Source organism: Tardiphaga sp. 20_F10_N6_6 (genome assembly GCF_052076045.1).
Lineage (GTDB): Bacteria > Pseudomonadota > Alphaproteobacteria > Rhizobiales > Xanthobacteraceae > Tardiphaga > Tardiphaga robiniae.
The window spans coordinates 3,057,843-3,115,513 of the sequence record NZ_CP197239.1 but is presented as its reverse complement, the minus strand read 5'-3'; the positions used below and the strand labels follow the sequence as shown (position 1 = coordinate 3,115,513).

The window sequence follows — 57,671 nt, the reverse complement described above, 5'->3', positions numbered from 1 at the left end:
TGTCATTGGCGTCGCGGAGTCCGGAAAAGAGATCGCGACCCGGCCATTTCAGCTCGTCACAGGTCGCGTCTGGAAAGGCACAGCCTTCGGCGGTGCGCGCGGTCGTACCGACGTTCCCAAGATCGTTGACTGGTACATGAACGGAAAGATCGAGATCGATCCGATGATTACGCATGTGCTCAAGCTGGAAGAGATCAACAAGGGATTCGATCTGATGCACGAAGGAAAATCGATCCGATCGGTGGTCGTGTTCTGAATGCAGGCTGCAACACCAGAGTGCCAATACAACAATGCTTCACACAAGTGACGCATCATACCAGGAGGATAGACTGATGACTGTTCATATCCACCCGTCCGTCGACGGCGGTGTCAAACAAGGTTCAGGCCATTTTGCCGGCGGAACGCTGGTCTGCAAGTGCAGCGACAAACCGGTCAAGGTCGGCGTCAAAGGCGACGTCGCTCATAATCACGCCTGCGGCTGCACCAAATGCTGGAAGCCGAGCGGCGCGACATTCTCTGTCGTCGCGGTGGTTCCGCGCGAAAACGTCACCGTACTGCAAAACGGCGACAAGTTGCGCATCGTCGATCAGGCCGCAACCATTCAGCGCCATGCTTGCACCGGATGCGGTACCCACATGTTCGGCCGCATCGAGAACAAGGGACATGCGTTCTATGGCCTCGACTTCATTCATCCCGAATTGTTCGAAGAATCCGGCTCGGCTGCACCGGGCTTCGCCGCCTTCGTCTCGTCGGTGATTGAATCCGGCGTGAAGCCGAGCGACATGGCCGGCATACGGTCGCGCCTCAAGGAACTGGGACTCGAGCCTTATGATTGCCTTTCGCCTGCGCTGATGGATGTCCTCGCCAATCACGTGGCAACGGCCAAAGCGGCCTGAGTCAACACGGCATATGAGCATCCGCCGGTGGCGACATGTCGCCACCGGCGTTGCTATTGGTAGATTTGCTCCGGCAAGGGGCTTCGACTTTGTGGGTCACCCGAATAATCGCGCTTCGGCGTCGCTGCGATCGGCCCGCTGCTTTGTCGCGACAATACTCACAGTATTGACTGCACGGCGGAGTCGATGGCTCGACGACCGCTTCTGGCGGGCAGCCGACATGCGGCAGAGCCTCGCCGCCCATTAATGTGGCAGCTCTGCCCAAATCATGGGAGCGGACGATCCAAATTATTGTACGTCCCGGGACAAGCTTTCTGCGGACATGCGCCCGTAGGCTTCTTCGAGGTTAGGAACATGGTTCAGGCCATGACAACGTCGAAGGAGCGATCGAATGGTCAAGTTGCATTTTGCTGACATCCGTAGGCTTTGGCCTGAAACGGGCGCGATGATCGGATGGCGTGCGGCGGCAGTGGGCGCGCTATTGGCGGTCGGCACCTTTGTTCCGATGTCCGCGCAGGCGGCTGTGCCGGCGGCTTGCGCGGAATTGCAGGCGAAATATCCGGACTGGAAAGGCAAGACACTCGTCAACGCCATTAATCCGCATACTCCGGGTTATGAATCGATCGATCCCAAGGATCCCAACAAATATATCGGTTTCGATATCGATCTCGGCGAGCAGATCGGCGAATGCCTTGGCTTCAAGCTGACCTACAAGGCTGTGACCTTCGCGGCCTTGCTGACCACGCTGGCATCGGGTCAGGCCGACATCGTGATATCCGACATCTATGCCACCGAGGAGCGCGCCAAGGCCGCCGATTTCATCACCTATTCCAAGGTGTTCGACGGCGTGCTCGTCGCCAAGGGTAACCCCAAGAAGATCACCGGTATCAACACCTCGCTGTGCGGCACGGCTGCGGCGGAAAACACCGGCTATGTCGAAGTGCCGCTGATCCAGGCGCTGGGGCCGGAATGCAAGAAGGAAGGCAAGGCGGAGCCGACCATCCAGCTCTATGACAACAATGCCAACTGCATCCAGGCGATCCTTGCCGGCCGCGCTGATACCTATATCAACGACGTCAACACCGTCGACAACGCGGTGAAAGCCTATCCGGACAAGCTCGAGAAGGCGGTCGCGGTGACGATCCCCTATCAGGTCGGCATTGCCGTGCCGAAGGACAAGCCCAAGTTCCGCGATGCAGTGAAGGCCGCACTCACCGAGATCTACAAGTCCGGTGATCAGCTCGCACTGCTGAAGAAGTGGAAACTCGATCCGGAAAACCTGATGGAGCCCGGCCTGCTGACGGTGAAGTAACGCCGGTCCGCAAGCAAGGATCACTCTCACGTAAGGGCTTTCTGCCTCCATGGAGCTGTTCCTCCACTATCTCAGCATGCCGTATATGATCGAGGGCATCCAGGCGACCTTGCAGGTCACCGCCCTCGGTCTGTGCGGCGGGCTGGTCCTCGGTGTGATCCTGGCATGGATGCAGCTCAGCAGGTTCAAGCCGCTGGCATCCTTCGCCCGGGTCTATGCCGTGATCTTTCGCGGCACCCCGCTGATCCTGCAGATGGTGTTTGCCTATAACGCCCTGCCGCAGATTGGCATTAAGCTTCCCGCCATTCTCGCAGCCGGCCTGGCGCTGGCCTGTAACGAAGCGCCATTCATCGCCGAGATGCTGCGCTCCGGCGTGCTCGGCGTTGACCGCGGTCAGGTGGTGGCCGGTCAGGCGCTCGGCATGACCCCGGGCGTCCTGATGCGCCGGATCATCGCGCCGCAGGCGATCCGGTCGATGATCCCCGCTTTCGGCAACGAAGCGGTCAGCGCGCTGAAGAATTCGTCGCTAGCCTCCGTCATCGCCGTGCAGGAGCTGACGCTGCGCTCGACGCAACTGGCGTCCTCGACCTTCGATTTCTTTTCGATCTTCTTCGCGTCGGGTCTGATCTATCTCCTACTCACAGCGGCGATCGCCGGCATCCAACTGCTTCTGGAATGGAAGTTCGACCTTGATCGCACGGCAAAGCAAACTACATTCATGCGCTTCCTGCCGTGGTACCGCGCCCCGGGCATCGACGATCCCTTGGTTCAGGATGCTGGCGCTCCGCCGGAGCTTCTGCCCGATGGCGGTGTCGCCGAACTACCGCCGCCGCGACTGCGGCCGGAACGCGGCGATCCCATCAAACGCGCGGAGATGCTGGCGCGCAACAATGTCGCCGTCGAGGTCTCCGATCTCCGCAAGAGCTACGACAGGAACGTGGTGCTCGACGGCGTCGACATCACGGTCAGGATCGGTGAAGTGATCGCGCTGCTCGGACCAAGTGGCTCCGGCAAGAGCACGCTGCTCCGCTGTATCAACAATCTCGAACTGTGGAACGGCGGCGCCATCAAGGTCGCCGGCCGCCAGCTCGGCTTCAACGCGCATGGCAAGCCGCTGTCGCCGCGGCTGCTGGCGAATGCCCGCGCCGAGGTAGGCGTCGGCATGGTGTTCCAGCAGTTCAACCTGTTCGGCCACCTCACGGCCAAGGAGAACATCGCCGGCCCGCTGCGCTGGGTGCATGGCGTCGCGCGCGCCGATGCCGAGCGTCGTGCCGATGAACTCCTGGCGCGCGTCGGTCTCAGCCACCGCGCCGATGCGCTGCCGCGGCATCTGTCCGGTGGCCAGCAACAGCGCGTCGCCATCGCCCGGGCCATCGCGCCCAATCCAAGCGTGCTGTTGCTGGACGAGCCGACGTCGGCGCTCGATCCCGAATTGGTCAACGAGGTCCTCGAAGTGATCCGCAGGCTCGCCGTCGAGGACGGTCTGACCATGATCATCTCGACGCATCAGCTGCGCTTTGCCAGCGAAGTGGCCGACCGTGTGGTGCTGCTCGCCGGAGGCGCGATCATCGAAGAAGGCCCAGCCAGTGAAGTCCTGACCAATCCGCGCAATCCCGTCGCGCAGCGTTTCCTCAATGCGATGGAGGCGGAAGTCTCGTGATCGTCGCGCCTGTGAAGTTCGTCCATTTGCTACCGAGGGCCTCAGCATGAAACATCATCTTCTTCCGGTGTCGCCGAAGACCGTGCACTGGGGCTATTTCAGCAAGGTGGTCACGCCGTCGCTGACGCTGAAGTCGGGCGACCGCGCTACCATCGAAACGCTGACGCATCATGCCAATGACGATTACGAGCGCATGATCGAAGGCGATCCCGGCGCCGAGAGCGTGTTCAAATGGACCCGCGAGCACAAGGCGGTGGTGCGGCGTGGGTCGGGCCCGACGGAAGGTCCGTTCATCCGCGGCTCAGGCGAAGGCGTCGGCGTGCATCTGCTCACCGGGCCGGTGGCGATCGAAGGCGCAGAGCCGGGCGATGTGCTGGAAGTGCGTATTCTCGACGTGCGCCCGCGGCCGGCCTGCAAGGCCTGTTATGCCGGCAAGTGTTTCGGCTCCAACGTCGCCGCGAATTGGGGCTTCCACTATCACGACCTGATCGAGGAGCCGAAGCCGCGCGAGGTCGTGACGATCTTCGAGCTCGATACGTCGGGCGAGCCGTTTGCTAAAGCGGTCTATAATTATGTCTGGACGCCGCAGACCGACCCCGATGGCATCCTGCATCCAACCATCGATTATCCCGGCGTGCGCGTCGATCACGCGACCATCAGGAAACGCGAAAACATCCTGCCGAACGTCAAGGTGCCGGCACGGCTGCATTTCGGCACCATGGGCCTCGCGCCATCCGAGGAGGATTTCGTGTCGTCGATCCCGCCGAGTTACACAGGCGGAAATATCGATGACTGGCGCGTCGGCAAGGGCGCCAAGATGTTCTATCCCGTGGCGGTGCCCGGTGCATTCTTCTCGGTCGGCGATCCCCATGCCGCGCAGGGCGACAGCGAGCTCGGCGGCACGGCCATCGAGACCTCGCTGACCGGCGATTTCGAGTTCATCCTGCACAAGCATCGTGACCTCGGCGGTACGCCCCTCGAAGGCCTGACGCATCCGATGCTGGAAACCGCGGAAGCCTGGTCGGTCTACGGCTTCACCTTCCCGAACTATCTCGCCGAACTCGGCGCCAATGCGCAGCTCGACGTCGCTAATCATTCCAGCCTCGATCGGGCCATGCGCGATGCGTTCCGCAAGCTCAGGCGTTTCCTGATGACGGTGCACAAGATGAGTGAAGACGAGGCGATCTCGCTGATGTCGGTCGGTGCGGATTTCGGGGTGACGCAGGTGGTCGATGCCAATTGGGGCGTCCATGGCACAATCCGCAAGAACGTCTTCCGCTGCGACTAAGCGGATGAAATTGCACTGAATTCGGCTATGAGGATGATGGCGCGGTGATCGGGGAAGTTGCAGGGCAGGGCGCTGCGTCCTTCGGGATGGCACGGAGGTTGCTTCGCTTCGGCTATGAAGGTCGATGCATGAGCCTCCGTCCGTTCACCAGTGAATCCTACTCTGAAGACGACCGCCCCGAAGCATGGCGCGACGTCCTGAGTTCGATTGGCTTGCAGCCGACAGCTGCGACGACCACGCATCACGGGCATGCCACCGCAGTTCGTCGCACCTTCGAAGGTATTGCTCTGGCCAAACTGTCTGCCGGCGCACAGGCGATCTCGCCGCTGTCGGATCTGGCCAGCGATCATCCGCTGGTGTTGCTGCCGCTTGAGGATGGTGTCGGCCTGAAGACAGTCGCCGGACATCAGATCGTGGCCGCTGGGCATCTGCTGCTGCTGCCGCGCAAAGGGGACTGGAGCGTCGCATTCCAGCGCGACATGCGCGCGGTGGTGCTCTCGGTGACGTCCGATCCGCTGCACAGCCGCCGCGCCGGTGCACCCGCCATCGCCGATGTCCAGATCGTAGGCCCCGGCGGCTTCGGCGACGTGTTCGCGCGTATGATGGAACAGGCGGCCCGCAACCTTGAAACATTGTCCGATGCCGAATGGTTGGCGATCGCACAAAGTCTTGCCGATCTGTTGCCGACCTTTACACGTCAACTGGCCGAGCCGACGACCGATCTCAACAGCGGCACGGCGACCAAGGCTGCGACCTTGCATCGGCTGTGCCAGACCATCGAGCGACGCCTCGACGATGCGGATCTGACGCCGGCCAAGGTGGCGCAGGCCGAGGGCATCTCCGAACGTTATCTGCAGAAACTGTTCGAAGGCACCGGCAGCAGCTTTACGCATTACCTGCGCGAACGCCGGCTGCAGCGCACCTGGGCCGATCTGTCGAATCCGTCCGAGGCGCATCACTCGATTTCCGAGATTGCCTTTCGTGCCGGCTTCAATGACTCCGCGCATTTCAGCCGCACGTTCCGTCACCGCTTCGGCCTGTCGCCGCGCGAATTCCGCCAGAATGAAGCCGAGCGCTTGACGGCGTCGGCCACGGCGGCGGGACAACGCGGATGGCCGCAGGAAGCGCTGGCGCAGTTGCGCAGCCAGCACGCGCCGCCGACCGCGGGGAAGATTGCGCAGCCGGAGCCGGCCGCGACGATCACGCACGGCATCGCGGAGGCTTCGAAGAATCAGCGGCATCATCATCTCGCCGCCGATGCATCTCGCGTGCATTGGGGCTATTTCAGCCGCTCGTTGCCGCCGCAGATCGAGATCAATTCCGGTGACACGATCACCATCGAAACACTGACGCAGCACGCGTCCGACGATCCCGAGCGGATGATCAAGGGCGATATCGGCGCTGAGAGTGTGTTCCGCTGGACGCGCGATCAGAAGAATGTCGATCGCCGCGGCGCCGGTCCGATGGACGCCTCGATCTATGGTCGCGGTGCCGGTGAGGGCTTTGGCGTCCACATCTGCACCGGGCCGGTGGCGATCAGGGACGCGCAGCCCGGCGACGTGCTGGAAATCCGCATCCTCGACATCGTGCCGCGCGCCAGTCGAAATCCGGATTTCGACGGCCAGGTTTTTGGCAGCAGTGTCGCGGCATGGTGGGGTTATCACTACAAGGAATTTCTCGCCGAGCAGAATGCGCGCGAAGCGGTGACGATCTACGAAATTCTCGATCACGACGACGTGCCATATGCGCGCGCGCTCTATTCATATCGCTGGGAGCCGCAGACCGACCCGTTCGGCACCGTGCACAACACCTACGACTATCCGGGCATTCCGATTACGCCGGCCTCTGTACGGCGTCGGCATGACGTGCTCGACGGCATTCGCATTCCACTGCGCCCGCATTTCGGTGTCATTGCCGTGGCGCCGCGCGAGGCCGATCTCGTCGATTCAGTGCCGCCAGCCTATTTTGGCGGTAATCTCGACAATTGGCGGCTCGGCAAGGGATCGACGGTCTATCTGCCGGTTTCGGTGCCCGGCGCATTGCTGTCGGTCGGCGATCCCCATGCCGCGCAGGGCGACGGCGAACTCGGCGGCACGGCGATCGAATGTTCGATGACCGGAACCTTCCAGGTGGTCCTGCACAAGAAGGGCAATCTCGCCGGCCAGGCGTTCGCCGATCTCACTTATCCGCTGATCGAGACCGAGAGTGACTGGGTGCTGATGGGCTTCAGCCATCCGAACTATCTCGCGGAATTCGGCGCCAAGGGGCAGAGCGAGGTCTATGCGACCTCGTCGCTCGATCTCGCGATGAAGGACGCCTTTCGCAAGATGCGGCGCTTCCTGATGAACATCAAAGGTCTCACCGAAGATGAGGCGATCGCGTTGATGTCGGTCGCGGTCGACTTCGGCGTGACGCAGGTTGTCGACGGCAATTGGGGCGTTCATGCCATTCTGAGCAAGCGAGTGTTCGACCACACGTCAAAATCATAAGGTCCAGGAGACGCGCTGTTGCAATTTCACATGATCACCGGCGGGCCGAAGCCGGTCGCGCCGTTCAGCCATGCTGTAGAGACCGGCGGCTTCGTGTTCGTCACCGGGCAGATGCCGGACACGCCGGCGATGCCGGGCGTGCTGCCCGATGGCATCGTGGCTCAGACCGAAGCGGTGATGGAAAATCTGCGCGTGGTGCTCGCGGGGCTCGATCTCGGCTTCGAGCACATCACCATGACGCGGATCTATCTCACCGAATTCAAGCGCGACTACGTGGCGATGAACGAGACCTATCGCAGCTATTTTCCGCCGGATCGCCTGCCGGCGCGGACCTGTGTCGGCGTCACGGGCCTCGCTTATGACGCTCTGATCGAAATCGACCTGGTTTGTCGACGGCCCAGATAATGGTCGGTGCGAAGAGATGGAAAACCTAGTTCGCCTTTTCGATCAGGCTTTCGAGCAGGCGCTTCAGGTCGGCCGTTGCCTTGTTGCCGTAGTTCTCGGCGATATGGGCTTCCTGGCTCAGCGCCAGAGAGTTCAGCCGCTGGGTCAGTGTCTTGCCGCGGTCGGAGATGAACATCACCACCTTGCGGCGGTCGTCGGGGTCCTGCACCCGGTAGACCAGCGCGTCAGACACCATGCGATCGACCATCTTGGTCAGGGTCGGATGATTCAGCAGAACCGCATCGGCGAGGTCGCCCATGGAGTGGCCCTTGCCGTCGGACAGTACTTTCAGAATGCGCCACTGTTCGACCGGCACGCCTTCCTTCTTGAAGCGCGCATCGAGCTGGCGATTAATTTCCCGGTTCGCCTGCGCCAGCAGATAAGCGAGGTGTTCGGTGATGGGCGTGCTCGGCGTTCTGGCCACGGTTGGGAAACTTTGCTGGAAGGGGTGATGAATATTAAGCGACTTTGCCTGATCCATATGCACGGGAATCGTTGAATATTCAATATTTTCCTCTACGATATTTTCTTTCGCACGATTTTACTGCCGATAAATTGACGCCGCACCGCCGCTGACAACGTCGAAAGGAGAGCGACATGCTCTCGTCACTGCAGATTGCAACGACCGGTGCGCTGCCGATGCCGGCGCCATGGTTGCTGAAGGGCTTTCAGGACAGCGGGGGAGGTCGTGATGCGATTGCACGTCCCGATCTGTTTCCGCGGCGTCGCAATCGCGAAAAGCTGCGCGTCGTCAATTTTATCGGCCTGTCCGGCCCGGCCGGGATCTGGGGCCTGGCGGGCACCAATAGCATGATGCTCGCGGCTTCGGAGATCAATCGGCGCGGCGGCATTCTCGGGCGCGAGATCGAGCCGGTGTTTCATGATGCCGGCGGCGATATCGATGGCGTTGTCCGCACGGCAGCCGACATGATCGCGGCCGGTGATGCCGATGTCATCATGGGCTCGCATATCAGCGCGGTCCGCGTCGCGTTGCGCAAGGTGATCGCCGGGCGCGTGCCCTATATCTATACGCCTGTCTATGAAGGCGGAGAACGCACGCCCGGCGTGATGGCGATCGGCGAGACGCCGCGCGATCAGTCGCGCCCCGCCATCGAATGGCTGGCGAGTGAAAAGAAAGCGGCGCGTTGGTATCTGATCGGCAGCGATTACGTCTGGCCGTGGCTGGCCCACAAGGCCACCAAGACATATATCGCCGGCGCCGGAGGGCGCGTGGTGGGGGAGGAATTCGTTGCGCTTGGCGAGCAGAATCACGATGCCCAGATTGCCCGCATCCGGGCCGCCAAGCCGGATGTCGTGGTCATCTCGCTGATCGGTACCGACAGCATCGTGTTTAACCGCGCCTTCGCCGAACATGGTCTCTCGTCGAAGGTTCTCCGACTGGCGGGTGCCATGGATGAAACGCTGCTGCTCGGCATGGGCGCGGATAGCTCCGAGGGGCTCTATTGTGCATCGGGCTATTTCGTCGACCGCGCGTCGGCGGCGAATGATGCATTCCGTGCGCAATATGAAGCATCGTTCGGACGCTGTGCGCCTGTGCCGGGATCGGTCGCGCAGTCGAACTACGAGGGGCTTCGGTTTCTCGAATCGGTGGCGACCAAGGCGGGCTCATTCGACGTCCGGCCGATGCTGAACGCGGCGTCCAGCGTGGCCTATCACGGCGCCCGCGGTGAGGTAAGCATGCGCGGCGGGCGGGCGAAAATGCCGATCTATCTTGCCGAAGCAGACGGTCTGGATTTCAGGCTCATCCGGACATTCTAGGTCAGTCGCAGACCCGATCAGGACGACTTTGAAAAATAATACTTGAAAAGGAAAATATTTCTCTTTCTAATGATGCGCGAAAGGCGACACCGTCGTCTCCTTGACGGCGTGGGCATCCCGAAGAAATGCCGTGCCGGTTGCATCGTGGATATCAGGAGAAATCATCGTGGCCGTTTCACTTCCCACTCCCGATCAACTCCTCGCCGTCGCCGATCAGTGCGGCCTCGCGCTGTCCGATGAGGACGTCACCTCGTTCCGCGCGCTGATGCAGGGATCCGTCGATGCCTACAACGTCGTGGCGGCGATGCCCGACGAAGTACCCGAAGTGAAATATCCGCGTACACCTGGCTATCGGCCCGCGCCGGAAGAGAACACGCGCAATGCCTGGTATCGCAAGTCGGTTGTGAAGGGTGCGCCCGGCGGCAAGCTCAAAGGCAAGACCGTCGCGCTGAAGGACAACATCATGCTGGCCGGCGTGCCGATGATGAACGGCTCCTCCACGCTGGAAGGCTATGTGCCGGATTTCGACGCCACCATCGTCACGCGCATGCTGGACGCAGGCGCCGAGATCATGGGCAAGGTGCATTGCGAATCCTTCTGCATGTCCGGCGGCAGCCACACCAATTCGACGGGCAACGTGCATAACCCACACAAGATGGGCTATTCCGCCGGCGGGTCTTCGTCCGGCAGCGCCGTTGTCGTGGCGCTTGGCGAAGTCGACATGGCAATCGGCGGCGATCAGGGCGGCTCCATCCGCATGCCGTCGTCCTTCTCCGGCACCTATGGCATGAAGCCGACCTGGGGTCTGGTGCCTTATACGGGCATCATGCCGATCGAGATATTCGTCGATCACACCGGTCCGATGACATCCAATGTCGCCGACAACGCGCTGCTGCTGGAAGTGCTTGCCGGCGATGACGGCTATGATCCGCGGATCAAGTCGCCGGAAGTGCCGGAATACACCAAGGCGCTCGGTGTCGGTGTCAAGGGCATGAAGATCGCCATCGTCAAGGAAGGTTTCGAGCAGCTCGGCGCCGAAGACGCGGTCAATCGCAGCGTCCGCGAAGCCGCCAAGCGCTTCGCCGATCTCGGCGCGACAGTGGAGACGATCTCGATTCCGATGCATCTTACCGCAGCGGCGGTGTGGACCCCGATCGGCACCGAAGGCATGACCCAGACCATGATGGTGGGCGACGGCTATGGCCTCAGTCGGTCGGATCTGTATTCGACCTCGCTGATGGACGCCCATCGTGGTTGGCGCGGGCAGGCGGACTCGCTGTCCGAAACCACCAAACTGCTGCTGCTGTTCGGCACCTACATCAACAATAATTTCGGACCGCGCTTCTACGGAAAGGCGCTGAATATCTCACGTCGCGTCACGGCTGCCTATGACAAGGCGCTGGCGAGCTATGATCTGTTGCTGATGCCGACTACACCGATGAAAGCGACGCCGCTGCCGGCGCCCGGCGCGCCGCGTGAAGAAGTCGTCGGGCGCGCCTTCGAGATGATCTCCAACACCTCGCCCTTCGACATCTCGCATCATCCGGCGATGTCGATCCCCTGCGGCATGGTCGATGGTCTGCCGGTCGGGCTAATGCTGGTCGGCAAGCATTTCGACGAGATGACCGTCTATCGCGCGGCTCATGCCTTCGAGCAGTCCGCCGATTGGAAGACGATGTGAGGCATCCATGCAGAAGCGAGGATCGGTGATCACGCATGGATAATCTGATCATGGCGGTCTTCGAGATCGCCAGTTTCGGGGCGATCGTCGTGCTGGTCGTGCTGGGGCTGGGGATCATCGCCAGCATGATGGGTATCTTCAATTTCGCGCAGGGCGAGTTCGTTCTGCTCGGGGCCTATGTCACCTATATCGTCCATTCCGCCGGCGCGCCGGTGTGGCTGGGCATGATCGCTGCACCCTTCGTGGTTGGTGCTTTAGGCTTCGTGCTGGAGCGGCTGATTGTCCGGCGCTTCTATGCCGCGCCGATCGTCGCCATGCTCGGTACCTATGCGCTCGGACTGATCATTCGCGAGATCGTGCGCGGCCTGATCGGCGGACTGTATCTCTCGGTGCCGGAGCCGGTCGGCGGCTCGGTGGCCATCGGCGGCATGCATTTCTCAACCTGGCGTCTGGTGATCATCGTGATCACCGCGCTGGTGATGGCAGGGAGCTATCTGCTTCTGGCGCGCACTGCGTTCGGCCTGCGCATCCGCGCTTCGCTGGAGAACCCGGCGCTGGCGCGGGCCTCCGGCATTTCGACCAACGCAATCTATGGTGCGACTTTCGCGTTCGGCGCGGCATTGGCGGGACTGGCCGGTGCGCTGATCGTCCCGGTGTTCACGCTGTTCGCCGATCTCGGCATTCGCTTTCTGATTCAGGGCTTCGTCGCCGTCATGGTCGGCGGCATCGGCTCCTTTGCCGGACCGGTGGCCGGCGCCGGCCTGATCGGCACGCTGAGTGCGGCGCTGCCCTGGGTCATCTCGCCCGTTATCGCCGATGTCGCCGTATTCGTGCTCGCCATCATCTTCATCAAATTCCGGCCGCAGGGCCTCGTTGCAGGAAAAGGGGTTTAGTCCAATGTCTCAAGACGCCAACACTCTCAGCCGTCGCCGCTTTCTCGGCAATGCGGCGCTGTTCGGTACGGCCATCGCTACCGGTGTCGGCAGCTGGGTCATCCCCGCAGGCTGGGCCAACGCGGCTGCCGGACCGATCAAGGTCGGCGTCGGCACCGATCTCACCGGGCCGATGGGCTATGCCGGCAATGCTGACGCCAATGTGGCCAGGATGGTGATCAAGGATATCAACGATGCCGGCGGTCTGCTTGGCCGGCCGCTGGAACTGTATATCGAGGACACTGCGTCCAATGAATCCGTCGCGGTTGGCAATGTGCGTAAGCTGATCCAGCGCGAGAAGGTCGATCTGGTCATCGGCGGCATTACCTCGTCGATGCGCAACGCCATCAAGGACGTCATCGTCTCCCGCGGCAAGACGCTCTATATCTATCCGCAGCTCTATGAGGGCAAGGAATGCACGCCCTATCTGTTCTGCACCGGGCCGACGCCGGCGCAGCAATGTGATGAATTCATCCCCTGGCTGATCAAGAATGGCGGCAAGAAGTTTGCGCTGCCCAGTGCCAATTATGTCTGGCCGCATACGCTGAACGTCTATGCCCGCAAGGTGATCGAGGCCAACGGCGGCGAGGTCGTGTTCGAGGAGTATTACCCTCTCGACCAGATCGATTTTTCGTCGACCGTGAACCGCATCATTTCGAACAAGGTCGATGTCGTCTTCAACACCGTCATTCCGCCAGGTGTCGGGCCGTTCTTCAAGCAGCTCTCCGAAGCAGGCTTCCTCAAGAATGGCGGGCGGCTCGCTTGCGTCTACTATGACGAGAACACGCTGAGCATCAATCAGCCGGCCGAGATCGAGGGCCTCGCAAGCTGCCTCGATTACTTCAAGGCGCTGACGCCGGAAGATCCGTTCAGTGCCAAGCTCCAGGCGGCCTACGAAAAACAGTTCCCGGGCAATTTCCTGTTCGCGGCTGGCAGTGCCGCGACCGGTACCTATCGCGGCCTGAAACTGTGGGAGGCGGCCGTCAAGGAAGCCGGCAGTGTCGATCGTGATGCAGTTGCCAAGGCGCTCGACCATGCCAAGATCGCCGAAGGTCCGGGCGGCCCGGCCGAGATGGTCCCCGGTCAGCGGCACTGCAAGATGAAGATGTATACGGCGGTGGCCAAGGGCGGCAAATATGAGGTCGTCGCGCGCAGCGCCGGTCTCGTCGATCCCAAGGAATGCTGAACCGATAATCCGAACCTCGCGGGAGTGGCCGATATCACTCCCGCTTCTCTTTCTCTCATGCCGGCGACCTGATGACCGAGATGACGCCACTCTCTGCCGTATCTCTGACGCGAGGCATCAGCGCATCGCGCCAATGGCGCGTGCTGCCGATGATCGAGATCGCAGTGCTGGTCATTGGCCTGCTGCTGCCGCTGGTGCTGCAGGATTATCTCACCGTCTATGCCACGCGCGTGCTGATCCTCTGTCTGTTCGCGCTGTCATTCGACCTGGTCTGGGGCTATGCCGGCATCATGAGTTTCGGCCAGGCCGTGTTTTTCGGCTCGGCCGGGTATGGCGTGGCGCTGCTGGCGCGCGATCTTGGCATTACGTCCATCCTGCTGGTGCTGCCCGCCGGCCTTCTGATCGGCTTTGCCTTTGCGCTGCTGCTCGGCGGCTTTCTGCTGCTTGGTCGCCATCCGGCCAGCGTGATTTTCGTGGCGCTGGGCACGTTGACGGGCTCCTATGCCTGCGATCGGCTGGCGCGGGGGTGGTATTATCTCGGCGGCCAGAACGGCATTCCCTCGATCCCGCCAATGACAATCGGCAGTTATGAGCTCACGGAGGGACCTGCCTATTACTACATGGCCATCGGCTTCCTGATCGTGGTCTATCTGCTCTGTCGTTTCCTGATGCGCTCGCAATTCGGCCTCGCGCTGGCCGGCCTGCGCGAGAACGAACAGCGCATCGCCTTCTTCGGCTACAAGGTGCAGCACCTCAAGGCGATCATTTTCTCGCTGAGCGGGGCTATCGCCGGGCTCGCCGGCAGTCTCTATGCGTTTCACGAAGGCTTCGTCTGGCCCAACATGCTGGGCGTCGTGATTTCCACCCAGGTGGTACTCTATGTGTTGTTCGGCGGTTCCGGCACGCTGATCGGTGCTGTGATCGGCACGGTCGTCATTGAGGCTGTCAGCTTCTGGCTGTCGAACAGCTATCAGGACATCTGGCCGATCATTCTTGGCGTATTGCTGCTGCTGGTCATCCTGTTCCGGCCCGCAGGACTGGTCAGTCTGTTGTTGTCAGAGCGCGAGCGCGTCGGCAGTTTCGGCCGTCCGGGGAAGCGATAGTCATGGCGCTTCTGGAAGCAAAAGGCCTCATCAAGATATTCGGCAAGCTCACCGCGCTGAACGGTGCGGATCTCACCATCGCCCACAATGAATTCCACGGATTGATAGGTCCCAATGGTTCCGGCAAGAGCACGCTGATGAAATGTATCGCCGGCGCCGAGACACCGACGCAAGGCACCGTCACTTTCGGCGGCCACGATATCACGCAGGCCTCGCCAGCTGAGCGCGCCCGTGCCGGCATGAGCCTGAAATTCCAGATCACCAGCGTGCTGCCGGCGCTGACGCTGTATGACAACATCCTGTTGGCGCTGCAGGCGCAGACATCGCTGCTCAATCTGGCGCTGTCGCGCACCCGCGGCGTGCTGCATGACAAAGTCATGGCGATGCTCGAACAGTTTCGCCTCATCGATCGCGCCCACGAGCCGGCCTCCGCGCTGTCGCACGGGCAGCAGCAATGGCTTGAGATCGCCATGGCGCTGGCGCCCGAGCCGAAGCTCCTGCTGCTCGATGAGCCGACCGGCGGCATGAGCCTAGAAGAACGGCGCGTCACCGGCGAATTGTTGCAGCCGATCAAGGCGCGCTGTTCGCTCGTCATCGTCGAGCACGATCTCGATTTCATCCGCGACATCTGCGATCGCCTGACCGTGCTGGATCAGGGCCAGATCCTGCAGACTGGCTCGGTGCAGCATGTGCAGTCGTGTCCCAAAGTCCAGGAGGTCTATCTCCGCCGTGCCTGACGATAAATTCCTCGATATCCAGTCGCTGGATGCCGGTTACGGCCGCAGCCAGGTGCTGTTCGGCGTTACGGTCAGCGTGCCGTGGCGCGGCGGCGTCGCCATTCTCGGCCGCAACGGCGCCGGAAAAACCACGCTGATGAAGGCTATTGTCGGCGAGTTGCCGGTGCTCGGCGGTGCGGTGAGCCTCGATGGCCGCGATGTCGGCAAACTGCCGACCGAGCAGCGCATCCGCCGCGGCGTCGGCTATGTCCCGCAGGAACATTCGGTGTTTGCGAAACTCTCGGTGCGGGACAATCTCGCCGTCGGCGCGCTGACCAATCGCGACAGCGGGGCGGTTAACCGCGTGCTAGAGATCTTCCCGAAGCTCGGCCAGCGGCTCGATCAGTTTGCCGGCACATTGTCTGGCGGTGAGCGCAAGATGCTGGCGATCGGGCGCGCCATGCTGTCCGATCCCAAAATCTTGCTGCTGGATGAGCCCACTGAGGGCGTCTGGATCGGTGTCATCGAGGAAATTACCGAGCGCCTGATCCTGCTGGCGAAGGACATTGCCGTCGTCATCGTCGAACAGCATCTCGATCTCGCGCTTCGCGTCGCGAGCCGCGCTTACGTGCTGGATCGCGGCCGGGTTGCGCTGACAGGTTCGGCCGGCGAGATTCGTGACGATCCGAGATTGTTGCAGTATTTGGCGCCTTAGAGCCAAGCGAGATCGTTGGCACGTACCTCTTTGCAGCCTTCGCTTCAGGGTGAATAATGTCCGCGTTTGGCCCAACGCGGACATCGTCATAAAACGCTTCTGATCCGGAAGTCCGGCCTTACTGAGTGTTCGAGGTCGCCCTTCGGAGTGCCGGATCGCAGGTGGTGCATTTATTCAGAGGTTTAAAGTGACATCATAAATTCCGTGATCTTCCGTGTCGGCGATGATTTCGAAACCCAGCTCTCTACACATTTGAAGCATGATCGTGTTTTCGCGCATGATTTGGCCAACGATCTGTTTAAGCCCTTCGGAGCGGGAATACTCAATAATCAACTGCATCAAAGCCCAACCGAGCCCTCTGCCTTTGAGGTCCGATTGAAGGAGGATGGCATACTCACCGGAAACGCCGTCATCTTTACGATGCATCCTGACGACGCCAAGTGGCTCCTGGCTCGCCTCATCGAACGCGATGAACGCCATGGCTTTAGCGTAATCAATCTGCGTCAGGCTTACGAGAAATGGATGGGTGAATTCTTTGATGGCACCAAAGAAGCGAAGCCTGAGATCGCCTTTATTAACGTGGGAGAGAAGCGTCAGAACCGAAGGTTCATCCGCCGCCGTGATCGGCCGCGTAAAAATTCTCCAGTCAGAATTGAGAACGAGATGTCGCTCCCATTCGACCGGATAAGGACGAGTTGATCCACCGACCGCGTTCATGTGTGGCTCGTGGCCTGATCCGGCACTAAAAGCCACCCTGCAGCTTGGCAGAGAGCACCTTCAGAATACCTTCGTAAGTGGTGATCATCTTCTTGTGTCGATCGACTGTCTCGGCCGTTATGTCCTGCCAGTCGCCACCGGTGGCGCGCTTGCCGATCTGCAGTTCGCCAGCTTCCATAGGCGACATGTGCTCGTGGCATTCGTCCAGAGCTTCCCTGATGCCATGTGCGTATGTTTCGAGATTTATCATGGGGGCCTCGTTGGTTATATGGTGCAGACGGGTAGCCCGTCGAATGTCTCTCGATAGTTTGAAGCAGACGGTAGATCTCCTAGGCTGGATCAGAGATGCTATCAGCTAGGTTCCTTACGCAATAACGCGCGATGACCAACTCCTCGTTCGTCGGAATGATCCGGATTTCAACACTGCTATCCCAAGTGCTGATGCACGCGGATCCTGCATCGTTTGCGTCTGCATCGACGGCTAAGCCCAGCCAGCTCATCCGCTCGCAAACGCGCCGTCGAATTTCCTGTGCGTGCTCTCCAATCCCGCCGGTGAAGATCAGGCACTCCATGCCACCAAGGCTATTGACCATCATCGCTGTTTCTCTGGCGATGGACGTCACGAACAGATCGATGGCGTCGGAGGCATGCGGGTCTTTACTGGCGAGCAGTGCTCGCATGTCGCCTGATAGTCCCGACACACCAAGCAGCCCGGATTCTCGATAGAGCAGATTTTCGAGGTCAGTTGCCGACATTCCGCGCTCTTGCTGCAGATAGAGGAGCACGCCGGGATCAATGGCGCCGCAGCGGGTAGCCATCACCAGGCCGTCGAGCGGCGTGAAACCCATCGTGGTGTCGATACTGGCACCGCCACGCATGGCGCATAGGCTGGCGCCGCTGCCCAGATGTGCAATAATGCACCGTTTTTCGGCGGGAGATGGTGAGAGTTCCTGGAGTCGTCCGGCGATGAACTCGAACGACAGTCCATGAAATCCATAGCGGCGGATGCCGGTGTCGTGGAGCTGGCGTGGAATGGCAAAGCGGGTGGCGGAGGCGGGAAGTGAGTGGTGGAACGCCGTGTCGAAGCAGGCAACCTGGGGCAGTTCCGGCCGTTCGGTCATGATCGCACGTATCGGCGATAGACAGCGTGGCTGATGCAGTGGCGCCATCGGTGTCAGCTTTTCAAGCTCATTGACTATCGATCCCGTCAATCGGACCGGCGTTGCGAAGGCCAATCCGCCATGCACCACGCGATGACCAACTGCAATCAGATCGTCACTGGCAAGATAGCCATCGACCCAGTTCAACGCATCGAGCAGCAGCTCTTCTCCGTGGCCGTCTGCGACCTTGCGATGCCGATCATAGAGAATGGCTCCATCGGTCTCCTTGATCGTCAGGCGCGGTTCGACCTCGTGTTCGTCCAGACTCCCTCGGCAGAGCAATCTCGGCCCCCCATCCGATGCGATGTCGAATAGCGCAAGCTTGATGCTTGAAGAGCCGGAGTTCACGACAAGGACGGCATCTGGCATTGTTTGTCCTCAGTCGGCGGTGTGCTTGGTGAAGCGGTCTGGCCAGCTCCAATCGCGAATCTGCGGCATGTCCTCGCCATGGGCGCGCACATAAGTTGTGTGCTCAAGCAGCTTGTCGCGAAACTGCTGCTTGATCGCCGCTGCTGTGATGCCGAGGCGAGGAACGCGTTCGATGACGTCGATGGCGAGATGGAAGCGGTCGAGCCGGTTCAGCACCACCATGTCGAACGGCGTGGTCGTCGTCCCTTCCTCCTCGAAGCCGTGCACGTGCATGCCGGCATGGTTGGCGCGGCTATAAGTCAGGCGGTGGATCAGGTTGGGATAACCGTGAAAGGCGAAGATCACCGGCTTGTCCCGGGTGAACATGCCATCAAAGTCGCGGTCATCCAGTCCGTGCGGGTGCTGCGTCTTGGGTTGCAGCGTCATCAAATCGACGATGTTGACGACGCGGACCTTCAAGTCGGGTACGGCTTGCCGCAATAGGTCCACCGCAGCCATGGTTTCCAGGGTAGGCACGTCGCCACAGCAGGCCATCACGACATCCGGTTCGCTGCCTGTGTCTTCGGTGCCAGCCCAAGACCAGATACCGATCCCGGCGTCGCAATGGGTCGCAGCTTTCTCGATACCGAGCCATTGCGGCGACGGCTGCTTGCCGGCAACGATGACGTTGATGCGGTCATAGGTCCGAAGCACGTGATCGGTGATCCAGAGCAGGGTATTGGCGTCCGGAGGGAAGTAAATCCTGACGATATCCGCCTTCTTGTTGGCGACCAGATCGACAAAGCCCGGATCCTGATGGCTGAAGCCGTTGTGGTCCTGGCGCCAGACATGGGATGTCAGAAGATAATTGAGAGAGGCAACGGGGCGTCGCCAGGGTAGCGCCCGGGACACTTTCAGCCATTTAGCGTGCTGATTGAACATTGAATCGACGATGTGGATGAAGGCCTCATAGCAGGAGATCAGCCCGTGGCGGCCGGTCAGCAGATAGCCTTCCAGCCAGCCTTGACACAGATGTTCGCTGAGCACTTCCATCACCCGGCCGTCCTGGGCGAGGTGGACATCATACGGCTCGATGCCCTCCATCCAGACGCGCTCGGTCACGTCGAATACCGCGTCGAGCCGGTTCGATGCTGTCTCATCTGGACCCATGATGCGGAAGTTGCGCGCATCGGCGTTTAGCTTGATGACGTCGCGCAGGAATTGGCCCATCACGCGCGTTGCTTCGCCTTCGGTCCCGCCGGGATGGGGAACATCGAGGGCGTAGTCGCGGTAGTCAGGCAGCTTCAGCTCGCGCTTCAGCAAACCGCCGTTGGCATGAGGATTCGCTCCCATGCGCCGGCGACCCTGCGGCGCCAGAGCCTGCAACTCAGGTAGCAGCCGGCCGGCTTTGTCGAACAGATCGTCGATCCGGTAGCTGCGCATCCATTCTTCGAGCAGACTGAGATGTTCGGGATTGCCGCGCGGGTTGACAATCGGTACCTGGTGAGCGCGCCAGAAACCTTCGACCTTCAAGCCGTCGACTTCCTTGGGGCCGGTCCAGCCCTTTGGACTGCGCATGACGATCATGGGCCATTTCGGCCGATCCACCGTTGCGCGACCGTCACGAGCGGAAGCCTGGATCGCACGAATCCTGTCGATCGCGCGCTCAAGCGTGTGTGCCATCAGCGGGTGCATCATGGCGGGATCGCTGCCCTCGACGAACATCGGCTCATGACCGTAGCCATGAAACAGATGGCGTATTTCGTCGTCGCTCATCCGCCCCATCACAGTGGGATTGGCAATTTTATAACCGTTGAGATGAAGAATGGGCAGTACCGCGCCGTCATGCTTCGGGCTCAAGAACTTGTTGGAGTGCCATGACGCGGCGAGGGGGCCTGTCTCCGCTTCTCCGTCTCCGACGACACAGGTGACGATCAGGTCGGGATTGTCGAAGGCCGCGCCGTAGGCGTGCACCAGCGCATAGCCGAGTTCACCGCCTTCATGGATGGAACCGGGAGTTTCCGGAGCCGCATGACTGGGAACGCCGCCGGGAAACGAGAATTGTCGAAACAGTTTCTGCAGTCCGTCTTCATCCTGGGTAATGTCCGGATAGACCTCGCTATAGGTGCCTTCCAGATATGTATTTGCGACCATCCCCGGGCCGCCATGGCCGGGGCCGCAGATATAGATCATGTCGAGGTCGTGGGCGCGAATAACGCGATTCAGGTGCGCGTAGATGAAGTTTAGCCCAGGCGTGGTTCCCCAATGGCCGAGCAGGCGGGGCTTGATGTGGTCCTTGCGCAACGGCTCGCGCAGTAGCGCGTTGTCCAGTAGATATATCTGACCCACCGACAGGTAATTTGCGGCGCGCCAGTAGCGATCAATTAGCTGAGCCTCGTCGGTGCTGAGGAAAGCTTCTCCATAACGTGGCATATGCTGCACCTTGATCCAGTCGCCGCACCGCGGCAAATATCTGCCGCCAATATTCGCAATCGCTTGGTCGCAAATTTCAGCGGCTTGCGGGTGCGTCGCCGCGCAATGTACCGATCTTGAAGTGCTTCTTGGCGTAAGCGACGATTTGGCCATCGGTGGGATGGTCAACGGCCTCGACGCCGACAATGCGGCTGCCGATATGCGTATGCTCCCGCAGATAGGTCGCCAGTTCGGTTTTCGCCTGCGCCGGACCAATGATCAGAATCTCACCGGCATCACTCACCGCGTCCGCCACGTCTTTCATCAGTCCCTTGTCTTCGTGGATATGACCGCTTCCGATTTCGTTGGCCTTGTGATGAATGTGGCGTGTCTCGAATGTCGGATGGAGATCGAGTTGATCTGTTCCGGCGAGGCCGACATGGAATATCTTCGCTTCGCGATGGTCGATCCAAACGACGGCATGAAAATGATGCATCTTGTTTCCTTGTTTGCGATTTGCTCTCGCTAATTCGCGCTTGCAGCCGTGTTATCCTCTGCAGTAGCGAGGTACATGCTTGCTGTTGCGGAATATCGTCGCAGAACAGTACGACAAACGGTGAGCGGCCGTTTGACATACGTCAAACAGCTGTCACGTCAGAAACGATCTAATTGAAAAAGACCAGAATGCGCTTGATGATCTAGTTCACTTCATCCAAACCGCCAGAGCGGCGGAAGTTCCGAAGATAAGTTACAGGCCGACGATAAACGGAGTTTCGTGATCAGGCAGAAGGAACTTCGTTGTATGATTTGAGGGCGATCCGTGTCACCCAACATGTGGCCTCCACTTCAACCCGCGTGTCGTCCTGCTGACGACGCTCGATGGCGCCTCCACTGGCCTATTTTGGCATAAGCGCAGGAGATCGTCGTGATGAGTGCACCTTTGCTGATAGCCAGCGCCAGTGGCGATGCGCTCGAATTACGCCCAACAGGAAGTTGGACCGTCGTCAATGCGGCAACTCTGGAGCAACTATCTGCCAGTATAGCGCCGCAGCTCGCGCGGGCACGGTCGGTAACCGTGAACATGTCCGGCGTCCGGGAGCTCGACACGTTGGGCGCTTGGCTGATCGAGCGATTATCGCGACATTTGGCCAGCGGTGGCCAACGCGCGCACATTGTGGGAGCTGCAGAAGATTATATCGATCTGATCGAGGAATTAAGACAGGTCAATCGACGACGCAATCCGGATCCCACAGAGCGTAACTCCATCGCCGACAGATTGGAAATGCTGGGTCGGGCGGCGCTGGCGGCAGTTCTGGATCTGTCGGCTTTCCTTCAAATGCTCGGCGCGATTTGTCTGGCCGCTGTCGGTGTGTTTCGCCGTCCGAGATCATTTCGGCTGACATCATTGGTTTACCAGATCTATCGGGTCGGCTGGCAGGCGCTTCCGATCGTGGTCCTGATTACATTTCTGATCGGCGCCATTATCGCGCAGCAAGGCATCTTCCACTTCCGCAAGTTTGGCGCGGAGGCTTATGTGGTCGATATGGTAGGGATCCTGGTGTTGCGTGAACTGGGGGTTCTCATTGTTGCAATCATGGTCGCCGGAAGATCCGGAAGCGCCTACACCGCTGAACTAGGCTCCATGAAGATGCGCGAGGAGATTGATGCTCTATCGACGATGGGCCTTGATCCAGTCGATGTTCTGATCCTGCCTCGCGTCGTCGCGTTGATCGTCGCATTGCCGATCCTGGCCTTCGTAGGGGCGGTCGCGGCGCTTTACGGGGGAGGCCTCGTCGCATGGTTTTATGGGGGTATGTCGCCGGTGACATTCATAGCCCGGCTACATGAGGCGATCTCGGTGACGCATTTCGAAGTGGGTATCATCAAGGCGCCATTCATGGCGCTGGTGATCGGGATCGTCGCGTGCAGCGAGGGGCTTCGCGTGAAAGGTAGCGCTGAATCCCTAGGCAAACAAACAACGACATCTGTCGTGAAATCGATCTTTCTCGTCATCGTTCTCGACGGGCTATTCGCCGTGTTTTTCGCGTCGATAGGAATGTAACGATGCAGGAGAAAGATACGCATGTTGCCATCCATGTTGAGGACCTAGTTGTCGGTTTCGGCCGCCATATCGTCATCGATCATCTGTCACTCGATGTTCGGCGCGGCGAAATCCTGGGGCTGGTCGGTGCCTCCGGTGGCGGGAAATCAGTGCTGATGCGGACCGTGATTGGTTTGATTGAGCGGAATAGCGGGAAGATCGAGGTGATGGGGAACGATATCGGTCTGACGCCCGGGCGCCGGGCAAGGAATGTCGCTGCAAAATGGGGAGTGCTGTTTCAGCAGGGAGCACTGTTCTCGTCACTCACGGCATTGCAGAACGTTGAGTTTCCGCTTCGTGAGAATGCAACGCTCTCAGACGAACTCATGGCCGAGATTGCGAATGCCAAGCTTGAAATGGTGGGTCTCGCACCTGAGGACGGTGCCAAGTTTCCATCAGAGCTTTCCGGCGGCATGACAAAGCGAGTCGCGCTTGCACGCGCATTGGCGCTGGATCCAGCCATCGTCTTTCTCGATGAACCGACTTCCGGCCTTGATCCTATCGCAGCTGGCGATTTCGATACGCTGATCAAGACGTTGCAGAAGACGCTGGGACTCACGGTCTTCATGGTCACGCACGATCTCGCCAGTCTGAATACCGTTTGTGATCGCGTGGCCGCCCTGGCTGATGGAAAAATCGTCACGATCGGACCGATGAGCGAGCTGCTTCGATCCGAGCATCCATGGGTTAAGGCTTATTTCCATGGCAAGCGCTCCCTCATGCTCCAACCAAAGGCGATTTGATATGGAAACGCGCGCTCCTTTCGTCATCGTCGGCGCATTCGTTCTCGCAGCTATCGCTGCAGTGTTCGGCTTTATATTCTGGCTGCATAGCACCGGAAATTCAGGTCCGCGGACTGCCTATCAGATTCAGTTCGACGGCTCTGTGCCGGGTCTGCTGGTGGGCGCCGCGGTGCTCTTTAACGGCATTCGCGTGGGCGAGGTGACGCGTCTCGATTTGGCGGAGGATAGCCCCAGTCGCGTCAATGCAAGCATCTCCGTCGTGAACACCACTCCCGTTCGCAGTGACACAAAGGTGGGATTGGACTTCCAGGGACTGACGGGGGTGCCGGTAATCGCATTGGAGGGAGGTAAATTGTTGACGAATTCCGCTCCCGTGACGATGCTGGTAGCCGAACCCGGCGCTGGCCGCAGTATGACACAAGCGGCACGCGATGCCCTTGGGCGGGTCGACGGCGTTCTGGCGGACAATGCCGCGCCGCTCAAAAGCACGATCGCCAATCTTCAAGTGTTCTCAGAAGGACTCGCTCGCAACACTGGAAAGCTCGACGGAATTGTCAGCGGTCTGGAGCGAATGACGGGCGGCGGCGCTTCTCCGGTATCTAAGGTGACCTATAATCTTCGCGCTGCTGTTGATTTCCCGGCACCAACCAAAATACTTAAGGGGCAGCTCGCGATACCCGAGCCAACAGCTGTCGTCCTTTTGCAGACGCAACGATTCTTGTTTTCGCAACCCAAGGACACGGCGGCCTTCCCCGATGCGCAGTGGGCAGACAGCATCCCCAAGCTCATCCAGGCGAAGATCTTGGAGAGTTTCGAAAACTACGACGTAACGCATGCACCCACGCGGCCGCTGGACGGCGTTCAGCCCGATTATCAGCTTTTGATCGATGTCAGACGATTTGACGTTGGGCCCGATGAAACGCCCGCGGCAGAAATCGAGTTGTCTACAAAGATTCTGGATAAGGATGGAAAGGTCATGGCTTCACGGATATTTCACCAGAGCCAGAGGATTGAACAGCTGGATGTACCAGGAACCGTTCGGGCTTTCGACTCTGCTTTTTCAAACCTTGCCAAAGAGCTCGTCTCTTGGACTACCCAGAGTTTCTGACTTCGCAATCAGCAATGCTTGGCTTGTCCGCTTTTGGCGGCGAGTTCAACCGATCGCTGCAACACACTCGGCGAACTTCTCAGCTGGCGTCTGATAGAGCAAGGTTTTTCGCGGCCGCTCATTGAGCTGTCTTGCGATGGCGCTAAGCTTGGCTTGACTGTGTAAGGACAGATCGGTGCCGCGCGGCAGATATTGGCGCAGTAATCTGTTGGTGTTCTCGTTTGATCCGCGCTGCCATGGGGAGCGAGGGTCACAAAAGTAGATGTCGACGTCGGTGGCCAATGCCAGTCGCTGATGGTCGGCGAGCTCCTTGCCTCTATCCCAGGTCAGGGACCGGTAGAGTTCGCCAGGCAATCGCCGTGACTGCTTGATCAGCGCAGAGACGACGCTTTCGGTGTTCTTGTTCGCAACCTTGATCAGCATCACGTAGCGCGAATGGCGTTCAACCAGCGTTGCGATGTAGCTATTTCTCGATCCGCCGATCAGATCGCCTTCCCAATGGCCTGGGACCGCACGATCTTCAACAGACGGCGGTCGTTCGCTGATGGATACGGCGTTCTTGATCTGGCCGAGTCCGGTCCGTTTCATGCTCGCGTGCCTAGAACGACGAACCGTGCGTTTCGCCCTCAGGTGCTCGAGAAGCTCCTTTTTCAACACGCCGCGCGCCTGAATGAATAGGCTGCGATAAATCGTCTCGTGTGACACCTGCTTTTCAGGCTCCGCCGGGTGTGTGCGCTTCAGCCAGCCGGCGATCTGCTCCGGCGACCATTGTCTCTGCAGTAGTCTCGATACTGTCCGTCTCAGGAAAGGACGGCAAGCCAGCTTGCAAAGCTTGGGGCGACGGGCCCGATCCCACGCGCTGTGATCAGACTGCGCAGCACGGTAGCGATCCGTTCCGCCATTGCGTTGAACCTCACGGCTGATCGTCGACGCAGATCGTCCCAGATGACGCGCTATCGATCGCAAGGAGCGGCGCATGCTGAGCCATCGGGAGATCTCCTCTCGCTCAGTAAGGCTAAGAGCCCGTTCGGCGCGACGCCGATCTGGCGGACGGATGCCTCCGGACGGAGATATAACCGAGAAAACCGATGAAGAATCCCGTTCAAACCGACGCCCAATCGAACTCATCGGCTCGCCTGCCTGCCAACGATCCCAGATCAAAGATCGCTGGGCTGCCGAGTAATAGATGCGAGGTCGCTGTTTCATGCCTGCACTCCATCTTTCCCATAAGATTAGAGTGTTGCGCTGACCAATTGAGCCCGCCGCGCAAAGCGGACCTTCATTCGTAAATCCGAGCCCTTGTGGAGGGGGAGCCGTTGGTGCAGGCCGTGATTGCAGATCGCTGATACGCCCGATGCCTCCAGGCTCCGGATCTCTTCGAAGAGCTTGAGGTAGAGGTCCGGATCTCGCGTATTGCGTGAGCCTGTATTGCGATCGAGATTTTAACGTGCTGGAAGCGTCTTGGCTCCGATCTCAACCCGTGTGCAGGGCGCCTGGCGAGCTCGGCCATCGGGGGTGTACGGGCGATGTGGACGTCCAGCCTTCCGTGCTGCTACTTGTTCGGTCGCATTCATCTTGATCGTTTGTCCGGGCCCCGTTTCGCATGCAGAATTCCACTGGCCAGAGGAGGCGGATGTCGCTGGCGGGCATCCGTCTTGACCGGGCTTCGTCAGTGGCATTGCCCCAGCAAATCGCGGCGCAGATGCGCGACGGGATTCTGCACGGGACGCTGCCGGCGGGCACCCAGTTTCTCGGCTCGCGGGAGATTGCGCGCGAGCTCGGTTGCTCGCGCATGGTGGTGCTGAGTGCCTGGGACATCCTCTATGCCGAAGGCTATCTGGAATCGATGCCGCGCGGCGGTGTTTCAGTCGCCGCAGTCAGCCGCAGTGCGGTATCGCCGGCGGGCGTGTCTGTGGATACCTCTCGCATCGCCGGTCCCATCTCTCAACGCTGGCAGTCGCTGATTGGCTTCACCTACGAGACCAATTGGGCGTCCGATTTCAGCCCCGGTGCGCCCGATATCTCGACCTTTCCGTTCGGCGACTGGGCTCGGTTGCTGCGCCAGACGTCGCTGCAACCCGACAAGGAGGAATGCCTCGATTTGTCCCCCGCCGGGCTTCCCGAGCTTCGGCGCGAGATCGCGGATTTCCTCGGCGCGGTGCGTGGTCTCGTCTGCACGCCCGAGCAGATCGTCGTTACCTCGGGCACTTCCAGCGCGCTCGACCTGTGCAGCCGCATGATCCTCGATCATGGCGACGAAGTTTGGGTGGAGGAACCGGGCTTCGTCGAGGCGCAGTGGTCGCTGACGGCGGCCGGCGGTAAATTGGTGCCGATACCGGTGGACGACAAGGGGCTATGCGTCACCGAGGGCATTCGCCGCGCGCCGAATGCGAAGCTGATCGTGGTGACGCCGTCGCATCAATATCCGCTCGGCGTCAGCATGGGGCTGGAGCGGAGGCTGGAATTGCTTGACTGGGCCAATCGCAACGACGTCTGGATTGTCGAGGACGACTACAATTCCGAGTTCCGGCATCAGGACAGTATGATCGCGTCGCTGAAGTCGCTCGACCGCGAGCAGCGCGTGATCTATCTCGGCACCTTCTCCAAGATCATGATGCCGAGCTTGCGCTTAGGCTACATCGTCGCGCCGGAGCGCTTCGTCGAGATATTCACCAAGGGCCGCGCGCGCATCGACGTGCACAGTTCCGGCATCGGTCAGCGCGCGCTCGCCGAATTCATGCGCGAGGGCCATCTGCTGCGCCATCTCCGCCGCATGCGAAAAGTTTATGCGGAGCGGCAGAAGGCCCTGATGGATGCGATCCGTCAGTATTTGCCTGATGATCTCACCGTCGCTCCCTGTGCAACCGGTCTTCATCTCGTCGCTCTGTTCACCGAGCGCCTGAAGGCGCGGATGAGCGATGTGGAGGCGGCACGGCTGTTGAAGCAAGCGGGTCTCCACGTGCAGCCACTATCGCAGAATCATCTGGAGACGCCGATCTATGCTGGCCTCGTATTGGGCTATGGCCGCCTCAAGCCCACCGATGCGACGCGTCTGATCGCGAAAATGGCGCAGATTCTCGGTGTGGAGCCATCTGCGGCAAAAAAATAATTCGATCCGCCATATGCGGTTCCCAGCAGTGGCCGCGCGCCTGCGAATTGCTCAATCTTCGGCGGGTAGCTCCCTTGCCGCCGCGTAGGCGCGATCTCGTCGAACCATCGACGGCGCGACAACTGCCGCACGTCCTGCATCTGAGCGGATAGGCGCGTCGATGAGATCGTTGCTGTATTTGCGTGCAGCGCTTGCACTGTAACAAAGCACCTTGGCACCTCGCTCGCGCGTTACCCTGCGTCCGGCAATCTGGCCTAGTCGTTTCCGGTGAGTCTGGCTCTATCCGGATGCGCGCGATACGCCAAGATTTTGCAGAACGAGGTTCGACAGGGGACGGTGGCAGATGATGGCTGATCGCGGGCGTTTGTTGAGATTGACGGGCAGTGTGCTGCTGATGGCGCTCACACCAGCGGCGGCACAGGCGCAGACGCGGGCCGAGACCCTGCGCCAGGTGACCGGCAACAATATCCCGACGCTGGACCCCACCACGCCGGGTGCGACACGTGAGGCCTTTGGCGTTTCGACCAGCATCTATGACCGCCTTGTAGCCTTCGACCGCAAGCGCGACGAAAACGGCGTCTGGGTATTCGACCGCAGCAAGATCCGCGGCGAACTGGCCGAGAGCTATGAGGTCAGCCCGGACGGGCTGAAGATCACCTTCAAGCTGCGCGATACCAAGTGGCACGATGGTACGCCCGTCACTGCAGAAGACGTGAAATGGTCGCTTGATCGTGCCGTCACCGCCAAATCCATTGCCGCAGGGCAAATGGGCACGGGATCGCTGACCAAGGCCGAGCAGTTCGCAATTGTCGACGAGCGCACGATCACAGTTACTTTGCCAAAGGCGGATCGTCTGGCGCTGGCCAATCTCGCCACACCGCTCGCCCCGATCTTCAACAGCAAGCTCGCCAAACAGCATGCGACTGCCGAGGATCCCTGGGCGCAGGAATGGCTGAAGACCAATACCGCCGGTTCGGGCGCCTATACGGTCGAGATGTTCAAGCCGGGCGAACAATTGGTCCTGAAGCGCAACGAGAACTGGAAGAGCGGCCGTGACGGCAAGCTGCCTTACTTCAAGCGCGTCATCGAACAGACCATCGGCGATCCCGCCACGCGGGCCAATCTGATCGAGAAGGGCGATGCCGACATCGCCATCGATCTGCAGGCCAGCGACGTACCGTCGCTGCAGCAGCGCGGCAAGGTCAAGGTGGAGTCATCACCGCAGACCAACGGCTTCACCATGATTGCCTTCAACACGCAGATGGCGCCGTTCGACAATCTCAAGGTCCGTCAGGCCATCGCCATGGCGCTGCCCTATAACGACATGTTCAGCGCAGCAATCTTCAAACGTGGCTCTCCGCTGTTCGGTGCATCGTGGACGTCGCCGCCGAATGCCGACTTCCCGCAGCCGATGCCGGCGAAGACCGATATGGCCAAGGCCAAACAGCTCCTGGCTGAAGCCGGTTTCGAGAAGGGCTTCAAGACCACTTTCAGCATCAATGTCGGTTCCGCCGCCGTCACCGAGCCGATGGCGGCGCTGCTGAAGGAGGCGCTGGCGAAGCTCAACATTGAGGTCGACGTGCAGAAGCTGCCGGACTCGCAGATGTCGACACAGATCACCGAGAAGAAGCTGCCGTTCTTCACCGAAGGTTCCACCGCCTGGCTGCCGACCACCGATTACTTCTTCCGCAATTTCTTCACCGGTAACCAGCGCTGGAATTACAGCTCCTGGAATGACGAGCTGGTGGTGAAACTGGCCAATCAGGCTCGGTTCGAACAGGATCAGGCCAAGTATGACGAGATGGGCAAGCAGATGATCGCGGAATACGTCAAGGAAATTCCGCTGGTGCTGTTGTGGCAGGCTAACCAGGACGCCGTGATGATCCCGCAACTCGATGGCTACACCTACTGGTTTCACCGCCAAGTCGACTTCCGCGATCTCGCCCGCAAGTAAGCGAAGACGAACGACCCGGCGATGTAGCCCTTGTGCTGCATCGCCGGCCCTGAACGAAAGCGGGACCAACGCGCGTGACGAATATCTGGGAAATCGGAACCGACATCGGTGGCACTTTCACCGATATCATCGCCATCCGGCGCGACACGTCAGAGACGCGGATCGCCAAGGTGCCGTCGCGCCCCCACGCGCCGGTGCAGGCAATGCTGGAAGCCATCGAGGCTGTTGGTCTGCGCAAGAGCGATGTGAAGCGCTTCATTCACGGCACCACCCGGATCACCAATGCGATCGTTGAGGAGCGCTTGCCGAAGATCGCGCTGATCGCGACGAAGGGGTTCGAGGACGTTCTTGAGATCGCGCGCTATCGTCGCCGCGATCTCTATCGCCTGGATATCGCGCCAAAGGCCAAGGCGCTGGTGCCGCGTGAGCTGTGCTTCGCGCTCGACGAGCGCCTCGATCACGAGGGGCAGGTGCTGAAGCCACTGGCCGAAGCCGAAATCGAGCGCCTGATCGCCTGGCTGAAGGAGACCGGCGTGGAAAGCGTCGCCGTCTCGCTGCTGCATGCCTATGCCAATCCCGTCCATGAACAGATGTTGGCCGAGCGGTTGAAGGATATCGTCCCGCATGTCTCGCTGTCGCATGAGATCAATCCCGAAGCGCGCGAATATGAGCGCACGTCATCGACGGCGTTCAATGCGGCGGCGATGCCGATTGCGGTGGAATATCTGAGCGAGCTTGAAGAGCGTCTGCCCATCGGTCCGGGCCTGCAGGTGTTTCACTCCGCCGGTGCGATGATCCCGATCTCGGCCGTCAAGCGCCGTCCACTGGTGATGGCGATGTCTGGCCCGGCCGCCGGCGTTGCGGCCTCGGTCAGCATTGCGCGCCAGCTCGAGAAATCCCGCGTGCTCACTTTCGATATGGGCGGCACGACGACCGACGTCTGTCTGATTGTCGATGGCCAGGCAGAGATGGCCGACGGCAAGATGCTCGGCGATCGCCCGCTGCGTCAGCCGATGCTCGCGGTGCATTCCATTGGCGCCGGCGGTGGCTCCATCGTGCGCGCGGGCGCAGGCGGTCTGACCGTCGGGCCGGAAAGTGCCGGCTCCGAACCGGGCCCAGCCTGCTATGGCCGTGGCGGCACCAAGCCGACCATCACCGATGCCAATGCGCTGCTCGGCTATCTCAACCCCGAAACCAAGCTCGGCGACCGCATCGGCATGGATGTCGACGCTGCAGCCCGCGTGATCGAGCCGATCGCGCAGGGCCTCGGGCTCAGCCTTACCGAGACCGCGCTCGGCATCATCCGCGTCGCGAATGCCACCATGGCGCGGGCACTGCGCCGCGTGACAGTGGAGCGCGGCATCGATGGTCGCGACTGCACGCTGCTGGCGTTTGGCGGCGGCGGCCCGATGCATGCGGCGGGTCTCGCCGAACTCTACGGGATCACCGAGATAGTGGTGCCTGCTGCCTCCAGCGCCTTCTCCGCGCTGGGATGCCTGACTGCGGATTTTAGCTTCCTGCAGCAGCAGACGTTGCGCGTTGCGCTGGACGGAATTGACCTGGCCAAGGTCACGCAGCGCATCGAAGCGCTGGTCGAGCAGACCCTCGTGCCTCTGCTTGCCAACGCGATTCCGCGCGACTCCATCCAGATCGAACTGGTCGCGCTGATGCGTTATGCCGCGCAGGCCGATGCGATCCCCGTGCCTTTCACGATGCCGCTCGATGTCGATAGACTTCGGCAGGACTTTCTCGTCAAGCATCGCGAGTTGTTCGGCTACGCGACCAACGAAAGCTGCGTGATCGAATCCGTGCGTGCGCAGGCGCGGCAGCCCTCGACCACCGAAGTGAGCCGCCCGACGACAGTGTTGCGCACGGCGGTGGCCCCCAAGCGCCGTTGCTCGTTCGATGGCGCGCTGGATGTCATGACCGATGTGATCGATCGCAGCGCAATGACCGACGCCGTCACCGGTCCGGCGATCATCGAAGACGCGTGGTCCACCGTGGTGCTGCCGCCGCAATGGCAGGCGACACCGGATGCCAATGGCAACCTCTATCTCGCGAAGGTGATGTCATGAAGCTCGACCCGTTCGCCGTCGAGGTGATCCGCCACGGCCTGTCAGCTGCAGCGGAAGAGATGAGCCTGGTGATGACGCGTTCGGCACGCTCACCGCTGTTGCGCGAGGCCGGCGATCTGTCCTCGGCGATCACCGATGCGCAGGGCGAGCTGATCGGGCAGGGCCGCGACATCCCGGTCCATCTTGGCGCCATGGCCTATACGATCCGCGAATTGTTGAAAGTCGTGCCGGCTGCGACGCTGAGCGAAGGCGACGTGCTGATCTACAATCTCGGCGCGCTCGGCGGCAATCACCTCAACGACGTCAAGGTCGTCCGTCCGGTGTTCTTCGAGGGTGACATCGTTGCCTTTGCCGTCAGCCTCGCGCATTGGCCCGATATCGGCGGCACCTGGCCGGGCAGCTATCTCGCCAAGGCCATCGACACCTTTCAGGAGGCGCTGCGGATTCCGCCGATCAAGGTCGCCACGGCAGCAGGCGTCAGCGATGCCATAGTTCAGTTCCTCAAGGTCAATGTCCGCGATCCCGAATCCTGCGAGGGCGATTTACTCGGCCAGATCGCCTGCACACTGGCTGGCGAGAAACGCATCGTCGAATTGTGCAAGCAGCACGGCAAGGCAATGTTCGTGGCGGCGCTGTCGCGGCTGCACGATCTCTCCGAAGCCGAGATGCGCGAAGCCATTCTCGGGCTACCTGACGGCGTCTATGAAGGCGAGGATTTTCTCGATGACGGCGGCCCGGGCGACGAGCCGGCGCGTATCCATGTCAAGATCACCATCAAGGGCGACGAAGCGACGTTCGATCTGTCCGGCAGCTGCGACCGGGTCTCGAATTTCTGCAATACGACGTCCTTCATTGCGAAATCCGCGGTGGCCTATAGTGCGCGCATCATGAGCGGGCGCGATATGCAGCAGAATGGCGGCGCGTTGCGTCCGCTCACCATCATCACCCGGCCGGGCTCGATCTTCGAACCCGGTCTCACCGCACCGGTGGCGGCAGGCAATCACGAGACTTCGCTGCGTATCGTCGATGCGATCTTCCTGGCTATGCAGGACGTGATTCCGGAGCGGCTGTCGTCGGGCGGCGCCACCACGTCCGGTATGCTCTCTTTCGCCGAGCCGCGGCAGGATGGCTCCTGGAAGATGCTGTACGAGGTCCATGCCGGCGGCGAGGGCGCGCGGCACAACCGCGCCGGCTGCGCCGCGACCCGCGTGCATCTGACCAACACCTCCAACACGCCGGCTGAAGCCATCGAGGCCAACTACAATATTCGCGTCGAGCAGCAGGCGATCCGCTGGGGCTCCGGCGGCGCTGGCGCCTATCCGGGCGGCGACGGTGTCGTGCGCAGCTACCGCATCCTTGCGCCGAGCATGCATCTGACCAGTTGCGTCGAGCGCAAGCTTATTCCCCCGTTTGGCCTGAAGGGCGGCGCACCCGGCAAGACCGCACGCCTTACGCTCACGCGGGGCGGCGAGGTAATCGACGTCGAGGGCAAGTCGAACCTCGTGCTGCGACGGGACGATGTCATCACCATCGAGATGTGCGGCGGCGGCGGCTATGGTCGCGCATGATGCACCTCCGCAAGGACAAAAAGGATAATCGATGAGCAGACTTTTGCGGACGGGCCTCAATGCCGGCGACAGCGCCCCCCTGACCGTGGTCGGCGGCGAGGGCGTCTATTTCCATCTGCAAGATGGGCGTCGCCTGATCGACGGCAGCAACACCGGCGGCGGGCTCGGCCATCGCCACCCGAAAATGGTGGAAGCCATTCGTGCAGCCGCGGATACGCCGGTCGTCAACGAAGGCTGGACCTGGATCGGTCGCGAGAAAGCCGCCGATGATCTGATCGGCACCGCCTTCGCGGGCGAGGAGGATTGGGTCGGCGGCGTACGCTTCTGCATCAGCGGCTCTGAGGCCAACGACATGGCGCTGTCGCTGTGTCAGGCCCTGTCGCAGAAGACGGCATTGGCGACGCGCGAGCGCGCCTATCATGGCCTCGTCGGTCTGTCGCGCAGCATGACTGTGCAGCCGCACTGGCATGGCGGCCTCGCGGTGCAGGCCGGCGGCTCGCGTCTACCGGCCCCGATGGCGCCGGTGAAGATCCTGCCTGCGCCAGATGGGGCGATCTATGGCGCGCCACTGAGCAACCAGCCGGTCAAGGACGTTCTCGCCGATGCCGGCGCGACGCTCGCGGACACCGCAGCGACCATCATCGATTACACGCAGGGCGGCAATTACTACGACGGCGACTATCAGGACGAAGTCGCTGATCACGCCGCGAAAGCAAATTCGATCTGGATAGCCGACGAAGTCGTCACCGGCGCCGGACGCTCCGGCCGCTGGTTCGCGTTCCAGGGCGCCAAGAGCCGTCCGGATATCGTCACCATGGGCAAGTCGCTCGGCGGCGGCGCTGCGGCGGTCGCGGCCGTGATCGTGTCCAAGAAGATCGTCGAGCAGCTCAAGGGATCGAGCTGGCAGAACTACGGCACGCTGCGTGGCCATCCGATCAGTATGGCCGCCATCAGCACCTATCTCAATGTGGTGACCGAGGAGGATATCCTCGCGCGCGTGCGCACGATGGAAGCATTCTTCACCAAGCGCCTGCTGGAAATCGCTCGTCGCCATCCGAGCGTCAGCCGCGTTGCAGGCCAGGGCCTGCACTGGACCGTCGAACTGCACGGGCCCGACTGGCGTTCATGGGCCGCCGACACCATGGAAAATCCGATCGCCTCGCGTGTCGCCGCGCGGGCGATGGAAGCCGGCGCCGTGATCGGCACCAGCGGCGAGCAGACCTCGCTGTTCCTGGCGCCGCCGCTGATCATTAGTGAGCAGGATGCCGAGCGGCTGCTCGCAGCGCTCGACCACGGACTCGAACTTGCCGACCAGGAACACGCGCGGGCCAGTGGCCTCAATTGAAACACGACAGCAGAGACTTGAAGATGCAAGACGAACAGGACATCCGCGCCGTCATCGCCGGCTATTTCGAAGCGCTGTATCACGGCGATGTCGCAGGCTTCCGCAAGGTACTCCATCCCCAGGTGCGGTTGTTTTCGGCCACCGACGGTACGCTCGTCAATCTCGATCTCGAAACCTATATGGGCATGGTTGCCGCGCGGCCGTCATCGGCGTCGCGGAGCGACCCGCGCGAGGACGACATCGTGAGCGTGTCCGTGGCATCGCCGACCACGGCCCATGCCCGCGTCAAGGACATGTATCTGCCGAAGCGCTTCGTCAACGAACTCTCCTTCATCAAGATCGATGGCCGCTGGCAGATCATCGCCAAGGTCTGGCACTTCTTCGCCTGATTAATTGCTGAAATGTACCTGTCAGGAGGCTTGCCGTGAGTGACGTCTCTCCGTTCTGGCCACCCGGCGAGCCGCACACGCTGCCGTTGCCCGAGGGCGTCCTCTACGATGCGCTGGTGCGGGCCGCGACGGCGCGGCCGGATCATCCGGCCACGCTGTTCTACGGCGGAGTTCTCACTTACGCGGAATTGTTACGGCAGGTAGACGCGCTTGCCGGTTATCTGCAGAACATCTGCGGGGTGAAGCGCGGCGACCGCGTGATGGTCGCGCTGCAGAATTCGCCGCAATATGTGATCGCGTATTACGCCGTCATGCGGGCCGACGCCGTGGTTGTGCCGATCAACCCGATGAACAAGACCGCCGAACTCGACTATATCGCGTCCGACAGCGGCGCCACGGTGGCGATTGTCGGCAGCGATCTCGTCGATGTTTTTGCACCGCTGCTTGGCAACGTCATCAACAGCATCATCGTCGCGCACTATCGCGACTATGTGCCCGAGACATCGCCTTACACGCTGCCAGCCTGCGTGACGCAAAACGGATCGTGCCCCACGGCGCCGGGTTGGCGCGCCTGGGATTATGTGATCGCTCGCAACGAGACGCCGTCGCCGATGACCGCGACGCCAGCCGATCTCTGCCTGTTCCCTTACACATCCGGCACGACGGGCAAGCCGAAGGCCTGCATGCATCTGCACTCGAGCGTGCTGTTCACGGCAGTGCTGCAGGCGCGCTGGTACCGGCTCGGTGGCGACGACGTGCTGACTGGCGCGCAGCCGTTCTTTCATGTGGCGGGCATGCAGGGCTCGATGAATGCGGCGATCTCGGTCAGCGCGACGCTGATGCTGATGGCGCGCTGGGATAAGGACCTGATCCCTGATCTGTTCGAGGCCCATGGCGTTACCTTCTGGAACGCGGCGCCGACCATGATCGTCGACGTGCTCTCCAGCCCGACATTTCGTGAAGCGTGTTTTGCGAAGCTCAAGGTCATCACCGGCGGCGGCGCGGCAATGCCGGTGGCGGTGGCCGAACGGTTGAAGACCCGCTTTAGCCTCGAATTCGTCGAGGGCTACGGCATGACCGAGACCATGTCGCCGACCCACATCAATCCGATGGAAGCGCCGAGGCGGCAGTGCCTCGGCATCCCGGTGCATCAGACGGATGCGCGGATCATCGATCCAGACACGCTGACCGAGCTCGGCAGTGACGCAATCGGCGAGATCGTGGTCAACGGCCCGCAGGTGCTGCAAAACTACTGGAACAAGCCTGAAGCGAACGAGACCGCATTCGTCACGCTGGGCGGCAAGCGCTTCCTGCGCACCGGCGATCTCGGCTATCGCGATCGTGACGGCTATTTCTTCGCGGTCGACCGGCTGAAGCGGATGATCAATGTCAGTGGCTTCAAGGTGTGGCCGGCGGAAGTCGAGTCCATCATGTATGGCCATCTCGCCATCAAGGAGTGCTGCATCATCTCGACGCCGGACAGCTATCGCGGCGAGTCGGTGAAGGCTCTGGTGGTCCTGCATGATGCGGCCAAGGCGTCGACAACGGCAGACGACATCATCGGCTGGGCGCGTGGCGCCATGGCCAATTACAAGACGCCACGCTCGGTGGTGCTGGTCGATAGCCTGCCGCGCTCGGAAAGCAACAAGATCAGCTGGCGGTCGCTGCAGGAAGCGGAGTGGACATGACGACAGCAACCTCGCCAGCGGCCGAGCTTGGTCCCGAAGGACAGTTCTGGGCCCATCTGCGCGCCGGCAGACTGATGATCCAGCGTTCGCGCTCTACCGGCGAATATGTGTTCTATCCGCGCCTGATCGCGCCGCGCAGCGGTGCCGACGATCTCGAATTCGTCGAGGTCGGCGGGTTCGGCACGGTCTATTCGACGACCGTCATGCGCCGCCCCGCGAAGCATGGCGGCGATTACAATGCCTGTGTGGTCGATCTCGACGAAGGCGTCCGCATGCTGAGCCGCATCGTGGACTGTGCGCCCGACGAAGTCCATATCGGCATGCGCGTGCAGGCGGTGATCACGCCGGTCGACTTCGGCACCTATGCGAACAGCGAGCAGCCCATCGTGCTGTTTCGCCCTGTGGGAGCTGCGTCATGAGCGGCTCATCGCTGCGTGGCAAGAGCGCCATCGTCGGTGTCGGCACCTACGGCCTCGGCCGTGCGCCCGGCCTGTCCTCGATGGATCTGATGGCCGGCGCCACTGCACGCGCCGTTGCGGATGCGGGCCTGCAGTTGAAGGATATCGACGGCATCTGCGGCGGCACGCTGTATCACATGTTCCCGACGCTCTCGATAGGAGAGTATCTCGGCATCCGCCCGAAATGGGCGTGCTCGGACATGACCGGCGGTTCGTCCTTCCTGTCGCATCTGCTGCAAGCCACCATGGCGATCGAGGCCGGGCTGTGCACCACGGTGCTGATCGCCTACGGCTCCAATCTCAAACAGGCCGGTACCTTCGGCATTCATGAACTGCCGACCTTCGAGAAGGTCTACGGCCTGGCGTCGCCGCTGCCAGGTTATGCGATGTGTGCCGCGCGACACATGTATGAATACGGCACCACGCGCGCGCAGATGGCGGAAGTCGCCGTCGCTGCGCGACAATGGGCGCAACTGCATCCCGATGCGACGATGAAGGCGCCGCTGACCATCGACGAGGTGCTGGCTTCGCCGCTGGTGGCCGATCCGCTCTCGCGGCTGGATTGCTGCCTGATGAGCGATGGCGGTGCGGCTGTCATCGTCACCAGTCCCGATCGTGCGAAGGCGCTCAAGCACAAGCCCGTCTATTTCCTCGGTGGGGCTGGTGCGAGCTGGAGCCGCGAAGTCTCGCAGATCCCGGATTTCTGCACGACGCCGACGGCGGAGTGCGCGCCGCGGGCATTCGAGATGGCGGGCATCGCCACGGTTGATGTAGATGTGTTGCAGCTCTACGACGCGTTCACCATCAACGTCATCATGTTCCTGGAAGACATGAGATTCTGCAAGAAAGGCGAGGGCGGCGCGTTTGTCTCCGGTGGCCGGATCGCGCCGGGTGGTGCTCTGCCCGTCAATACCAATGGCGGTGGATTGTCGTTTGCGCATCCAGGCATGTATGGGCTGTTCACGCTGATCGAAGCGACAGAGCAATTACGCGGCAATGCCGGCGCACGGCAGATCGCGGATGCCGAGATCGCGATCGCTCATGGCAATGGTTGCACCTTCTCGCATGAATTTACGGCCGTACTTGGCAGCGCCAACACGCTGTAGTGACAGATCTGTTGATGCCCACGCTTTGTGAATAATGGGCGATCTGGCCCGCCAGTGTCTGCAGATTGCGACTCTGCAGCGTGACCGCGGGCTGTGTCGGATGCAGTTTTTTGGCCGCAGCCGTGACCGAGCGATCGCGGTGAACGGCGGTCAGCGCGCAATTGGCGAAGGGTCAATTCCCGCAGAAACCGGCTCACCAGCCTAGCAACCTCTATAAGGAAAACTTTGCTCCGGCCAAAGATAAGAATATTTTACTAATTCTGCAAACTGGGATGTTGTTGGTGCGCGGACGGCCGAACGGCACGACGCTTTGAAAATGGCCCCGCAGAGGGCGGCGATGAGGGAACGGCTATGGATGAACGCGTGACATTGCGTTCGCATCTCGATCGCGCGGGGGCGAAGACGCCGAACCGGCTTGCGATCGCCGCCGTGATCGAGGGAATCGCCGCCGCATCCATCGACCTTGCCGACGTCATTGCCGACGGCCCGCTGGCCGGCATTACGGGTCGTCTCAGCGGCGTGAACTCCGACGGCGACGCGCAGAAGGACATCGATCTTGTCGCGGACAGGATGATGCGCCGCGCGCTGCTCGTGACCCCCGTCGCCGCCATTCTGTCGGAAGAGGCAGAATTGCCCGAAATCCTCGATGTCGCCGCGCCGCTATGTGTCGCGATCGATCCGCTGGATGGCTCCGCCAATCTTGAGAACAACATCTCGGTCGGCACCATCTTCTCGATCCGTCCGCGCGGTAACGATGTGGTTTCCACCTTCTTCGAGCCCGGCACAGCCCAATGCGCCGCGGGCTTCGTGGTCTACGGTCCCCAGACCACGTTGGTGCTGGCGCATAACGGGCATGTCGACATCTTCATTCTCGATCGCCGCGCGCGTGAATTCCTGCTTGTCGCACAAGGCGTCAGGATTGCGCCCAATACGCCGGAATTCGCCATCAACGCGTCGAACCGGCGGCACTGGCACGGTCCGGTGCGGACCTATATCGACGAATGCCTAGCCGGCATTGGTGGCGACGGCGGTGCTGATTTCAACATGCGCTGGATCGGCTCGCTGGTCGCCGAGTCACTTCGCATTCTCGTCCGCGGCGGCGTGTTCCTTTATCCGGCCGACGCGCGCCCCGGATACCGCGAAGGGCGCCTACGCCTTTTATACGAAGCGCACCCGATGGCGTTGGTCATGGAGTGGGCCGGAGGCTCCGCAACCACCGGCCGTCGCCGCATCCTCGAAATTTCGGCGCGAACACCGCACCAGCGCGTGCCGCTGATCATGGGCTCGATGCGCGGCGTTCGCGACGTTGCCGCCATTCACGAAGGCATCGAACCGATGTTCGACAATAGCGACGCACCGCTGTTTGCGCGGCGCGGCCTGTTTCGCTGAGCCGAGGGCAGAGCAAAATGTCGCGCAGCTATCCCATTATATCGATCACTGGTTCGTCGGGCGCTGGCACCACCTCGGTGAAAAAGACGTTCGAGAACATTTTCCGTCGCGAGAAAGTCGCCGCCGCCTATATCGAGGGCGATGCGTTTCATCGCTACAACCGCGTCGAGATGCGCACGAAGATGCAGGAGGAAGGCGAGAAGGGCAACAAGCACTTCAGCCACTTCAGCCCGGAAACCAACCTGTTCGAGGAGCTGGAGAAAGTCTTCCGCGACTACGGCGAGTCCGGTACCGGCACCGCCCGTCATTACGTGCACGACGAGGACGAAGCCAAATTATACGGGGCGGCACCGGGGACCTTTACCGAATGGGGCCCGCTGCCGGAAAAGTCCGACCTGCTATTTTACGAAGGTCTGCATGGCGCCGTGGTGACCGACAAGGTCAATATCGCCCAGCATGCTGACCTCAAGGTCGGCGTCGTTCCCGTCATCAATCTGGAGTGGATCCAGAAGCTGCATCGCGACCGCAAGGATCGCGGTTACACGCAGGAAGCCGTCACCGACACCATCCTGCGGCGGATGCCGGACTATGTGAACTACATCTGCCCGCAATTTGCCGAGACCGACATCAACTTCCAGCGTGTGCCGACGGTCGATACCTCGAACCCCTTCATCGCGCGGTGGATCCCGACGCCGGATGAATCGATGGTGGTGATCCGGTTGAAGAATCCGCGCGGCATCGATTTCCCCTATCTGCTGTCGATGATCCCCAACAGCTTCATGTCGCGCGCCAACTCGATCGTGATTCACGGCTCGAAACTGGATCTGGCGATGCAGCTCATCCTCACCCCGCTGATCCTGCAATTGATGGAACGCAAAAGGCGCACGGTATGAATATTCAAAGTCCCGCTCCCCAGATGGATCAAGCGACCGTTCCGCACGCGGATATGGCGAATGCGATTCGCTTTCTCGCGATCGACGCGGTGGAAAAGGCGAAGTCGGGCCATCCCGGCATGCCGATGGGTATGGCCGACGCGGCGACAGTGCTGTTCTCACGCTTCCTCAAATTCGATGCCGCCGATCCGGCCTGGCCAGACCGCGACCGCTTCATCTTGTCCGCCGGCCACGGCTCGATGTTGCTCTACGCGCTGCTGCATCTGACCGGATCGGCGGAGGTGACGCTCGATCAGTTGCAGTCGTTCCGGCAATGGGGCTCGAAGACACCCGGCCATCCCGAATACGGCCACACCGCGGGCGTCGAGACGACCACCGGCCCGCTCGGCCAGGGTATCGCCACGGCGGTCGGCATGGCCTTGGCCGAACGCCTGATGAATGCGCGTTTCGGCGACGGTCTCGTCGATCACTACACTTACGTGATCGCCGGTGACGGCTGCTTGATGGAGGGCCTCAGCCACGAGGCGATCTCGCTGGCGGGACATCTGCGGCTCAATCGTCTGATCGTGCTGTTCGACGATAACCAGATCTCGATCGACGGCGCGACCTCGCTGTCGTGTTCGGACGATCAGCTTGCGCGCTTCGCTGCATCGGGATGGTCGGCCTGCCGTGTCAACGGCCATGATCCCGAGGCCGTGGCCGCGGCCATTGCACGGGCGCGCGACAACGACCGCCCATCGCTGATCGCGTGCCGCACGGTGATCGGCTTCGGCGCGCCGAATCGGCAAGGCAGTGAGAAGGCGCATGGCGCGCCGCTGGGCGCGGACGAGGTTGCGAAGACGCGTGACGCGCTGCACTGGCCGCACGCCCCGTTCCACGTTCCCGATGTGGTGGCGCGACAATGGCGCGCGGTCGGCGCGCGCGGACAGACGGCGCATGCGGAATGGGTGGGGCGCGTTGCGCGTCTCGACGGCGCTGTGCGGGATTACTTTCAGGCCGCGCTGAAGGGCCAGCTTTCCGGCGGATACGACAATGCGCTGGCCAAGATTCGCGCCCATTTCTTGCTGGAGCGACCGAAGATCGCCACCCGGCAGGCCTCGCAACTCGTCATCGATGTCATTGCCGATGTCCTGCCGAATCTGCTCGGCGGATCGGCTGACCTCACCCATTCGAACCTCACGCGCGCCAGGATGCAGGCGCCGATCCAGCACGATGCCTTCGACGGCAGCTACGTCCATTACGGCGTGCGCGAGCACGCCATGGCGGCGGCGATGAACGGCGTCGCTTTGCATGGCGGCCTCATTCCCTATGGCGGCACCTTCCTGTGCTTTGCCGATTACAGCCGCCCCGCGATCCGGCTGGCCGCGTTGATGGGCATCCGCGTCATTCACGTGATGACGCACGACTCGATCGGGCTTGGCGAGGACGGCCCGACCCATCAGCCGGTCGAGCACCTGGCTTCCCTGCGCGCGATTCCAAATCTGCTGGTGTTCCGTCCCGGCGACGCCGTCGAGACCGCCGAGGCCTGGGATTGCGCGTTGCGGACGCCCCATGCGCCGTCGGTGCTTTGCCTGTCGCGTCAGGCGCTGCCTGTGTTCCGCGATGGCATCGATTCCACTAACCGGGTCGCGCGTGGTGCCTATGTCGTCATCGAGCCGGAAGGTGGCCGCGACGTCACCCTGGTGGCAACCGGCTCCGAAGTGTCGATTGCGATTGTTGCGGCAAAGCTGCTTGCCGATGACGGCATTCGCGCTGCGGTGGTGTCGGCGCCGTGCTTCGATCTGTTCCGGCAACAGCCCGGCGACTATCGGGCCGCAATTCTCGGCAGCGCTCCGCGCGTCGGTGTCGAGGCCGCGATCGAGGGCGATTGGGCGCGCTGGTTTGGCGATGGCGGTGAGTTCGTCGGCATGACCGGATTCGGGGCCTCGGCGCCTGCGGATGATCTGTATCGCGAATTCGGTATCACCGCCGCGGCGGTCGTAACGGCGGCGATGCGCTGCATCGCCCGCTCGCGCATCGCCGCCGCCGAATGAGTTGTTCGGGACAAGACAACGAAATGGAGGACCTATGGCACGCATTACGCTGAGGCAACTGCTCGATCACGCCGCCGAACATGGCTACGGCGTGCCGGCCTTCAACATCAACAACATGGAGCAGGGTCTGGCGATCATGGAGGCTGCCGCCGAGGTCGATGCGCCGGTCATCATCCAGGCCTCGCGCGGCGCGCGCTCCTACGCCAACGACTTCATGCTGGCGAGAATGATCGATGCGCTGCAGGAGATGTATCCGCAGATCCCGCTGTGCCTGCACCAGGACCACGGCAACGAAGAGTCCACCTGCGCCACCGCGCTACAGCACGGCTTTACCTCGGTCATGATGGACGGCTCGCTGAAGGCCGACGCCAAGACCGCTGCTGACTACGATTACAACGTCGACATCACGCGTCGCGTGGTCGATATCGCGCACTGGATCGGCGCCTCTGTCGAAGGCGAACTCGGTGTGCTCGGTTCATTGGAGCATGGCGGCGGCGAGCAGGAGGACGGCCACGGTGTCGAGGGCCAGGTCAGCCGCGACCAGTTGCTCACCGATCCGGATCAAGCCGTCGATTTCGTCCGTGCCACCAAGGTTGATGCGCTGGCGATCGCGATGGGGACTTCACACGGCGCCTACAAATTCTCGCGCAAGCCGGACGGCGACATTCTCGCCATGACGGTCGTCGAAGAAATTCACCGCCGGCTGCCGAATACGCATCTGGTGATGCACGGATCGTCATCGGTGCCGCAGCCTCTGCAGGACATCTTCAATCAATTTGGTGGCGAGATGCCGCAGACCTGGGGCGTACCGGTGGAGGAAATCGTGCGCGGCATCAAGCACGGCGTTCGCAAGGTCAATATCGACACCGACTGCCGCCTCGCAATGACCTCTGCCTTCCGCAAAGTCGCCGCGCAAACCAGAAGCGAATTCGATCCGCGAAAATTTCTGAAACCGGCGATGGACGCGATGCGCAACCTCTGCCGCGAACGCTTCGAACAATTCGGCACCGCGGGCCACGCCGCGAAGATCAAGGTGATTCCGCTGGCCGAAATGGCGAAGCGTTATCGCAGTGGCGCGCTCGACCCGAAGATCGGCAACATCGCGCAAGCTGCCGAGTGAACAGACCTTATTCCATCCGGTGACGCCGGATCCAAACGAGGAGGCCACCATGAATGAACATGCTTCGATCACGATCCGCGGCAAGGATCGCTACAAGTCCGGCGTCATGGAATACAAGAAGATGGGCTATTGGGAGCCCGATTATGTACCCAAGGACACCGACATCATCGCATTGTTCCGGGTGACGCCGCAGGATGGCGTCGATCCGATCGAGGCTTCGGCAGCAGTGGCCGGCGAATCCTCGACCGCGACCTGGACCGTGGTGTGGACCGACCGCCTCACGGCTGCGGAAAAATACCGCGCCAAGTGTTTTCGGGTGGATCCGGTGCCGAATTCGCCCGGCCAGTACTTTGCCTATATCGCCTACGATCTCGACCTGTTCGAGAACGGCTCGATCGCCAACCTATCGGCCTCGATCATTGGCAATGTGTTCGGCTTCAAGCCGCTGAAGGCTCTGCGATTGGAAGACATGCGGCTTCCAGTCGCTTATGTGAAGACGTTCCAGGGCCCGGCCACCGGCATCGTGGTTGAGCGAGAGCGTATGGACAAGTTCGGCCGCCCACTGCTTGGCGCGACTGTGAAGCCGAAGTTGGGTCTGTCCGGTCGTAACTACGGCCGCGTCGTCTATGAGGCGCTGAAGGGCGGGCTCGACTTCACCAAGGACGACGAGAACATCAACTCGCAGCCCTTCATGCATTGGCGCGAGCGTTTTCTCTATTGCATGGAGGCGGTCAACAAGGCGCAGGCAGCGTCCGGCGAGCTCAAGGGCACCTATCTCAACGTCACCGCCGGCACCATGGAGGACATGTACGAACGCGCCGAATTCGCCAAGCAGCTCGGCTCCGTCATCATCATGATCGACCTCGTGATCGGCTACACTGCGATTCAGTCGATGGCGAAATGGGCGCGCAAGAACGACATGATCCTGCATCTGCACCGCGCGGGGCATTCGACCTATACGCGGCAGCGCAATCATGGCGTCTCGTTCCGCGTCATTGCCAAATGGATGCGGCTCGCCGGCGTCGATCATATCCATGCCGGGACAGTCGTCGGCAAGCTCGAAGGCGATCCGGCGACGACGCGCGGCTATTACGACATCTGCCGCGAAGACTACAATCCGATGCGGCTCGAACACGGCGTGTTCTTCGAGCAGAACTGGGCCAGCCTCAACAAGATGATGCCGGTCGCGTCGGGCGGCATCCATGCCGGCCAGATGCATCAGTTGCTCGATCACCTTGGCGAAGACGTCATCCTGCAGTTTGGCGGCGGCACCATCGGTCATCCCATGGGCATCCAGGCCGGCGCCACCGCCAACCGTGTCGCGTTGGAAGCGATGATCCTCGCTCGCAACGAAGGCCGCGACTACCTGCATGAAGGCGAGGAGATTCTTGCCAAGGCGGCGATGACCTGCACGCCGCTGAAGGCGGCGCTGGAGACGTGGAAGAACGTCACCTTCAACTACGAATCCACTGACATGCCCGACTACGCCCCCAGCGCCAGCGTCTCGCTGTAAGGAGCACGATCATGCGCATTACCCAAGGCTGCTTCTCGTTCCTGCCCGATCTCACCGATGAGCAAATTTCAAAGCAGGTGCAGTATTGCCTCGCCAATGGTTGGGCCGTGAACATCGAATTCACCGACGATCCACATCCCCGCAACAATTTCTGGGAAATGTGGGGCCTGCCGATGTTCGATCTGCGCGACGCCGCCGGCGTGCTGATGGAACTGACCGAATGCCGCAAGGTGTATGGCGATCGCTACATCCGGCTGTCGGCATTCGACTCGAGTCATGGTTGGGAATCGGTGCGGCTCTCCTTCATCGTCAACCGTCCGAAGGAAGAGCCAGGTTTCCGGCTCGAGCGGCATGAGGTGGAAGGCCGCAACATCCGCTATACGACCAAATCCTATGCCGTCGATCGCCCCGAAGGCCAGCGCTACGGTGGGTCGTGAGCACGCTGACGGTGGTCGATAGCGCCGGGGACGCGCCGCCGGCGACGCAGGTCGATCTGCGCCGTGAGTTCGACGAGGTCGGCATCGGCGAGGTGCTCGATCAGCTCGATCGTGAATTGATCGGGCTGAAGCCGGTGAAAACGCGGATTCGCGAGATTGCTTCGCTGCTGCTGATCGAGCGCATCCGCAAGCGCATGGACCTGGCGTCGGGCAACCCGACGCTGCACATGTCGTTCACAGGCAATCCCGGCACCGGCAAGACTACGGTGGCGCTGCGCATCGCCAGCATCCTGCATAAACTGGGTTTCGTGCGGCGAGGGCAGGTGGTGTCGGTGACGCGCGACGAACTGGTCGGGCAATATATCGGCCATACCGCGCCGAAGACGAAGGAGATCCTAAAGAAGGCGATGGGCGGCGTGTTGTTCATCGACGAGGCCTACTACCTGCATCGGCCCGATAACGAGCGCGATTACGGCCAGGAGGCGATCGAGATCCTGCTGCAAGTGATGGAATCGCAGCGCGAGGATCTGGTAGTGATCCTCGCCGGCTACGGCGACCGCATGGACAAGTTCTTCGGCAGCAATCCTGGCTTCCGCTCGCGCATCGCCCACCATATCGATTTCCCCGACTATGCCGACGACGAATTGCTCGCCATTTCCGAAATGATGCTCGGCGATATGAATTACAAATTCAGCGCCGATGCGCGTGCGGCGTTCGTCCGCTACATCGCGCTGCGCAAGACCCAGCCGCTGTTCTCCAACGCCCGTTCGATCCGCAACGCGCTCGACCGCATGCGGCTACGTCAGGCCAACCGGCTTGTCGCCGATCTCGACCGCGTGCTGAGCGCCGACGACATCAAGTCACTGGAGGCTTCGGATGTGCTCGCGAGCCGGGTGTTCTCGAACGGTCCTGGCGGGTAATGGCACCCGACCGAACATGCTGCGAATTGGTCGAGGTCTATCTTTTGTGACCCTCGGTCTTCCTGGCAGCGCGGCGCTAGCCGGAGACTTCCGGGAATTGGACAGCTACTGGGACCGGTTTTGCCACCTAGCGACCTTCTCGCTTGAAAGAAAAGCCGCCAAATGCGGGCCAATCTCGACAGATTGAGCCAAACAAGCCATCCACCGACTCATTTGTTCAGCGAGGCTATCGGTACTTCCAGAGTGTAGATGAAGCCTGATGGTGGATAAGCCAAACGCACAGTGCCGTTCAGCTGCCGTCCGAGCGATTCCATCATGCGTGTGCCAAAGCTGCGGCGGACGGGCGGATTGACCAGCGCGCCGCCGCTTTCGATCCAGCTCAAGGTCAGTTGCTGCGACGCCTGGTCGATCGTCCAGTCGACCTTAACAATGCCACTCGGGTCCGAAAGCGCTCCGAACTTGGTGGCGTTGGTGCAAAGTTCGTTGAGCGTCATCGCTAGGGCGATAACTGCGCCCGACCCCATATCTACTTCGGGTCCTGAGACAGCGAAGCGGCCAACTCCCTTGTTGTCATAGGGCTCGGTGGCATTACGGATTGTCATCTCGAGTCCTGCACTCGCCCAACTAACTTGCATCAAGAGGTCATGAGCTCGACCGAGCGCAAGAAGCCGCCCCTCGATGGCTTGCTGCGCATGCTGGACGCTGGTGGCGGTCCGAAGGCTTTGTGAAGCGATCGCACTTACAGTTGCGAGGGTATTCTTGATGCGATGGTGCAATTCGCCGAGCACAAGCTTTTGCAGCTTGTCGGCCGCTTCCCGCTCCTTGGCGTCTATGCCGGCCTGCGCGAGCAACAGCTTGGCATCTATTCCAGCCTGTTCCAGCAATAGTCGTAAGCTGTCGTTCTCGGCGGTCAGTGTCTCTTCCGCGACAGACTGGCTTGGCCGCGTCGGATTGACGGTCAAACCTGCCTGGCCAGAGACGACCTCAAGGGTGCCTGCACCGATCATGTCCTGCAGTTCGGCGATCATTTCCTTGCTGTCGATGGGCTTACCAAAGAAGCGGCTGTTTTCCGGTTTCTCGTCGCTTGAGGGGGTTATCTGGCCGGATACCAGGATGATCTTGATCTGTGGCCAGCGTTCATGGACCGCATGAGCAAGCTTCAATCCATCCATACTACCGGGCATTTGGATGTCCGAAAACAAGAGCGAAATGTCGGATCGCGCCTCAAGCACGCTGATGGCTTGATCGGCATTCGTCGCTTCGACGGCCGTAAATCCTGCATCCTCAACGATGTCGACCGCTCGCATACGCAGCACCATCTCGTCTTCGACGACAAGCACGTTGGTCTTATCTCGAGATGATGACACCTAAGCTGCTCCCATCAAGGCGGGAGCACACACGGCCCTCAGTCACCGAGCGCCTATCGTACCGAGGTGATGTGAAGGAACCTAGCGATTTTTACATCCGAAGTCGACATAATCCTGGGATTGCCTATCACGCGTCATGTAAGGGAACATTCTGCTGGTCGATGATGCGTGTCGCGAGGAGGTCAAAAATGCGCTGCCAGGCACGCTCCTGAAAAGGCGGTGGCCCCCGACGGAATTCGCCCTGGGGCGGCGGAACCGCTCCCCGTCGATCTGGACTATGCGCTTCACCAGAAGTCAGGCGAGCTCAGTTGGTCTTGAGGTTGTAGAGCTTGCGCAATCTTTCTTGCGTGCCGTCAATCGCGCGGACTGTATTGAGCTCTGCGGTGAGCCTCAATTGCACGTCGGCCGCTCGGTGAAGTGAGAGAATGCCCCAGTTCGTCTCAAAGCGAGGGTCTGCGATCTCGTCAATGATCACGGCCGTGACGTCTTCGCAGCCGTAGCAGCTGCGGATTTGCAGCAAAGCCGCATGTTCGAGGTCGTGTCTGGAAAGCAGCGACTTCGCCATATTGGGTATTCCCTTGCGTCATCGTTTGAGCCAACCCTGAAGATCAGATCAGGCCTTTGTTTCGCAGCACGGAGAGTATGGCAGGTGACTCTAGATCATCACCAGCTTGACCTCACCGTCGTTGGCTGCAACCAGTTCCATCTGCTCGCGCGCCAGTTTCTCGATCAGCGGCCTATTGGCGTGGAAGTACCTTTTGGCCTGATCTTTGGTTGGAAACTTGGTCGTCAGGGTACACGCAATCCGGCGGTTGCCGTGTCTTATGTCGAACGCCACGCGCTGAAAGTCATCAGGCGCCTGAACCTGTGTCGAAATAGCAATCATGTTTGGATCCATAAAGCTCGGCGAAAACCCGAACTCCAGGAATATTACGACGTCTATGTGTTCAATGTATGTGGACGAGGGCGGCAAACGGCCTGAAGGCGATCTCGCTCTCGCTGCGGTTCTCCGTCGGTTAGCCCAGGATAGATTGGTATAGAGCCAGGTAGCGATCTGCCATTCTATCGACGGTAAAGTGCTCAGAAACCGCCGCCCGGCAGGCGCGTCTATCCAGTTCACCAATGCGCTCAACGGCTTGAAGAGCTTCGAGGGCGCTATTGACCAGGAAACCAGTCACGCCATCTGTGATCAATTCGGGCATCGATCCGCGGTTACGCGCGATCACCGGTGTTCCGCAGGCAAGCGCCTCAACAACTGATAACCCGAATGGTTCGTCGAAATTGATCAGGTGAAGCAATGCTCGTGCGGATCCCAGAACGCGCGTCCGCTCCAGACCTCCGACCGGACCGAGATAAGTCGCGGACCTTCCCAGTGCTGGGACCACATGACGTCGATGATAGTCCGCATCCTGAACGATACCGGCCATGATGAGGTGGCGGCCAACCGCCTCGGCAGTTGCTATCGCTTCCGCAGCCCCTTTATCGGGATGAATGCGACCGAAGAATAGAAGATCGTCGCTGCCAAGCGGATCGAAGGGAAAATCGTCGATCGGAATGCCGTGATGGATCGTTGCCGCATAGCGAAGGTCGGGATGGCGATTGGCATCGCTGATTGCGACATAATGGACACGATCCTCATACTCCTTGAAAACCGGAACAATACGGGCTGATGAAAAGCCGTGAATGGTTGTGACGACTGGCGTGTCCACAAGGCGAGAGAAGCCCAGCGGTACAAAATCTGCCTGATTGTGGATGATGTCGAATTCGCCGGCCCGCTCGAAGACATTTGCAACATGCAGGAGTTCCCACGCCTTGGCGTCGAGCGACGAGTCTTCAGAGTATGGTGCCGGGACGACACCGGCGAGATTTCCCGACGTCAAACTGTCCTTGGTGGCAAACAGTGTGACGTCAACTCCCCGCAAGAGCAGTGCCTCCGTAAGCAAGCTCGTCACGAGTTCCCACGGGCCGTAGTGTCGGGGAGGAGTTCGCCAGGATATAGGCGCTAACATCGCGACGCGCATCGTGTTTAGCCTCGCAGGATGGATGGCGGATAATCAGCTACGTCAATCCGGGCACGGCGGATATATGGCCGACGGATTGGTGGAGGCCCGCTGTAAATTGGATTGACGCGACGACTCAGGAGCGCATGGTGAATGTCATCGATGCTGGTTCGATGGTGTCATCATCACTGCAGAATGAGAGGCGCTCCGCCCGTCATCTGTCAAGAGCAAGCGCCCCGATCGCTGCAGAACGGCGCGCGGCGCCTTCGATAAACAGGTCGCGAACGACCCTTTGTCAATGCGGTTTCGAAAGTGAGGCTCGACATGGTGGCCATGTATCGCCAACCAAATCTGGAAGTCATCGTCACACCACATCCCCTGCTTTTCTGGGAATGGCAGGTGCAGGACGATGGTGATCTGTTCAACAGTGGCTTCAGCAGCACGCGGTGGAAGGCTCGGTATGATGGAAACGCAGCGCTTTTCGAGGTCCTGGCAGCCGGATTTTACTCTGAGCCTCTGTTTGACTGATTGTTAGAAGTGCCGCAACGCGGTCTTGCCCGCAAGGCAATCCGATGTTGCAGGGCTAGCGCGGTTCTTCAATAGGCGCCCAGTGCGTGGGATCAATCCGGGTGACGTTGACGCATCCTGCTTCAGCAAGGGTAATAATCCAGTCGCCGTCGTTCCTCCATGCGCGGCAAGCGGTTCGCATTTTTTCCGCCTCGGATTCCATGGCATGATCCGAATTGTCATCGTATCCGCCAGCCAGGAATATTGGCGTTCCGTCTTGTGGTGCGGTGTCTATAGGTAGCCAATTCAACGGTTCATGTCCTTGCAGTGGTGGAAGAAATAAAGCTGATGTTGTCCGACGCGATGACTACGTGCCGCGCACGCGGTTCACGTTGATTTTGCGACAATGTGGGGTGGACGTCGGTGTTTGAAGGCTGAGATGCAGAGGATTCCTTTTTCGGCTTCGTCGGCAAGAAGCATAAGTAGCCGGTACACCTCGGGACTGCTTTGGGCGGCTGCCAAACGTCTGTACCGAGCAGCACGCGCGCCGTTCATGGACAGGCCGTCGTCAGATGCTGCGTGTCTGCCAGCCTGATGGAGGTCATGTGGTCGTCCGAATGACTGGTTGCGAAGCGATAATGGCATCGAGTGCTGCTCTACCGAGTTGCCGCGCTTCATCTTCGTAAAGCGGTGATGGCATGTCGCCCATCGTATCCCAGGTCTTTCTGATTGCCTTCGCAGCAACCTCGACCGCCGCATCATATTCGGACTGCTCGTTACATCTGGCGTGCTGCGGCGTGTGTTGAAGGTCATTCACGGCACTGAATTCCAGCTCTGACATTGAGAAACCCTCTCAAGTTGAGATCGTGCAAGATCTGCTTCCGTTCAATCGAGGATTTGGCGTCACGCAGATTATGACGCGTTCTGACCGGAGGTGATTTAGCCCTGCTGAATAACGACGCGGCAACAATTAAGAAGAGCTAAGAGGAGGGACAGTAGTACCAAAGGCAGAGGCCGATCCCGGATATTGATCGTCCAACGCTCTGATATGGCCCCCCCCTTGTTGAGGGGGAAACAGTGCTCACAGACGCCGGTAGAAGCCGTGGTTCTTGCGATGATCTTTAGATCTTACGCTTCCAGTCGGAAATTACGAATGGAGGATATTATTTTGGAAGCACGAATTGTGTCGCTTCCGGTTTCTGTAGCCGATGCTTCCTCGCATCTGCGATTAGTTGCAGTTGTCCGGCTTTTCGCATGGCAAGCGTTCGCTCGTCTCCGTGAGGGAGTTGAGCAGCTGCCGCAAGCGCGATCATCGCGGCGTGCTCAGCTTCAAGGTGAGAAGCCTTCACCGTCCGGACCTGTGCTGTTGCGATTCCAAAGTACATTCGGAGGTAGGCATGGCAGTCCCGAGACATTGGGCGGGAGCGCGACCGAACTCTCTGTCACCGGTGAATGCCTAAGGAGGGCCGATGATGCGGTGCAGTAGATGCCCTTTATGTTCGGAAGTCGACCTAATTCGAAGGTTCTGATTTGCCGCCGGAATCGCTGAGGTCAATCCGCTGGACTGCCCGTGCCTTGGGTGGCTGGTTCAGGAGAATAGGGGGCCTACGGATACATGCGACCGCGGTATGGCGTAGGTGAAGAAAGTCGGATGTCGTCGTGCGGGTCTGCGTCCGGCTCTAGGCGGAGCGGCGCAGACGATATTTTCTGTCGACGACAGGTGGCGTCGCAACGAGCTTTACAGTCCACTTTGCTGCCGATGCATCCATCACGACGGATCTCACCGATCCCGTGACTGTTTGACCGTTCAGCTGAAGTGCGCGCGGCAGCCCGTGATATTGAGCCAGACGAGCGCGCCTGGCCTCGACGAGGTCCGTGATTTCGATGACCTGCATCTGCGACTCCAGAGTTGGCGCGGTACGCTCGACAAGACCCGCGCTACAGGACGGGTAGCATCGTATGGTTAATGAAATGCGTCAGATCGTCTTCAGCAATTCCGATGCTGAAGGCAAGTCAGCGGGCGGGATTGCCATCCAGATTTTGGGACCCCGTATGAGCGCTCGCGGCCCTTCATTGTCGCAAATGAGCCACTCGGTTTCGTCCCAGATGACGAGGCATGGAAATGTCTGAGGCAGCTTGTCCTTGTTTCCGCGTATCCATGTTCCACCCGCAACGATGATCCTTTCATCGTCCTTCGGTGCGGTGCTGATTGGTTGCCACCCGTCGCCCATTTGATCGCCCCTTTGTCTGCGCCTCAGTGCGACTCAAACGCGAGGCCGCAACGTCCAGTTAAAGCGTGCAGACCTTGGCTGCCACATGAAACTTGCTCCCGATTGGCATGCAGCTAGGCGATTACGGAAGGGCTGTGCATCAAGTCGCATAGTGTCGCGACGAATTTGATTGACCGTCACGGGCATAGGCGCATGGTTCCACCATGGCCTTCAATTTCACCTCCGACGTCAAATCCAAGCAAAAAGATTGCTGGCTAATTCTGAACTTCAGCGGAGAGGAGATTTCCCTGTCGTTCGACGATGCAATCGAGCTTAAGATCCAAATCAATCACGTCCTGGAAACGGGAACTCCCAACGAACGGAAGATCGTGAGCGAAGCTGACAGCTGGTCGGCGCTGTGTGTGCCAAATGCGGGCGGTTTCGGGGTTGCCTTTGTCCTGTCGGCGACGTCGACGATAAAACTATGGCTGGATGCCAGGCAGGCCGAGCGCTTTTCTGCAGAGCTTCAGACGTTTATCGATCTGGTTGGGAGTCGGAGTTGAAGGGCTTCTGGCATGGCTATGTCGAACTGGTATTGGCCGGCGTGACGTACGAAGCCAGTTACGACATCCTGGATGGCATGGTTCAATTGACCATTGGCCAGTTGATCGTGGTCGCAGAACCGCTGCCGGGTGCGACGTATGAGGAAAGTGCGCTCTACGCTTTGGAACAGTTCGCGACCGGAAAAATCGTCGCGCGGGGCTAGAGCCGCTCCCCGGGTGCTGGGTCAGCTCGCTGCCACTTCGCCTGCTTTTGTCGTCTCATAGGCAATGTCTGTCTTGTTCATGACGAGGGGTGATAGCCACCCGAGATCGACAAGGCGCTGGTATTTGCTGCGATCGATATTGCCAGCCGTATATTTTGCGCCGCCGTGCAGGACGATCTCACGGATCAGTTCCAGGTCTTCATGTGTCATGATTGCTCCATCTGGCATGATCGCCGATGCGCGTCGGAGCGCCCCGGAAGGGGATTGGACATTTTGATTGAATTTGCTGGTTCTCGATCACCGCGAACACAGCAGCGCCGTCGAGCGCATGGATCATGCGCCGGGTGCCCGTGACCTCAGATGCCGTAGCTATGCTGGCGATGCGCTCTGTTCGACTATTTCTTTCGGGGCTTTTCTGCCTCGGGGTGCATCAGGCCCTTCATGGTCGGGGCTGCTGCGATCGTCTTGGCCTTGTCCTTTTTGGGCTTCTTTACTTCGCGATTGTTCCGTTGTTCGCCTTTAGCCATGGTTTGGTCCTCCGCCCGCACTGGGCTTCGGTGACATTAGCACGTCGGTTGGGTCTCCCGGAGATTATGTTGCCTAAAGCCGCTGTCGCATCGCCGCATCGCGGGCGGACGACCGCCACCCGTCGTCCAGGCAGCAGACAGCCGCATCAATTCAGGAGATGGAAGTTTGCTTGATTGACTCCTCCCTGAATTCAGGGTTGCTATCGTTCGGAGACAACCGGGAGAACTGAAGTGACCACTGGCGTAGTAAAATGGTTCAATGCGACGAAGGGCTTCGGCTTTATCCAGCCGGACGATGGCAGCAAAGACGTCTTTGTTCACATCTCGGCCGTCGAGAAGGCGGGGCTGAGCACTTTGAATGAAGGGGCCAAGGTCAGCTTTGAGGAAGTGGCCAACCGTGGCAAGACGTCGGCAGAAAACCTTCGGGTTGGCTGATCGGGCCTCTTTTGCCTGGCGCCGCAAGTCTGGTGGCGCCCGGCTGTCGGCCAAATGACCACATAACTGGCAGCCCGTCGGACTTGTCCCGGCGGGCGTTTCGCGATGATTTCAGCGGCCGGTTGGTGTCGCGTCGGTTTTCGCGACTGATGGACAGGAATGCTCATCGGGCCAAGTGAATTCAGGCGGCCGTGCAGCTATCCATATCGTTGTGCATGATTGTCTGGCTGGCGCGGCTATCCCATTTGACCGTGACGCTACTCCAGTCCTTGGCGATGACGGTACCAAAGTCATTTTTATCGTTCTTCCAAAAGACTGTCGTTCCGAGAACGAGCGCCCTTGATTTTTCACCGGTCACTGTGCGTCTCCCAAAAGTTCTACTTGCCGTTTGGTGAAAGGTGCCAACCACGGACGAGCTGGGCGTGCTGAGAAGCCACGTCCATTGCCTCCACGGTAAAGCTAAGTCAGCTCTTATTTGTCCATCGCTGCGAGCAGGCTTCTTATATCGATCGTCGCGATGTTCGAGTAACTGTCCGAAATCGCATACGGGAAGATAATTTGATCGCCATGCCGCATTGCGCCGCATGTATAGACGACGTTCGGCACATATCCTTCGCGCTCGGACGGCGCAGGCCGAAGGAGCGGTTCGTCCAGGCGCCCCAGCACCTTCGTCGGGTCGTTTTTGTCGAGCAGTGCTGCTCCTATCGAATACTTGCGGACCGGGCCGACACCGTGGGTCAGCAATAGCCAGCCCTCATCTAATTCGATAGGTGAGCCGCAGTTGCCGATTTGAATGAACTCCCAAGGGGCGGCCGGCTTCAGGATCGGCGTGCCGCCATCCCATGTATAAAGATTATCCGAATAGATCAGGTAGAGGTTTTCATTGTCTTGCCGCGCGATCATCGCGAACCGCCCGTCGATTTTCCGGGGGAAAAGTGCCATGCCCTTGTTATGTGATGCGCTGCCTCTGAGGGCTGAAAAGCGAAACGTGACGAAGTCGGACGTCTCGATGATCTCCGAGCGAATCGCCCTGCCGCTATAGGCCGTGTACGTCGCGTAATAGACCGTTCGCTCGGAATGCTCGAATTTCACGAAGCGCGCATCCTCGATGCCGTTCGATTGCGACTCCGTAATCGGAAAAATGACCCGCTCGCTGATATCCTCGCTGCTACGAAACGTGACGGCGACATCCTCGCCGCCAGGCCCAGACCCGAGGTGTTGAATTGCTGGATTTGATGCGAGGCGTGCGGTCGGATCGATGCTCACGGTCCCGTCGGTATCTACAAGGCCGGTGCGAAATGTCAGGGATGACACATGGCCTTCTCCGACGGCGCGCAGGCTGAGGATGAAGCGCAGGGCGCCGGCTGTCGTTCCCGATTGATCGGGGTGAGGCACGATGCTCGGATTGAAGAGTGCCGATGCTTCAAACGAGTATTCACTCAGGAAATAGGCGCCGACTAGCTGACGCTGAATCGTCGTGAACCGGCTATGGCCGTGGAATGCATCTTCCATTTCGTCAGCGCGGGCCTCGAATGTCTGAAGCAGATTCCGGTGGCGGCCCAGAAAGTTTTCAAGCACGTCGGCCAACTGATGCTCTGCCTGCTCGGGACTGAGCGCAAGAATCCGGTCGACAATATGATTGGCGCGCGTCTTATCTGTCGGATTGAGATCGCGTGGCTCCGTCGCAGGTTTAAACGGCCGTACGATGACTCGGGACGCGTCGGGCCGGAGATAGAGCGCCTGGCGATTCAGTATCGGAGATGAGGGCAAAAGGAATCTCAATGGTCTGCTGAGAGGGGGAGCGCAACGTGATCAGGCCACGCGGGTGGCGGACTTGGATTGATCCTCGGCGATACGTGCCATGTGCCGAATTTCGGATAGTCCGAGCAGGTAGGATACGACTGACTCGCCGCCCCGGTTCTCATTAGCACGGTCCGGATGCAGTCCGTCACGACAGCTTCCTGTCTCCAGATCGACGAGCGGGATAGAAAGGTCATTGCTGCCGAGGAACCATGCGAAGACCCGGGCGGCTTCGCTCTTCCATTCAATGTTCTGGTCGGCGCGCCACGCCGCAAGGCTGGCCGCGATGGTGGCAGCAGCCTCGACAGGCTGTTGGTCGAAGCTGCGTGGCTGGCGCCGGATGTCGTGAAATCCCTCCGTGCCCACCGGCCTGAACTGACCGCTGGCTGAGGTCTGCTGTGTCAGCAGCCAGCGCAGGCTTCTCAGCCCGGCATTGAGATAGTCCGGCCGTTTCATCGCAGTGCCGGTGAGAATCAAAGCCTGGCAGAGTCTAGCGTTGTCATAGGAAAGTCCGTTTTCGAACCACACCCAATCGCTCGTCTCGACTTTCTCAAGAAGCGAGACGAGCCTGTCGGACAGAGCCGTCCGGATTGCATTGGCACGGCTATTGTCGGTGACGGTCGTGCAATACGCATCGAGTCCCAGCAATACGAACGCCCAAGCACGGGGCGAGAGGAAATCACCGACCTTTGGTAAGGCCTCCGCAAAGAGTGCTGCGGCCCAGGTCCGCCGAGAGGGGTTCGCATCCGAAAGAGCGCAAACGCCCAGCGCCCAAAGCGTGCGCCCATGACTGTCTTCCGATCCGCTTTCTTCCAGCCAGCTGCGATCGAAAGCCATGAAATTTCGAAACCGGTGCGTTTCGGGATTCCACGCATGCTGGACGAAAGCCGCAAAGCGGGAGGTCAGGACCTCCGACAGACGTAGTTCCCCGGGCGTGTTCAACGCGCATGCCAGCAGTAGCGCGCGGGCATTGTCGTCGATGCAATAGCCATGCAAGCGATCCGGAACACTGTGAACCGCATGCTGGAACAGTCCGGTGTCGTCGCACATCGACAGGAAGTGACCAATCTGCATCTCGGGAGGCGCGCGACTATCTCGCAGGAGCGTACTCGTATCCGACTTTGCAATGGTCTTGAGCCGGTGGCGGCGACCCGCGTTCTCGAAAACGGACATATATCGATCGGCCGTCCGTTCCCAGGTCATGGAGCGGCTGCTGGCATAGGCGCGCTTGCGCATCGCTTGGCGCAGTGGCGCATTGATCAGGAGCTTTTC

At 60.5% G+C, this 57,671-nt stretch carries 56 protein-coding genes (2 of these 56 cut by a window edge); 37 read left to right on the top strand and 19 right to left on the bottom strand.

Going from position 1 to position 57,671, the window contains the following annotated elements:
* From AB7813_RS15070 to AB7813_RS15040, 7 genes are all read left to right on the top strand, one after another.
* Positions 1–256 carry the final stretch of an S-(hydroxymethyl)glutathione dehydrogenase/class III alcohol dehydrogenase gene (locus tag AB7813_RS15070; protein WP_439084127.1) on the top strand. It extends 854 nt beyond the left edge of the window, so the window shows 256 of its 1,110 coding nt (coding positions 855–1,110); its start codon lies off the left edge, out of view; its stop codon occupies positions 254–256.
* 76 nt (positions 257–332) lie between these two features.
* The gene (gfa, locus tag AB7813_RS15065) at positions 333–896 is read left to right on the top strand and encodes an S-(hydroxymethyl)glutathione synthase (RefSeq protein ID WP_231079395.1); all 564 of its coding nucleotides are present in this window, start codon (positions 333–335) and stop codon (positions 894–896) included.
* Between the two features lie 445 nt (positions 897–1,341).
* The gene (locus AB7813_RS15060) at positions 1,342–2,208 is read left to right on the top strand and encodes an ABC transporter substrate-binding protein (protein WP_244527955.1); all 867 of its coding nucleotides are present in this window, start codon (positions 1,342–1,344) and stop codon (positions 2,206–2,208) included.
* Between the two features lie 49 nt (positions 2,209–2,257).
* Positions 2,258–3,868 (top strand): amino acid ABC transporter permease/ATP-binding protein, encoded by a 1,611-nt coding sequence (locus AB7813_RS15055; RefSeq protein WP_439064943.1) that lies wholly within the window; start codon positions 2,258–2,260, stop codon positions 3,866–3,868.
* A gap of 46 nt (positions 3,869–3,914) precedes the next feature.
* On the top strand, positions 3,915–5,156 hold the full coding sequence (locus AB7813_RS15050; protein WP_439064942.1) for an acetamidase/formamidase family protein: 1,242 nt from the start codon (positions 3,915–3,917) through the stop codon (positions 5,154–5,156).
* 128 nt (positions 5,157–5,284) lie between these two features.
* Positions 5,285–7,645 carry an acetamidase/formamidase family protein gene (locus tag AB7813_RS15045; RefSeq protein WP_439064941.1) on the top strand — a complete coding sequence of 787 codons (2,361 nt, stop codon included), beginning with the start codon at positions 5,285–5,287 and terminating at the stop codon, positions 7,643–7,645.
* Between the two features lie 18 nt (positions 7,646–7,663).
* Positions 7,664–8,050 (top strand): RidA family protein, encoded by a 387-nt coding sequence (locus AB7813_RS15040; protein WP_439064940.1) that lies wholly within the window; start codon positions 7,664–7,666, stop codon positions 8,048–8,050.
* 25 nt (positions 8,051–8,075) lie between these two features.
* Here the strand turns inward: AB7813_RS15040 and AB7813_RS15035 are convergent, their stop codons facing one another.
* Entirely contained in the window at positions 8,076–8,513 is a 438-nt protein-coding gene (locus tag AB7813_RS15035) for a MarR family winged helix-turn-helix transcriptional regulator (protein ID WP_068735340.1), read from the bottom strand.
* 173 nt (positions 8,514–8,686) lie between these two features.
* On the opposite strand from AB7813_RS15035, the gene AB7813_RS15030 reads away from it, so the two are divergent.
* The 7 genes from AB7813_RS15030 (at position 8,687) to AB7813_RS15000 (ending at position 16,201) form a co-directional block, all read left to right on the top strand.
* Positions 8,687–9,868, top strand: coding sequence for a substrate-binding domain-containing protein (locus AB7813_RS15030; protein WP_439064939.1), 1,182 nt, complete (start codon positions 8,687–8,689; stop codon positions 9,866–9,868).
* Positions 9,869–10,034: 166 nt separating this feature from the next.
* Complete coding sequence (locus tag AB7813_RS15025; protein ID WP_439084129.1) at positions 10,035–11,549, top strand: amidase; 1,515 nt, start codon at positions 10,035–10,037, stop codon at positions 11,547–11,549.
* Positions 11,550–11,584: 35 nt separating this feature from the next.
* Complete coding sequence (locus AB7813_RS15020) at positions 11,585–12,442, top strand: branched-chain amino acid ABC transporter permease (RefSeq protein WP_092149600.1); 858 nt, start codon at positions 11,585–11,587, stop codon at positions 12,440–12,442.
* A 4-nt stretch (positions 12,443–12,446) separates the two neighbouring features.
* Positions 12,447–13,667, top strand: a complete 1,221-nt coding sequence (locus tag AB7813_RS15015; RefSeq protein WP_120287020.1) for a substrate-binding protein — start codon at positions 12,447–12,449, stop codon at positions 13,665–13,667.
* Positions 13,668–13,747: 80 nt separating this feature from the next.
* On the top strand, positions 13,748–14,770 hold the full coding sequence (locus AB7813_RS15010; RefSeq protein ID WP_439084268.1) for a branched-chain amino acid ABC transporter permease: 1,023 nt from the start codon (positions 13,748–13,750) through the stop codon (positions 14,768–14,770).
* Between the two features lie 2 nt (positions 14,771–14,772).
* The gene (locus AB7813_RS15005; protein ID WP_184511883.1) at positions 14,773–15,507 is read left to right on the top strand and encodes an ABC transporter ATP-binding protein; all 735 of its coding nucleotides are present in this window, start codon (positions 14,773–14,775) and stop codon (positions 15,505–15,507) included.
* Entirely contained in the window at positions 15,500–16,201 is a 702-nt protein-coding gene (locus AB7813_RS15000) for an ABC transporter ATP-binding protein (RefSeq protein ID WP_175366338.1), read from the top strand. The genes AB7813_RS15005 and AB7813_RS15000 overlap by 8 nt, the downstream gene beginning before the upstream one ends.
* A 174-nt stretch (positions 16,202–16,375) precedes the next feature.
* Here AB7813_RS15000 and AB7813_RS14995 read toward each other — a convergent pair whose 3' ends face one another.
* The 5 genes from AB7813_RS14995 to AB7813_RS14975 form a co-directional block, all read right to left on the bottom strand.
* Positions 16,376–16,918, bottom strand: coding sequence for a GNAT family N-acetyltransferase (locus tag AB7813_RS14995; protein WP_184511882.1), 543 nt, complete (start codon positions 16,916–16,918; stop codon positions 16,376–16,378).
* Between the two features lie 25 nt (positions 16,919–16,943).
* Positions 16,944–17,168 carry a hypothetical protein gene (locus tag AB7813_RS14990; protein WP_141137133.1) on the bottom strand — a complete coding sequence of 75 codons (225 nt, stop codon included), beginning with the start codon at positions 17,166–17,168 and terminating at the stop codon, positions 16,944–16,946.
* A gap of 79 nt (positions 17,169–17,247) precedes the next feature.
* Positions 17,248–18,447: an acetate/propionate family kinase gene (locus AB7813_RS14985; RefSeq protein ID WP_231079403.1), complete on the bottom strand. Its 1,200-nt coding sequence runs from the start codon at positions 18,445–18,447 to the stop codon at positions 17,248–17,250.
* Between the two features lie 9 nt (positions 18,448–18,456).
* Complete coding sequence (locus AB7813_RS14980; protein ID WP_231079404.1) at positions 18,457–20,859, bottom strand: phosphoketolase family protein; 2,403 nt, start codon at positions 20,857–20,859, stop codon at positions 18,457–18,459.
* Positions 20,860–20,935: 76 nt separating this feature from the next.
* On the bottom strand, positions 20,936–21,334 hold the full coding sequence (locus AB7813_RS14975; RefSeq protein ID WP_231079405.1) for a translational machinery protein: 399 nt from the start codon (positions 21,332–21,334) through the stop codon (positions 20,936–20,938).
* Between the two features lie 429 nt (positions 21,335–21,763).
* On the opposite strand from AB7813_RS14975, the gene AB7813_RS14970 reads away from it, so the two are divergent.
* The 3 genes from AB7813_RS14970 to AB7813_RS14960 are packed head-to-tail and all read left to right on the top strand — an operon-like array spanning position 21,764 to position 24,790.
* On the top strand, positions 21,764–22,900 hold the full coding sequence (locus tag AB7813_RS14970) for an ABC transporter permease (RefSeq protein WP_231079406.1): 1,137 nt from the start codon (positions 21,764–21,766) through the stop codon (positions 22,898–22,900).
* Positions 22,901–22,902: 2 nt separating this feature from the next.
* Complete coding sequence (locus tag AB7813_RS14965) at positions 22,903–23,682, top strand: ABC transporter ATP-binding protein (RefSeq protein ID WP_231079407.1); 780 nt, start codon at positions 22,903–22,905, stop codon at positions 23,680–23,682.
* Position 23,683: 1 nt separating this feature from the next.
* A complete protein-coding gene (locus AB7813_RS14960) occupies positions 23,684–24,790 on the top strand; it encodes an ABC-type transport auxiliary lipoprotein family protein (RefSeq protein ID WP_231079408.1) in 1,107 nt (368 codons plus the stop codon).
* A gap of 45 nt (positions 24,791–24,835) precedes the next feature.
* Here AB7813_RS14960 and AB7813_RS14955 read toward each other — a convergent pair whose 3' ends face one another.
* A complete protein-coding gene (locus AB7813_RS14955; protein ID WP_441228164.1) occupies positions 24,836–25,996 on the bottom strand; it encodes an IS30 family transposase in 1,161 nt (386 codons plus the stop codon).
* 397 nt (positions 25,997–26,393) lie between these two features.
* Between AB7813_RS14955 and pdxR the strand changes: the two genes are divergently transcribed.
* The 9 genes from pdxR (at position 26,394) to AB7813_RS14910 (ending at position 38,482) form a co-directional block, all read left to right on the top strand.
* A complete protein-coding gene (gene pdxR, locus AB7813_RS14950) occupies positions 26,394–27,899 on the top strand; it encodes a MocR-like pyridoxine biosynthesis transcription factor PdxR (protein ID WP_439089161.1) in 1,506 nt (501 codons plus the stop codon).
* Between the two features lie 346 nt (positions 27,900–28,245).
* Entirely contained in the window at positions 28,246–29,853 is a 1,608-nt protein-coding gene (locus AB7813_RS14945; protein WP_439065903.1) for an ABC transporter substrate-binding protein, read from the top strand.
* Between the two features lie 74 nt (positions 29,854–29,927).
* Positions 29,928–31,928, top strand: coding sequence for a hydantoinase/oxoprolinase family protein (locus AB7813_RS14940; RefSeq protein ID WP_439064932.1), 2,001 nt, complete (start codon positions 29,928–29,930; stop codon positions 31,926–31,928).
* On the top strand, positions 31,925–33,496 hold the full coding sequence (locus AB7813_RS14935) for a hydantoinase B/oxoprolinase family protein (RefSeq protein ID WP_439064931.1): 1,572 nt from the start codon (positions 31,925–31,927) through the stop codon (positions 33,494–33,496). The genes AB7813_RS14940 and AB7813_RS14935 overlap by 4 nt, the downstream gene beginning before the upstream one ends.
* Positions 33,497–33,527: 31 nt before the next feature.
* On the top strand, positions 33,528–34,841 hold the full coding sequence (locus AB7813_RS14930; protein ID WP_439059818.1) for an aminotransferase class III-fold pyridoxal phosphate-dependent enzyme: 1,314 nt from the start codon (positions 33,528–33,530) through the stop codon (positions 34,839–34,841).
* Between the two features lie 23 nt (positions 34,842–34,864).
* Complete coding sequence (locus AB7813_RS14925; protein ID WP_120287008.1) at positions 34,865–35,230, top strand: nuclear transport factor 2 family protein; 366 nt, start codon at positions 34,865–34,867, stop codon at positions 35,228–35,230.
* Positions 35,231–35,265: 35 nt separating this feature from the next.
* Positions 35,266–36,918, top strand: coding sequence for a long-chain-fatty-acid--CoA ligase (locus tag AB7813_RS14920; RefSeq protein WP_439064930.1), 1,653 nt, complete (start codon positions 35,266–35,268; stop codon positions 36,916–36,918).
* The gene (locus AB7813_RS14915; RefSeq protein ID WP_439064929.1) at positions 36,915–37,337 is read left to right on the top strand and encodes a Zn-ribbon domain-containing OB-fold protein; all 423 of its coding nucleotides are present in this window, start codon (positions 36,915–36,917) and stop codon (positions 37,335–37,337) included. The genes AB7813_RS14920 and AB7813_RS14915 overlap by 4 nt, the downstream gene beginning before the upstream one ends.
* Entirely contained in the window at positions 37,334–38,482 is a 1,149-nt protein-coding gene (locus tag AB7813_RS14910) for an acetyl-CoA acetyltransferase (protein ID WP_439064928.1), read from the top strand. Before AB7813_RS14915 ends, AB7813_RS14910 begins: the two co-directional genes overlap by 4 nt.
* On the opposite strand, the gene AB7813_RS14905 is transcribed toward AB7813_RS14910, so the two are convergent.
* Entirely contained in the window at positions 38,448–38,588 is a 141-nt protein-coding gene (locus AB7813_RS14905; protein WP_439065902.1) for a hypothetical protein, read from the bottom strand. The two genes, AB7813_RS14910 and AB7813_RS14905, sit on opposite strands and share 35 nt — an antisense overlap.
* Before the next feature lie 245 nt (positions 38,589–38,833).
* Here AB7813_RS14905 and AB7813_RS14900 point away from each other — a divergent pair, with 245 nt between their 5' ends.
* The 7 genes from AB7813_RS14900 to cbbX are packed head-to-tail and all read left to right on the top strand — an operon-like array spanning position 38,834 to position 46,787.
* Positions 38,834–39,871 (top strand): class 1 fructose-bisphosphatase, encoded by a 1,038-nt coding sequence (locus AB7813_RS14900; protein ID WP_439064927.1) that lies wholly within the window; start codon positions 38,834–38,836, stop codon positions 39,869–39,871.
* 17 nt (positions 39,872–39,888) lie between these two features.
* Entirely contained in the window at positions 39,889–40,764 is an 876-nt protein-coding gene (locus tag AB7813_RS14895; protein WP_439064926.1) for a phosphoribulokinase, read from the top strand.
* Positions 40,761–42,797, top strand: coding sequence for a transketolase (gene tkt / locus AB7813_RS14890; RefSeq protein WP_439064925.1), 2,037 nt, complete (start codon positions 40,761–40,763; stop codon positions 42,795–42,797). Before AB7813_RS14895 ends, tkt begins: the two co-directional genes overlap by 4 nt.
* A 34-nt stretch (positions 42,798–42,831) precedes the next feature.
* Positions 42,832–43,917: a class II fructose-bisphosphate aldolase gene (gene fba, locus AB7813_RS14885; RefSeq protein ID WP_439064924.1), complete on the top strand. Its 1,086-nt coding sequence runs from the start codon at positions 42,832–42,834 to the stop codon at positions 43,915–43,917.
* Between the two features lie 49 nt (positions 43,918–43,966).
* Entirely contained in the window at positions 43,967–45,430 is a 1,464-nt protein-coding gene (locus tag AB7813_RS14880) for a form I ribulose bisphosphate carboxylase large subunit (protein WP_439084137.1), read from the top strand.
* Between the two features lie 11 nt (positions 45,431–45,441).
* Positions 45,442–45,867 carry a ribulose bisphosphate carboxylase small subunit gene (locus AB7813_RS14875; protein WP_068729086.1) on the top strand — a complete coding sequence of 142 codons (426 nt, stop codon included), beginning with the start codon at positions 45,442–45,444 and terminating at the stop codon, positions 45,865–45,867.
* 5 nt (positions 45,868–45,872) lie between these two features.
* Positions 45,873–46,787 carry a CbbX protein gene (gene cbbX, locus AB7813_RS14870; protein ID WP_439089212.1) on the top strand — a complete coding sequence of 305 codons (915 nt, stop codon included), beginning with the start codon at positions 45,873–45,875 and terminating at the stop codon, positions 46,785–46,787.
* A 209-nt stretch (positions 46,788–46,996) separates the two neighbouring features.
* Here the strand turns inward: cbbX and AB7813_RS14865 are convergent, their stop codons facing one another.
* From AB7813_RS14865 to AB7813_RS14850, 4 genes are all read right to left on the bottom strand, one after another.
* Positions 46,997–48,127, bottom strand: a complete 1,131-nt coding sequence (locus AB7813_RS14865; protein ID WP_309943611.1) for a sensor histidine kinase — start codon at positions 48,125–48,127, stop codon at positions 46,997–46,999.
* 331 nt (positions 48,128–48,458) lie between these two features.
* Positions 48,459–48,719, bottom strand: a complete 261-nt coding sequence (locus AB7813_RS14860) for a hypothetical protein (protein WP_089266051.1) — start codon at positions 48,717–48,719, stop codon at positions 48,459–48,461.
* Between the two features lie 90 nt (positions 48,720–48,809).
* Complete coding sequence (locus AB7813_RS14855) at positions 48,810–49,040, bottom strand: hypothetical protein (RefSeq protein WP_441228235.1); 231 nt, start codon at positions 49,038–49,040, stop codon at positions 48,810–48,812.
* Positions 49,041–49,170: 130 nt separating this feature from the next.
* Positions 49,171–50,106: a glycosyltransferase family 4 protein gene (locus AB7813_RS14850; RefSeq protein ID WP_439084138.1), complete on the bottom strand. Its 936-nt coding sequence runs from the start codon at positions 50,104–50,106 to the stop codon at positions 49,171–49,173.
* Positions 50,107–50,478: 372 nt separating this feature from the next.
* Here AB7813_RS14850 and AB7813_RS14845 point away from each other — a divergent pair, with 372 nt between their 5' ends.
* A complete protein-coding gene (locus AB7813_RS14845) occupies positions 50,479–50,682 on the top strand; it encodes a hypothetical protein (protein ID WP_439084139.1) in 204 nt (67 codons plus the stop codon).
* Between the two features lie 580 nt (positions 50,683–51,262).
* Here AB7813_RS14845 and AB7813_RS14840 read toward each other — a convergent pair.
* Positions 51,263–51,502 carry a hypothetical protein gene (locus tag AB7813_RS14840; protein WP_093756916.1) on the bottom strand — a complete coding sequence of 80 codons (240 nt, stop codon included), beginning with the start codon at positions 51,500–51,502 and terminating at the stop codon, positions 51,263–51,265.
* 838 nt (positions 51,503–52,340) lie between these two features.
* On the bottom strand, positions 52,341–52,556 hold the full coding sequence (locus AB7813_RS14835) for a hypothetical protein (protein WP_147421564.1): 216 nt from the start codon (positions 52,554–52,556) through the stop codon (positions 52,341–52,343).
* A 539-nt stretch (positions 52,557–53,095) separates the two neighbouring features.
* Between AB7813_RS14835 and AB7813_RS14830 the strand changes: the two genes are divergently transcribed.
* Positions 53,096–53,434 (top strand): hypothetical protein, encoded by a 339-nt coding sequence (locus AB7813_RS14830; RefSeq protein ID WP_068734854.1) that lies wholly within the window; start codon positions 53,096–53,098, stop codon positions 53,432–53,434.
* The gene (locus AB7813_RS14825; protein ID WP_089266057.1) at positions 53,431–53,637 is read left to right on the top strand and encodes a hypothetical protein; all 207 of its coding nucleotides are present in this window, start codon (positions 53,431–53,433) and stop codon (positions 53,635–53,637) included. The genes AB7813_RS14830 and AB7813_RS14825 overlap by 4 nt, the downstream gene beginning before the upstream one ends.
* Before the next feature lie 21 nt (positions 53,638–53,658).
* On the opposite strand, the gene AB7813_RS14820 is transcribed toward AB7813_RS14825, so the two are convergent.
* On the bottom strand, positions 53,659–53,847 hold the full coding sequence (locus AB7813_RS14820; protein WP_089266058.1) for a hypothetical protein: 189 nt from the start codon (positions 53,845–53,847) through the stop codon (positions 53,659–53,661).
* A 185-nt stretch (positions 53,848–54,032) separates the two neighbouring features.
* The gene (locus tag AB7813_RS14815) at positions 54,033–54,164 is read right to left on the bottom strand and encodes a hypothetical protein (protein ID WP_256461247.1); all 132 of its coding nucleotides are present in this window, start codon (positions 54,162–54,164) and stop codon (positions 54,033–54,035) included.
* Positions 54,165–54,395: 231 nt separating this feature from the next.
* On the opposite strand from AB7813_RS14815, the gene AB7813_RS14810 reads away from it, so the two are divergent.
* Positions 54,396–54,599, top strand: a complete 204-nt coding sequence (locus tag AB7813_RS14810) for a cold-shock protein (protein WP_068734860.1) — start codon at positions 54,396–54,398, stop codon at positions 54,597–54,599.
* Between the two features lie 181 nt (positions 54,600–54,780).
* Here the strand turns inward: AB7813_RS14810 and AB7813_RS14805 are convergent, their stop codons facing one another.
* The 3 genes from AB7813_RS14805 to AB7813_RS14795 all read right to left on the bottom strand — a co-directional run.
* Positions 54,781–54,957, bottom strand: a complete 177-nt coding sequence (locus AB7813_RS14805) for a hypothetical protein (protein WP_158596714.1) — start codon at positions 54,955–54,957, stop codon at positions 54,781–54,783.
* A gap of 113 nt (positions 54,958–55,070) precedes the next feature.
* Entirely contained in the window at positions 55,071–56,369 is a 1,299-nt protein-coding gene (locus AB7813_RS14800) for a glycoside hydrolase family 130 protein (protein ID WP_439084140.1), read from the bottom strand.
* Positions 56,370–56,411: 42 nt separating this feature from the next.
* Positions 56,412–57,671 carry the 3' portion of a glycosyltransferase family 4 protein gene (locus AB7813_RS14795; RefSeq protein ID WP_439064920.1) on the bottom strand. It continues 1,017 nt past the right edge of the window, so 1,260 of the gene's 2,277 nt are visible here — the last part of the coding sequence; its start codon lies off the right edge, out of view — the gene reads right to left on this strand; its stop codon occupies positions 56,412–56,414.

Excerpts from the sequence above, each read along its gene's own strand:
- gfa (WP_231079395.1), top strand. The coding sequence starts at position 333 with ATGACTGTTCATATCCACCCGTCCGTCGACGGCGGTGTCAAACAAGGT.
- AB7813_RS15060 (WP_244527955.1), top strand. The coding sequence starts at position 1,342 with ATGATCGGATGGCGTGCGGCGGCAGTGGGCGCGCTATTGGCGGTCGGC.
- AB7813_RS15055 (WP_439064943.1), top strand. The coding sequence starts at position 2,258 with ATGGAGCTGTTCCTCCACTATCTCAGCATGCCGTATATGATCGAGGGC.
- AB7813_RS15050 (WP_439064942.1), top strand. The coding sequence starts at position 3,915 with ATGAAACATCATCTTCTTCCGGTGTCGCCGAAGACCGTGCACTGGGGC.
- AB7813_RS15045 (WP_439064941.1), top strand. The coding sequence starts at position 5,285 with ATGAGCCTCCGTCCGTTCACCAGTGAATCCTACTCTGAAGACGACCGC.
- AB7813_RS15030 (WP_439064939.1), top strand. The coding sequence starts at position 8,687 with ATGCTCTCGTCACTGCAGATTGCAACGACCGGTGCGCTGCCGATGCCG.
- AB7813_RS15020 (WP_092149600.1), top strand. The coding sequence starts at position 11,585 with ATGGATAATCTGATCATGGCGGTCTTCGAGATCGCCAGTTTCGGGGCG.
- AB7813_RS15015 (WP_120287020.1), top strand. The coding sequence starts at position 12,447 with ATGTCTCAAGACGCCAACACTCTCAGCCGTCGCCGCTTTCTCGGCAAT.
- AB7813_RS15010 (WP_439084268.1), top strand. The coding sequence starts at position 13,748 with ATGACGCCACTCTCTGCCGTATCTCTGACGCGAGGCATCAGCGCATCG.
- AB7813_RS15005 (WP_184511883.1), top strand. The coding sequence starts at position 14,773 with ATGGCGCTTCTGGAAGCAAAAGGCCTCATCAAGATATTCGGCAAGCTC.
- AB7813_RS14995 (WP_184511882.1), bottom strand. The coding sequence starts at position 16,918 with ATGAACGCGGTCGGTGGATCAACTCGTCCTTATCCGGTCGAATGGGAG.
- AB7813_RS14990 (WP_141137133.1), bottom strand. The coding sequence starts at position 17,168 with ATGATAAATCTCGAAACATACGCACATGGCATCAGGGAAGCTCTGGAC.
- AB7813_RS14985 (WP_231079403.1), bottom strand. The coding sequence starts at position 18,447 with ATGCCAGATGCCGTCCTTGTCGTGAACTCCGGCTCTTCAAGCATCAAG.
- AB7813_RS14980 (WP_231079404.1), bottom strand. The coding sequence starts at position 20,859 with ATGCCACGTTATGGAGAAGCTTTCCTCAGCACCGACGAGGCTCAGCTA.
- AB7813_RS14975 (WP_231079405.1), bottom strand. The coding sequence starts at position 21,334 with ATGCATCATTTTCATGCCGTCGTTTGGATCGACCATCGCGAAGCGAAG.
- AB7813_RS14965 (WP_231079407.1), top strand. The coding sequence starts at position 22,903 with ATGCAGGAGAAAGATACGCATGTTGCCATCCATGTTGAGGACCTAGTT.
- AB7813_RS14960 (WP_231079408.1), top strand. The coding sequence starts at position 23,684 with ATGGAAACGCGCGCTCCTTTCGTCATCGTCGGCGCATTCGTTCTCGCA.
- AB7813_RS14955 (WP_441228164.1), bottom strand. The coding sequence starts at position 25,996 with ATGAAACAGCGACCTCGCATCTATTACTCGGCAGCCCAGCGATCTTTG.
- pdxR (WP_439089161.1), top strand. The coding sequence starts at position 26,394 with ATGCAGAATTCCACTGGCCAGAGGAGGCGGATGTCGCTGGCGGGCATC.
- AB7813_RS14945 (WP_439065903.1), top strand. The coding sequence starts at position 28,246 with ATGGCTGATCGCGGGCGTTTGTTGAGATTGACGGGCAGTGTGCTGCTG.
- AB7813_RS14935 (WP_439064931.1), top strand. The coding sequence starts at position 31,925 with ATGAAGCTCGACCCGTTCGCCGTCGAGGTGATCCGCCACGGCCTGTCA.
- AB7813_RS14930 (WP_439059818.1), top strand. The coding sequence starts at position 33,528 with ATGAGCAGACTTTTGCGGACGGGCCTCAATGCCGGCGACAGCGCCCCC.
- AB7813_RS14925 (WP_120287008.1), top strand. The coding sequence starts at position 34,865 with ATGCAAGACGAACAGGACATCCGCGCCGTCATCGCCGGCTATTTCGAA.
- AB7813_RS14915 (WP_439064929.1), top strand. The coding sequence starts at position 36,915 with ATGACGACAGCAACCTCGCCAGCGGCCGAGCTTGGTCCCGAAGGACAG.
- AB7813_RS14910 (WP_439064928.1), top strand. The coding sequence starts at position 37,334 with ATGAGCGGCTCATCGCTGCGTGGCAAGAGCGCCATCGTCGGTGTCGGC.
- AB7813_RS14900 (WP_439064927.1), top strand. The coding sequence starts at position 38,834 with ATGGATGAACGCGTGACATTGCGTTCGCATCTCGATCGCGCGGGGGCG.
- AB7813_RS14895 (WP_439064926.1), top strand. The coding sequence starts at position 39,889 with ATGTCGCGCAGCTATCCCATTATATCGATCACTGGTTCGTCGGGCGCT.
- tkt (WP_439064925.1), top strand. The coding sequence starts at position 40,761 with ATGAATATTCAAAGTCCCGCTCCCCAGATGGATCAAGCGACCGTTCCG.
- fba (WP_439064924.1), top strand. The coding sequence starts at position 42,832 with ATGGCACGCATTACGCTGAGGCAACTGCTCGATCACGCCGCCGAACAT.
- AB7813_RS14880 (WP_439084137.1), top strand. The coding sequence starts at position 43,967 with ATGAATGAACATGCTTCGATCACGATCCGCGGCAAGGATCGCTACAAG.
- AB7813_RS14875 (WP_068729086.1), top strand. The coding sequence starts at position 45,442 with ATGCGCATTACCCAAGGCTGCTTCTCGTTCCTGCCCGATCTCACCGAT.
- AB7813_RS14860 (WP_089266051.1), bottom strand. The coding sequence starts at position 48,719 with ATGGCGAAGTCGCTGCTTTCCAGACACGACCTCGAACATGCGGCTTTG.
- AB7813_RS14855 (WP_441228235.1), bottom strand. The coding sequence starts at position 49,040 with ATGATTGCTATTTCGACACAGGTTCAGGCGCCTGATGACTTTCAGCGC.
- AB7813_RS14845 (WP_439084139.1), top strand. The coding sequence starts at position 50,479 with ATGGTGGCCATGTATCGCCAACCAAATCTGGAAGTCATCGTCACACCA.
- AB7813_RS14840 (WP_093756916.1), bottom strand. The coding sequence starts at position 51,502 with ATGTCAGAGCTGGAATTCAGTGCCGTGAATGACCTTCAACACACGCCG.
- AB7813_RS14835 (WP_147421564.1), bottom strand. The coding sequence starts at position 52,556 with ATGCAGGTCATCGAAATCACGGACCTCGTCGAGGCCAGGCGCGCTCGT.
- AB7813_RS14830 (WP_068734854.1), top strand. The coding sequence starts at position 53,096 with ATGGCCTTCAATTTCACCTCCGACGTCAAATCCAAGCAAAAAGATTGC.
- AB7813_RS14820 (WP_089266058.1), bottom strand. The coding sequence starts at position 53,847 with ATGACACATGAAGACCTGGAACTGATCCGTGAGATCGTCCTGCACGGC.
- AB7813_RS14815 (WP_256461247.1), bottom strand. The coding sequence starts at position 54,164 with ATGGCTAAAGGCGAACAACGGAACAATCGCGAAGTAAAGAAGCCCAAA.